At 63.3% G+C, this 57,671-nt stretch carries 49 protein-coding genes; 36 read left to right on the top strand and 13 right to left on the bottom strand.

Features of this window, described 5'->3' with window-relative positions:
- Positions 1 to 3 precede the first annotated feature (3 nt).
- Complete coding sequence (locus tag ACN0YJ_RS03955) at positions 4 to 1,629, top strand: phytoene desaturase family protein (RefSeq protein WP_417495411.1); 1,626 nt, start codon at positions 4 to 6, stop codon at positions 1,627 to 1,629.
- Positions 1,630 to 1,636: 7 nt separating this feature from the next.
- Here ACN0YJ_RS03955 and ppa read toward each other — a convergent pair whose 3' ends face one another.
- From ppa to ACN0YJ_RS03940, 3 genes are all read right to left on the bottom strand, one after another.
- A complete protein-coding gene (gene ppa / locus ACN0YJ_RS03950) occupies positions 1,637 to 2,173 on the bottom strand; it encodes an inorganic diphosphatase (RefSeq protein ID WP_339740277.1) in 537 nt (178 codons plus the stop codon).
- Positions 2,174 to 2,265: 92 nt separating this feature from the next.
- On the bottom strand, positions 2,266 to 6,795 hold the full coding sequence (gene gltB / locus ACN0YJ_RS03945; protein WP_417495410.1) for a glutamate synthase large subunit: 4,530 nt from the start codon (positions 6,793 to 6,795) through the stop codon (positions 2,266 to 2,268).
- Positions 6,792 to 8,234 (bottom strand): NAD(P)-dependent oxidoreductase, encoded by a 1,443-nt coding sequence (locus ACN0YJ_RS03940; RefSeq protein ID WP_417495409.1) that lies wholly within the window; start codon positions 8,232 to 8,234, stop codon positions 6,792 to 6,794. Before ACN0YJ_RS03940 ends, gltB begins: the two co-directional genes overlap by 4 nt.
- A 328-nt stretch (positions 8,235 to 8,562) precedes the next feature.
- On the opposite strand from ACN0YJ_RS03940, the gene ACN0YJ_RS03935 reads away from it, so the two are divergent.
- Both ACN0YJ_RS03935 and ACN0YJ_RS03930 read left to right on the top strand, forming a co-directional pair.
- Positions 8,563 to 11,067 (top strand): zinc-dependent metalloprotease, encoded by a 2,505-nt coding sequence (locus ACN0YJ_RS03935; protein WP_417495408.1) that lies wholly within the window; start codon positions 8,563 to 8,565, stop codon positions 11,065 to 11,067.
- 5 nt (positions 11,068 to 11,072) lie between these two features.
- Complete coding sequence (locus tag ACN0YJ_RS03930; RefSeq protein WP_417495407.1) at positions 11,073 to 12,125, top strand: WD40/YVTN/BNR-like repeat-containing protein; 1,053 nt, start codon at positions 11,073 to 11,075, stop codon at positions 12,123 to 12,125.
- 46 nt (positions 12,126 to 12,171) lie between these two features.
- Here the strand turns inward: ACN0YJ_RS03930 and ACN0YJ_RS03925 are convergent, their stop codons facing one another.
- Complete coding sequence (locus tag ACN0YJ_RS03925; RefSeq protein WP_417478521.1) at positions 12,172 to 12,864, bottom strand: TorF family putative porin; 693 nt, start codon at positions 12,862 to 12,864, stop codon at positions 12,172 to 12,174.
- A 235-nt stretch (positions 12,865 to 13,099) separates the two neighbouring features.
- Positions 13,100 to 14,449, bottom strand: coding sequence for an ammonium transporter (locus tag ACN0YJ_RS03920; protein ID WP_417495406.1), 1,350 nt, complete (start codon positions 14,447 to 14,449; stop codon positions 13,100 to 13,102).
- 933 nt (positions 14,450 to 15,382) lie between these two features.
- On the opposite strand from ACN0YJ_RS03920, the gene ACN0YJ_RS03915 reads away from it, so the two are divergent.
- Genes ACN0YJ_RS03915 through leuB form a run of 9 tightly spaced genes read left to right on the top strand, consistent with a single transcriptional unit; the run spans position 15,383 to position 25,769 of the window.
- A complete protein-coding gene (locus tag ACN0YJ_RS03915) occupies positions 15,383 to 17,101 on the top strand; it encodes a dihydroxy-acid dehydratase (RefSeq protein WP_417478523.1) in 1,719 nt (572 codons plus the stop codon).
- Complete coding sequence (gene ilvC, locus ACN0YJ_RS03910; RefSeq protein ID WP_417478524.1) at positions 17,098 to 18,117, top strand: ketol-acid reductoisomerase; 1,020 nt, start codon at positions 17,098 to 17,100, stop codon at positions 18,115 to 18,117. Before ACN0YJ_RS03915 ends, ilvC begins: the two co-directional genes overlap by 4 nt.
- A 22-nt stretch (positions 18,118 to 18,139) precedes the next feature.
- The gene (ilvG, locus tag ACN0YJ_RS03905) at positions 18,140 to 19,846 is read left to right on the top strand and encodes an acetolactate synthase 2 catalytic subunit (protein WP_417495405.1); all 1,707 of its coding nucleotides are present in this window, start codon (positions 18,140 to 18,142) and stop codon (positions 19,844 to 19,846) included.
- 2 nt (positions 19,847 to 19,848) lie between these two features.
- Positions 19,849 to 20,166 carry an ACT domain-containing protein gene (locus ACN0YJ_RS03900; RefSeq protein WP_417478526.1) on the top strand — a complete coding sequence of 106 codons (318 nt, stop codon included), beginning with the start codon at positions 19,849 to 19,851 and terminating at the stop codon, positions 20,164 to 20,166.
- The gene (locus tag ACN0YJ_RS03895) at positions 20,148 to 21,734 is read left to right on the top strand and encodes a 2-isopropylmalate synthase (protein ID WP_417478527.1); all 1,587 of its coding nucleotides are present in this window, start codon (positions 20,148 to 20,150) and stop codon (positions 21,732 to 21,734) included. The genes ACN0YJ_RS03900 and ACN0YJ_RS03895 overlap by 19 nt, the downstream gene beginning before the upstream one ends.
- A gap of 14 nt (positions 21,735 to 21,748) precedes the next feature.
- The gene (locus ACN0YJ_RS03890) at positions 21,749 to 22,705 is read left to right on the top strand and encodes a branched-chain amino acid transaminase (RefSeq protein WP_339737935.1); all 957 of its coding nucleotides are present in this window, start codon (positions 21,749 to 21,751) and stop codon (positions 22,703 to 22,705) included.
- The gene (gene leuC / locus ACN0YJ_RS03885; protein WP_417478528.1) at positions 22,695 to 24,122 is read left to right on the top strand and encodes a 3-isopropylmalate dehydratase large subunit; all 1,428 of its coding nucleotides are present in this window, start codon (positions 22,695 to 22,697) and stop codon (positions 24,120 to 24,122) included. Before ACN0YJ_RS03890 ends, leuC begins: the two co-directional genes overlap by 11 nt.
- Complete coding sequence (gene leuD / locus ACN0YJ_RS03880) at positions 24,115 to 24,702, top strand: 3-isopropylmalate dehydratase small subunit (protein WP_417478529.1); 588 nt, start codon at positions 24,115 to 24,117, stop codon at positions 24,700 to 24,702. Before leuC ends, leuD begins: the two co-directional genes overlap by 8 nt.
- A complete protein-coding gene (gene leuB, locus ACN0YJ_RS03875; protein WP_417495404.1) occupies positions 24,699 to 25,769 on the top strand; it encodes a 3-isopropylmalate dehydrogenase in 1,071 nt (356 codons plus the stop codon). Before leuD ends, leuB begins: the two co-directional genes overlap by 4 nt.
- Positions 25,770 to 26,020: 251 nt before the next feature.
- Here the strand turns inward: leuB and ACN0YJ_RS03870 are convergent, their stop codons facing one another.
- Complete coding sequence (locus tag ACN0YJ_RS03870; protein ID WP_417495403.1) at positions 26,021 to 26,824, bottom strand: undecaprenyl-diphosphate phosphatase; 804 nt, start codon at positions 26,822 to 26,824, stop codon at positions 26,021 to 26,023.
- Between the two features lie 99 nt (positions 26,825 to 26,923).
- On the opposite strand from ACN0YJ_RS03870, the gene ACN0YJ_RS03865 reads away from it, so the two are divergent.
- The 6 genes from ACN0YJ_RS03865 to ACN0YJ_RS03840 all read left to right on the top strand — a co-directional run bounded on the left by ACN0YJ_RS03865 (position 26,924) and on the right by ACN0YJ_RS03840 (position 32,861).
- On the top strand, positions 26,924 to 27,865 hold the full coding sequence (locus tag ACN0YJ_RS03865) for a nucleoside hydrolase (RefSeq protein ID WP_417495402.1): 942 nt from the start codon (positions 26,924 to 26,926) through the stop codon (positions 27,863 to 27,865).
- Between the two features lie 46 nt (positions 27,866 to 27,911).
- Positions 27,912 to 28,889, top strand: coding sequence for a cation diffusion facilitator family transporter (locus tag ACN0YJ_RS03860; RefSeq protein ID WP_417478533.1), 978 nt, complete (start codon positions 27,912 to 27,914; stop codon positions 28,887 to 28,889).
- Between the two features lie 31 nt (positions 28,890 to 28,920).
- Positions 28,921 to 29,598: a glutathione S-transferase family protein gene (locus ACN0YJ_RS03855; protein ID WP_417478534.1), complete on the top strand. Its 678-nt coding sequence runs from the start codon at positions 28,921 to 28,923 to the stop codon at positions 29,596 to 29,598.
- A gap of 15 nt (positions 29,599 to 29,613) precedes the next feature.
- The gene (locus ACN0YJ_RS03850; RefSeq protein ID WP_417495401.1) at positions 29,614 to 30,657 is read left to right on the top strand and encodes a hypothetical protein; all 1,044 of its coding nucleotides are present in this window, start codon (positions 29,614 to 29,616) and stop codon (positions 30,655 to 30,657) included.
- Positions 30,654 to 31,763: a tRNA epoxyqueuosine(34) reductase QueG gene (gene queG / locus ACN0YJ_RS03845; protein ID WP_417495400.1), complete on the top strand. Its 1,110-nt coding sequence runs from the start codon at positions 30,654 to 30,656 to the stop codon at positions 31,761 to 31,763. Before ACN0YJ_RS03850 ends, queG begins: the two co-directional genes overlap by 4 nt.
- 144 nt (positions 31,764 to 31,907) lie before the next feature.
- Positions 31,908 to 32,861, top strand: coding sequence for a GGDEF domain-containing protein (locus tag ACN0YJ_RS03840; protein WP_417495399.1), 954 nt, complete (start codon positions 31,908 to 31,910; stop codon positions 32,859 to 32,861).
- On the opposite strand, the gene ACN0YJ_RS03835 is transcribed toward ACN0YJ_RS03840, so the two are convergent.
- Entirely contained in the window at positions 32,858 to 33,523 is a 666-nt protein-coding gene (locus ACN0YJ_RS03835; RefSeq protein ID WP_417495398.1) for a tetratricopeptide repeat protein, read from the bottom strand. The two genes, ACN0YJ_RS03840 and ACN0YJ_RS03835, sit on opposite strands and share 4 nt — an antisense overlap.
- A 40-nt stretch (positions 33,524 to 33,563) precedes the next feature.
- Positions 33,564 to 34,064: a GNAT family N-acetyltransferase gene (locus ACN0YJ_RS03830; protein WP_417489857.1), complete on the bottom strand. Its 501-nt coding sequence runs from the start codon at positions 34,062 to 34,064 to the stop codon at positions 33,564 to 33,566.
- A 201-nt stretch (positions 34,065 to 34,265) separates the two neighbouring features.
- Here ACN0YJ_RS03830 and ACN0YJ_RS03825 point away from each other — a divergent pair, with 201 nt between their 5' ends.
- The 14 genes from ACN0YJ_RS03825 to ACN0YJ_RS03760 all read left to right on the top strand — a co-directional run bounded on the left by ACN0YJ_RS03825 (position 34,266) and on the right by ACN0YJ_RS03760 (position 47,990).
- Positions 34,266 to 35,411 carry a glycosyltransferase family 4 protein gene (locus ACN0YJ_RS03825; protein ID WP_417495397.1) on the top strand — a complete coding sequence of 382 codons (1,146 nt, stop codon included), beginning with the start codon at positions 34,266 to 34,268 and terminating at the stop codon, positions 35,409 to 35,411.
- Positions 35,408 to 36,391 carry a glycosyltransferase family 9 protein gene (locus ACN0YJ_RS03820; protein ID WP_417478537.1) on the top strand — a complete coding sequence of 328 codons (984 nt, stop codon included), beginning with the start codon at positions 35,408 to 35,410 and terminating at the stop codon, positions 36,389 to 36,391. The genes ACN0YJ_RS03825 and ACN0YJ_RS03820 overlap by 4 nt, the downstream gene beginning before the upstream one ends.
- A 204-nt stretch (positions 36,392 to 36,595) precedes the next feature.
- Positions 36,596 to 37,084, top strand: a complete 489-nt coding sequence (gene infC, locus ACN0YJ_RS03815) for a translation initiation factor IF-3 (protein ID WP_417478538.1) — start codon at positions 36,596 to 36,598, stop codon at positions 37,082 to 37,084.
- A 172-nt stretch (positions 37,085 to 37,256) separates the two neighbouring features.
- Positions 37,257 to 37,721, top strand: a complete 465-nt coding sequence (locus ACN0YJ_RS03810; RefSeq protein WP_417495396.1) for a peptidase S1 — start codon at positions 37,257 to 37,259, stop codon at positions 37,719 to 37,721.
- Between the two features lie 25 nt (positions 37,722 to 37,746).
- On the top strand, positions 37,747 to 39,498 hold the full coding sequence (locus ACN0YJ_RS03805; protein ID WP_417495395.1) for a hypothetical protein: 1,752 nt from the start codon (positions 37,747 to 37,749) through the stop codon (positions 39,496 to 39,498).
- Positions 39,499 to 39,659: 161 nt separating this feature from the next.
- Positions 39,660 to 40,118, top strand: a complete 459-nt coding sequence (locus ACN0YJ_RS03800; RefSeq protein ID WP_417495394.1) for a MerC domain-containing protein — start codon at positions 39,660 to 39,662, stop codon at positions 40,116 to 40,118.
- Between the two features lie 145 nt (positions 40,119 to 40,263).
- On the top strand, positions 40,264 to 40,464 hold the full coding sequence (gene rpmI, locus ACN0YJ_RS03795) for a 50S ribosomal protein L35 (protein WP_091769909.1): 201 nt from the start codon (positions 40,264 to 40,266) through the stop codon (positions 40,462 to 40,464).
- A gap of 27 nt (positions 40,465 to 40,491) precedes the next feature.
- A complete protein-coding gene (gene rplT / locus ACN0YJ_RS03790; RefSeq protein ID WP_091769911.1) occupies positions 40,492 to 40,848 on the top strand; it encodes a 50S ribosomal protein L20 in 357 nt (118 codons plus the stop codon).
- 156 nt (positions 40,849 to 41,004) lie between these two features.
- The gene (gene pheS / locus ACN0YJ_RS03785; protein ID WP_417495393.1) at positions 41,005 to 42,087 is read left to right on the top strand and encodes a phenylalanine--tRNA ligase subunit alpha; all 1,083 of its coding nucleotides are present in this window, start codon (positions 41,005 to 41,007) and stop codon (positions 42,085 to 42,087) included.
- On the top strand, positions 42,087 to 42,716 hold the full coding sequence (locus tag ACN0YJ_RS03780) for a hypothetical protein (RefSeq protein ID WP_417495392.1): 630 nt from the start codon (positions 42,087 to 42,089) through the stop codon (positions 42,714 to 42,716). Before pheS ends, ACN0YJ_RS03780 begins: the two co-directional genes overlap by 1 nt.
- Positions 42,713 to 45,112, top strand: a complete 2,400-nt coding sequence (pheT, locus tag ACN0YJ_RS03775) for a phenylalanine--tRNA ligase subunit beta (protein WP_417495391.1) — start codon at positions 42,713 to 42,715, stop codon at positions 45,110 to 45,112. Before ACN0YJ_RS03780 ends, pheT begins: the two co-directional genes overlap by 4 nt.
- A gap of 17 nt (positions 45,113 to 45,129) precedes the next feature.
- Entirely contained in the window at positions 45,130 to 45,726 is a 597-nt protein-coding gene (locus ACN0YJ_RS03770; protein WP_417495390.1) for a nucleotidyltransferase family protein, read from the top strand.
- Positions 45,727 to 45,911: 185 nt separating this feature from the next.
- Positions 45,912 to 47,369 (top strand): peptidoglycan-binding protein, encoded by a 1,458-nt coding sequence (locus ACN0YJ_RS03765; protein ID WP_417495389.1) that lies wholly within the window; start codon positions 45,912 to 45,914, stop codon positions 47,367 to 47,369.
- A gap of 27 nt (positions 47,370 to 47,396) precedes the next feature.
- Positions 47,397 to 47,990 (top strand): hypothetical protein, encoded by a 594-nt coding sequence (locus ACN0YJ_RS03760; protein ID WP_417495388.1) that lies wholly within the window; start codon positions 47,397 to 47,399, stop codon positions 47,988 to 47,990.
- 7 nt (positions 47,991 to 47,997) lie between these two features.
- Here the strand turns inward: ACN0YJ_RS03760 and ACN0YJ_RS03755 are convergent, their stop codons facing one another.
- The gene (locus ACN0YJ_RS03755) at positions 47,998 to 48,618 is read right to left on the bottom strand and encodes a cation transporter (protein WP_417495387.1); all 621 of its coding nucleotides are present in this window, start codon (positions 48,616 to 48,618) and stop codon (positions 47,998 to 48,000) included.
- Positions 48,619 to 48,687: 69 nt separating this feature from the next.
- On the opposite strand from ACN0YJ_RS03755, the gene ACN0YJ_RS03750 reads away from it, so the two are divergent.
- Positions 48,688 to 49,119: a MerR family transcriptional regulator gene (locus ACN0YJ_RS03750; RefSeq protein ID WP_417489852.1), complete on the top strand. Its 432-nt coding sequence runs from the start codon at positions 48,688 to 48,690 to the stop codon at positions 49,117 to 49,119.
- A gap of 9 nt (positions 49,120 to 49,128) precedes the next feature.
- On the opposite strand, the gene ACN0YJ_RS03745 is transcribed toward ACN0YJ_RS03750, so the two are convergent.
- Positions 49,129 to 50,460 (bottom strand): hypothetical protein, encoded by a 1,332-nt coding sequence (locus ACN0YJ_RS03745; protein WP_417478724.1) that lies wholly within the window; start codon positions 50,458 to 50,460, stop codon positions 49,129 to 49,131.
- A 162-nt stretch (positions 50,461 to 50,622) separates the two neighbouring features.
- On the opposite strand from ACN0YJ_RS03745, the gene ACN0YJ_RS03740 reads away from it, so the two are divergent.
- Positions 50,623 to 51,126 (top strand): nuclear transport factor 2 family protein, encoded by a 504-nt coding sequence (locus ACN0YJ_RS03740; RefSeq protein WP_417478723.1) that lies wholly within the window; start codon positions 50,623 to 50,625, stop codon positions 51,124 to 51,126.
- Positions 51,127 to 51,128: 2 nt separating this feature from the next.
- Here the strand turns inward: ACN0YJ_RS03740 and ACN0YJ_RS03735 are convergent, their stop codons facing one another.
- Positions 51,129 to 51,647, bottom strand: coding sequence for a GNAT family N-acetyltransferase (locus tag ACN0YJ_RS03735; RefSeq protein ID WP_417495386.1), 519 nt, complete (start codon positions 51,645 to 51,647; stop codon positions 51,129 to 51,131).
- A complete protein-coding gene (locus ACN0YJ_RS03730) occupies positions 51,647 to 52,237 on the bottom strand; it encodes a DUF1134 domain-containing protein (RefSeq protein ID WP_417495385.1) in 591 nt (196 codons plus the stop codon). Before ACN0YJ_RS03730 ends, ACN0YJ_RS03735 begins: the two co-directional genes overlap by 1 nt.
- A gap of 157 nt (positions 52,238 to 52,394) precedes the next feature.
- Between ACN0YJ_RS03730 and ACN0YJ_RS03725 the strand changes: the two genes are divergently transcribed.
- Entirely contained in the window at positions 52,395 to 53,756 is a 1,362-nt protein-coding gene (locus ACN0YJ_RS03725; protein ID WP_417495384.1) for a flavin monoamine oxidase family protein, read from the top strand.
- 10 nt (positions 53,757 to 53,766) lie between these two features.
- On the opposite strand, the gene ACN0YJ_RS03720 is transcribed toward ACN0YJ_RS03725, so the two are convergent.
- Positions 53,767 to 54,900, bottom strand: coding sequence for a nitrilase-related carbon-nitrogen hydrolase (locus ACN0YJ_RS03720; protein WP_417495383.1), 1,134 nt, complete (start codon positions 54,898 to 54,900; stop codon positions 53,767 to 53,769).
- A gap of 157 nt (positions 54,901 to 55,057) precedes the next feature.
- On the opposite strand from ACN0YJ_RS03720, the gene ACN0YJ_RS03715 reads away from it, so the two are divergent.
- Positions 55,058 to 57,235, top strand: coding sequence for a M3 family metallopeptidase (locus ACN0YJ_RS03715; protein ID WP_417478718.1), 2,178 nt, complete (start codon positions 55,058 to 55,060; stop codon positions 57,233 to 57,235).
- Positions 57,236 to 57,671 lie beyond the last annotated feature (436 nt).

Genomic DNA, 57,671 nt, shown 5'->3' with positions numbered 1-57,671 from the left:
GCCATGGCAGCTCTGCGCAAATCGGCCTCACGCCCTACTCCTGGCCAGGACATCATCATCGTCGGAGGCGGCCATAACGGGCTCGTCTGCGCCGCCTATCTCGCCAGGGCCGGCCTGAAGGTCACGGTACTCGAACGCCGGCATGTCCTGGGCGGCGCCGCCGTCACCGAGGAATTCCATCCCGGCTTCCGAAATTCCGTCGCCGCCTACACGGTGTCGCTGCTCAATCCCAAAGTCATCGCCGATCTCGACCTGCACCGCCATGGTCTGGAAATCATCGAGCGCAAGCTCGGCAATTTCCTGCCGCGCGAGGACGGCTATCTACTGGCAGGTGAAGGGGTGACCCAACAGCAGGTTTCCAGGTACTCCACGCGTGATGCACAGCAATTGGACGCGTATGCAGCGCGACTCGAAACGATTGCCGACACGCTGCGCGCCATGGTGCTGGAAACTCCGCCAAATTTGCGCGAGGGCGGCTGGGCCGGCGCCATGCCGGAAGTATTCAAGGCGCTTAATCTGAGCGGAAAACTCGGCAGTCTCGACCTGACCGCCAAACGCGATCTGCTTGATTTGTTTTCGAAATCCGCCGGCGACTGGCTCGATGGCTGGTTCGAGAGCGAGCCGATCAAGGCGCTGTTCGGCTTCGACAGCATTGTCGGCAATTATGCCAGCCCCTACACGCCAGGCAGCGCCTATGTCCTGCTCCACCACTTGTTCGGTGATGTGAACGGCAAAAAAGGCGTTTGGGGTCATGCGGTTGGCGGAATGGGAGCGATCACCCAGGCGATGGCGTCATGCTGCCGGGAACGCGGTGTCGAGCTCAGAACCGAGGCCCCGGTGAAGGAAATCCTCACCGACGGCCATACCGCCCAGGGCGTGCTGCTGGAGTCCGGCGAAGTGCTCTACGCCCGCGCCATTGTCTCCAACCTCAACCCGAAACTCCTGTTCGGATCCATGATTGATCCCACTGTTTTACCAACAGATTTCAACGAGCGCATCGCCCATTACAAATGCGGCTCGGGCACATTCCGGATGAATGTCGCGCTGTCTGAACTGCCCAGTTTCACCTGCCTGCCCGGCCCCGGCGATCATCTCTCGGCCGGGATTATCATGGCGCCCTCCCTGGACTATATGGACCGCGCCTGGAGCGATGCACGCCGCGAGGGCTGGTCACGCGAACCCATCATCGAAATGCTGATCCCCTCAACCCAGGACAACACACTCGCCCCGCCGGGACAACATGTCGCGAGCCTGTTCTGCCAACACGTCGCGCCGGTCCTGCCCGGCGGCCGCAGCTGGGATGATCACCGCGAGGAAGTCGCTGATCTGATGATCGAAACGGTCGATAAATGGGCGCCCGGCTTCAAGACATCAGTGCTCGGCCGCCAGGCCCTCTCGCCGCTCGATCTGGAGCGGATCTTCGGCCTGACCGGCGGCGATATTTTCCACGGCGCGCTGAGCCTGGACCAGCTCTTCTCAGCGCGCCCGGTGCTGGGCCATGCCGATCATCGCAGCCCGATCGCCGGGCTGTATCAATGCGGATCGGGGACGCATCCGGGCGGCGGGGTTACCGGCGCGCCCGGACATAATGCGGCGCGTGAAATCCTCAAGGATTTCAAACGGGGTTGAGCGGCCGTCAGGCCTTGCCCGTCTTCTCACGCTCAATCGCTTCCAGGATAAGTTCGCGGGCCCGCGCGGCATCGCCCCAGCCCTCGACCTTGACCCATTTATGGGGCTCGAGATCCTTGTAGTGCTCGAAGAAATGAGTAATGCGCATGATGAGCGGCTTCTGCACGTCGGAATAGTCAAGGATATCGTCGTAGAACGGCGTCAGCTTGTGATGTGGTGCGCACAGTATTTTCTCGTCCATGCCGCTTTCGTCTTCCATCAGCAACACACCGATCGGACGGGCCCGAACGACGCAACCCGGCATCAGGGTCGTCTGCCCCAGCACCATAACGTCAATCGGATCACCATCTTCCGACAGGGTGTGCGGCATGAAGCCGTAATTGCACGGATAGCTCATTGGCGTGTGCAGGAAACGATCGACGAAGACAGTGCCGGCCTCCTTGTCCATCTCGTATTTGACGGGCTGACCGCCAACCGGGACTTCGATGATGACATTGATGTCTTCAGGCGGGTTCACACCCGCGGCAATTTTGTCGATCCGCATAGTCGTGCTCCTGGCGCGAGATTTTGCGACCTCTTACGCTGATAAGGCCCGCGATCCAATCCCGTGCTGCACCGCAACACGCCCCTTGGGCATCAGGCGACGCTCGACGCTGGCAGGCCCGGCTCGACCACCGTCTCACGCCGTACGGCTTCCTCGCCGCGAATATGGACAAAATGACCGCGCTCGACATCCCAATCGGCGAGCAGCCGCTGCGCCCGTGCCGAACCCGTCTGCTGCGCGTGTTGCTCGATGAGTTCGCGACACCGCACTGCAGATTCTGTCGTCAGGCCCAAGGCTACAACCGTATCGGTATTGAGCCGCGCATCGAGACGGCGCTCGGGGTCATGGACGAAGACATCGCCGCCCGTCATCCCGGCGGCGAAATTATCGCCCACCGGCCCGATAATGACAGCAGTCCCGCCGGTCATGTATTCACAGCCATTCGCGCCGCAGCCCTCGATCACGGTCACGGCCCCGGAATTGCGGACCGCAAAGCGCTGCCCGGCCAGACCAGCCGCATACAAATACCCGGACGTCGCGCCGTAAAGACACGTATTGCCAATGATGGCACTGCCCGTCGTCTGTTCGCGCGAACCACCGAATGGGCGCACCAGGATCGTCGCTCCGGACAGCCCCTTGCCGACATAGTCATTGGCGTCGCCATCAAGCTCGATGCGCAGGCCAGCGGTCGCAAAAGCGCCCAGTGACTGACCCGCCGATCCTCGCAGCTTCAGTGTCAGATAGTCATCGGCCAGACCGGCGCCGCCAAACACGCGAATGATTTCCGATGAGGTTCGCGTCCCCACCGCGCGATCGGTATTCTTGACCGCATAGTCGAGCTGCATCTTCTCGGCGCGGGCAAAAACCGGTGCGGCATCCTTGATGATCTGCTCATCCAGGCTGGGCGCCACCGGATTGCGTTGCTCACGGGTCGAACGGGCAGGGCGTTCCGCCGCATCGGCCCGGGCCATGATGGCACTGAGATCAAGGTCGTCGAGTGCTTCGGAACCGCGTGAGACCTGGTCGAGCAGATCGGTACGGCCGATCACATCCTCCAGATCCTTCGCCCCGAGGCCGGCGAGAATTTCGCGCACATCCTGGGCCAGGAAAGTCATCAGATTGACGACATAGTCCGGTGCGCCGCCAAAGCGCAGCCGCAGATCATCATCCTGGGTACAGATGCCGACCGGGCAGGTGTTGGAGTGGCATTGCCGGACCATCAGACAGCCCAGTGCCAACAAGGATGCGGTACCGATGCCGAATTCCTCGGCCCCGAGCATCGCGGCGATGACAATATCGCGGCCTGATCGCATGCCACCGTCGGCGCGCAGCGTGATGCGTTCACGCAGCCCGTTCAGCGACAGCATTTGATGCGCCTCGGCCAGGCCGAGTTCGAGTGGGCCCCCGGCGAACTTGATCGAGCTCAGCGAAGCGGCACCAGTGCCGCCGACACTGCCAGAGATATTGATGATATCGGCATTGGCCTTGGCGACGCCGGCCGCGACCGCGCCGACCCCGGCAGAGGCGACCAGCTTGACGCCGACCCGGGCGAGCGGATTGATCTGTTTGAGGTCGTAGATGAGCTGGGCGAGATCCTCGATTGAGTAGATATCATGATGCGGCGGCGGCGATATCAGCGAGACGCCCGGCGTGGCGAGGCGCATCTTCGCGATGAAGTCGGTGACCTTGAAACCCGGCAATTGCCCGCCCTCGCCGGGCTTTGCACCCTGGGCAACCTTGATCTCGATCTCGCGGCACTGATTGAGATACTCCGCCGTGACACCAAAGCGCCCGGAGGCGATTTGCTTGACAGCGGAGTTCATGTTGTCGCCATTGGGCAGCGGCTTGTAGCGGCGCGGATCCTCACCGCCTTCACCGGACACCGATTTGGCGCCGATCCGGTTCATCGCCACATTCAGCGCGCCATGCGCTTCCGGCGACAGCGCGCCGAGCGACATGCCCGGCGTCACGAAACGGCGGCGAATGCCATTGATCGACTCGACGCTATCAACCGCGAGGGCCGGCCCCAGCGGACGCATGTCGAGCAGATCGCGCAACTGGATTGCGCCTTGCGCGTCGAGCGCCTTTCGATAGCGCTTCCAGGCGGCCGCATCATTGTGTTTGACGGCGGATTGCAGCTCGGTGATCGAGCTGGCGGTCATGGCATGCCGGTCGCCGCTCGACCTTTGGCGAAAGAATCCACCGATCGGAAGGCGGGCATCGCCGCGCCAGGCGGTGCGGTGCAGATCGACCGTGCGGGCTTCCAGGCCTGGCAGACCGAGACCGGAAATACGGCTCACAACGCCGGGCAGATAGGCTTCGACCAGCGCGCGCGACAGGCCGAGAACCTCGAAATTGCAGCCGCCGCGATAGGAGGAGATGATCGATATCCCCATTTTGGAGATGATCTTCAGCAAGCCGCCATCGAGTGCCAGCTTCAACCGTCGGGCGCGGCTACGTGCAACACTGTCCTCGCCAGCATGATCGCGGCCAGCCGTCACGGTCTCGAAGGCCAGATAGGGATTGACCGTTGTGGCACCGAGGCCAATCAGCACTGCGGCATAGTGCGGATCAAAACATTCGGCCGAGCGGACATTGATCGAACAGGCATTGCGCAGGCCGTGGCGGGTCAAGCGCGAATGGACAGCGCCGGCGACCAGGATCATCGGCAAGGCGCAGTGATTTTCATCAGAATTGTGATCGGTGAGCACAAGATGGGCCGCGCCATCGCGCACGGCATAGACCGCCGCCTCGATCACCTTGTCGATCGCCGCGCCGAGCGCATGGCCATCGCCCGTCGCCTCGGCGACCGGCAGCAGACAATCAATCTCCTTCACGCCTCCGCCCATCATCTCGCGCCAGCGCCAATAGGCGCCATTGGTCAGAATCGGGCTTTCGAGCACCAGGACATTGGCGCGGGTTTCGCCCTTGGCGAGGATATTGCCGAGATTGCGGAACCGGGTCTTGAGCCCCATCACCCGGCCTTCGCGCAAAGGATCGATCGGCGGATTGGTCACTTGCGCGAAGGTTTGCCGGAAGAAGTGTGACAGCGGCCGGTAGGTTTCTGACAGCACGGCCAGAGGCGTGTCGTCGCCCATCGAGCCGACTGCTTCCTTGCCATCATCAGCCATGGCAGCGAGGACAAGCTCGATCGCCTCGAAGCTGAAGCCCGCAGCGGCCTGACGTCGCAAACGTTCATCAGCATTGAATTTGACGGGTTCCGGTCCCAGCCCGATGGCCGGTTCGATATCCTCGACCTCGCCAAGCCAACGTTGATAGGGGTGGGTCTCGCTGAGCGTGTCCAGGATTTCGTGCTCGCGGTAGAACCGGCCTTCCTGAAGGTCGAGCGCGATCAGGCGGCCGGGCGTGATGCCGCCGCGCTCAATCACGCGCTCCGGCGCGATGGGCGCCATGCCGGTCTCGGACCCCGCGACGAGAAGTCCGTCATCGGTGATCGCATAGCGCATCGGCCGCAGGCCATTGCGGTCGAGACCGGCAATCGCCCAACGCCCGTCAAAGGCGGCGATGGCGGCCGGGCCATCCCAGGGCTCCATCACCGAATTGAAATACTCATACATCGCGCTCCAGCCATCGGGCATGACGTCGGAGCGTTTCGACCAGGCCTCGGGAATGAGCAGGGTCTTGGTCATCGGCGCATTGCGGCCGGCGCGGACCAGGATTTCAAACACCTGGTCGAGGGCTGCAGAATCCGAGGCGCCGGGCTGGATCACCGGCGTCACATCCTGGCGGGCGTCCTCGAACGCCGTGTCAGCGATGTGAATTTCGTGGCTTTTCATCCAGTTGGTATTGCCACGGATCGTATTGATCTCGCCATTATGCGCCAGCATGCGGAACGGTTGCGCCAGCCGCCATTCCGGAAATGTATTGGTCGAATAGCGCTGGTGGAAAATCGCGAAGGGCGACACGAAGCGCTCATCCTTCAGATCGAGATAGAAGGCATCGATATCCTCGGCGCGGAACAGGCCCTTGTAGATAATGTCATGCGGCGAGAGCGAACAGATATACAGCTCGCGCAGGTTCTCCTCGCGGGCACGGCGCTCGATGCGGCGGCGAATGATGTAGAGCGTATGCGCGACGGTCGCGGCATCGCGTCCCCTGGGATCGCGGAACAGGACTTGCTCAATCTCGGGAAGGGTCGAGCGTGCCTTGGTGCCGAGCACGGCGGTATTGGTCGGCGTCTGGCGCCAGCCGTAAAAGCTGAATCCCTGGCCGAGGATTTCCGCCTCGATAATGGCGCGCGCCCGTTCGCGGGCAGCAAAATCGGTCCGCGGCAGGAAGATCATGCCAACAATGACATCGCCGCGTTGCGGCTCATGACCGGTGCGCGCGACGGCAGCCTTGAAGAAATCCTGTGGGACACCGACACGCAGGCCGGCACCATCACCGGTGCGGCCATCGGCATCGACAGCACCGCGATGCCAGACCGATTTGAGGGCGTGGATCGCCAGTTCGACGATCTCGCGCCTCGGCTGGCCCTTCATGTCGGCGATCAGGCCAACGCCGCAAGCATCACGCTCGTCTTCCGGACGGTAGAGACCGGAGGTTTCAAGCAGCTCCAGCCCCTTGCGGTGCCGGGCTTCAGACCAGTTTAAGTGTGTCATTCGGCGGCTCCGAGCACGGCAAGTCGATTGTCGAGATAGTTTTCAATCGAGCGAGCCGCGTCGAGCCCGTCGCGGATGGCCCAGACGACCAGCGAGGCACCGCGCTGGATATCGCCGGCCACGAAAACACCGTTGAGGCTGGTCATGCTGGAATCGGGATCGGATTCGATCGTGCCCCACTCGGTCAGGTTCAACTCCGGCGCCTCGAACTGCTCGCTCAAATTCTCAGGTTGAAAGCCCAGCGCGGAAATCACCATATCCGCAGGCAGATCAACGGTCTTGCCGGCATCGACCTCCGGCGTCCGGCGTCCAGACGCATCGGACGCTCCCAGCCGCATCCGCTGGACGCGGACACCGGTCACATCCGCCCCTTGGCTCAGAACCGCGAGCGGCGCTGAAAGCCATTCAAACACAACCCCCTCTTCTTCGGCATGACGCACTTCGCGTGCCGAGCCGGGCATGTTGGCGCGGTCGCGTCGATAGAGACAGGTGACCGAGCGGGCGCGCTGACGGATCGCGGTACGGACGCAATCCATCGCGGTGTCACCGCCACCAATCACGATGACATCCTTGCCCTCGGCCGACAGGCGCTCGTCGGTCGCCTTCGGATCGCCCAGCCCGTCCCGATTGGAGCGGATCAGATAATCCAGCGCCTGGACAATTTCATCGCCGGCGCCGGGACAGACGAGCTGGCGCGCCGCGTAAACCCCGGTCGCGATCAGAACGGCGTCATGCTGCGAACGCAGCCCGGCAAGCGAGGCATCGCGCCCGATCTCGAAATTCAGCTTGAACACCACACCGCCAGCCTCCAGCCGGTCGAGGCGGCGCTGCACGACATGTTTGTCGAGCTTGAAACCGGGGATGCCATACATCAACAGACCGCCGGCCCGATCTGCACGCTCATAGACCGTAACCTCGCAGCCGGCCTCGCGCAGACGTTCGGCCGCGGCCAGCCCGGCGGGGCCGGAACCAATCACACCAACGCTCTGGCCACGCGGTGCGCCCGGCACGATCGGAGTGACCCAGCCCTCATCCCAGGCCGTGTCGGTGATGAATTGTTCGACAGCGCCGATCGTCACCGCGCCATGGCCGGACTTCTCGACGACACAACTGCCTTCGCACAAGCGGTCCTGGGGACAAATTCGCCCGCAGATTTCCGGCATGGTCGAGGTGGCGGCCGAGGCCTCATAAGCCTCCTGCATCCGGCCGGTCCCGGCCAGCATCAGCCAATCGGGAATATTGTTCTGCAGGGGGCAACCGGTCTGGCAAAACGGTACGCCGCACTGCGAGCAGCGCGACGCTTGCTCCGCGACTTTGGAAATCTCAACGGGCTGATAGATTTCAAGAAAATCGGTGCGACGTTCGGATTCCGCACGTTTCCCCGGATAGGCCTGATCGATATCGACAAATCGCAGCAATGGATGACCTCGCAACCTCATACCTTTTCCGCAGTGCAGCACACTCTTGATCGTCGCTCAAGAGCCAGCTGGCGACCGGATTGGGTAAATTTTTTCACTTGATAGGGTGATTATAGCATTTTCTGATGAAGGTGGCAAAAACACGGATAAATATTGGGATGTTTTGCCACGATTTCTGGCTCAGGAATTTTGCTGCATCGCAATAGATTCTATCCCTCCATTGGCGCCGTTGATCGGGACATCAACCTCGATCAATGTGCCGAGGACCCAGCCGGGCATGGCTGAGGTGACAGGCCATTGCGGGCGGGTTAGCGTCTGCCCAAACAGGATCAGCGGAGTGGGCTACATCATGACAAGTTTGCGCAAACTGGCGGCCAGTCTGGCGGTTTTGATCACGGCAGCCGGCGCCCCGGCTTTCTCCCAGGACGAGGCGCTCAGCTATTCGGAATCAATCGCCGGCCTGTCACAAGCCTCCGGCCTTTTCACCCTTCATGTCGATCATGGTGACGGACGGATCCTTGCGGAATTGACGCCCCAGGACGACGGCTCACTCGGTCGCATGATTTACACTGCCTGGCTCGCCTCCGGCCTTGGCTCAAACCCGGTCGGTCTGGATCGCGGTCTCGGCACACAGTCGGAAATCCTGCGCTTCTTCCGGGTCAATGACCGCGTCTTCGCCGAATTCGAGAATAATCGCTATCGCGCGCTCGGTGCCGAGGCTGACGAACGGCAGGCGACGGAACAATCCTTCGCCCGCTCCATCGTCTGGAGCGGGGAGATTGTCGCGGAACAGGACGGCCGCGTCCTGGTTGACCTGGCCGGGTTTCTCACCCGCGACCCGGTCGGGACCATTGGCCAGCTCGCCGCCGCGGAACAGGGCAGTTTCGCGATTGATGCAGACCGTAGCGCGGCGCTGACCGATAGCGTTCGCGCCTTCCCGCTGAATGTCGAAATCGACGCCCTGCTGACCTTGAGCTCGAGCGATCCTGGATCTGAAGTCCGCGCCGTCACGCCGGCCGCCGACTCGGTGACGCTGACCGTGCATCACTCCTTCGCGGCCCTGCCCGAACCCGGCTACGAGATCCGTGAGGCCGATGACCGGTCCGGGGCGATCACGACCGAGATTTACGACATGGCCGCACCGCTTGATGCGCCCGTGCGCCGTTACCTCGCCGTGCGCCACCGTCTGGAACGTGTCGATCCATCCGCGGCTTCCGGTCCGGTGGTTGAACCGATCGTCTATTATGTCGACCGCGGCACGCCGCCACTGATCCGTGAAGCCCTGATCGAGGGCGCAAACTGGTGGTCCGACGCCTTTGCCGCCGCCGGTTTCGAGGATGCCTTCCGGGTCGAACTCCTGCCCGAGGGCGCTGACCCGCTCGATCTGCGCTACAACATCATCCAATGGGTCCACCGCCAGACACGCGGCTGGTCCTATGGCGGCGCCGTGACCGATCCGCGCACCGGTGAGATCCTCAAGGGCCATGTCATTCTGGGCAGCCAGCGCATCCGCCAGGACCGGATCATATTCGAAGGCCTTTTGGGTGCGGACCAGACCGGCAGTGGCAGTGCCGGCGACCCGCTCGAACTCGCCCTCGCCCGCATCCGCCAGCTTTCCGCCCATGAAGTCGGGCATACGATTGGCCTGATGCATAATTTTGCCGCCAGCGCCAATGAGCGCGCCTCGGTGATGGATTATCCAGTGCCGCTCATCACGCTCGATGCCAATGGCAATATCGATGTCAGCGACGCCTATTCCCGGGGCATTGCTGCGTGGGATCGCGCTGCGATCAGCTGGCTCTACGCCCAATATACCGACGCGGCCACCGAGGCCGAGGCACAAGAGGCGATCCTCGCCGCGGCCCGCGCCGATGGCCTGCTCTTCATCTCCGACCGCCACGCGCGCGGCAATGATTCCGGCCATCCGCTGGCCAATCTCTGGGATAATGGCAGCGACCCGATCCAGACGCTCGACGACATCATGGCCGTTCGGGCCACGGCGCTGTCCAATTTCGGGCCGCAAGCCCTCGCCCCCGGCCTGCCCACGAGCGAATTGCGAGCCGTTTTCTCGCCGATCTATCTGTATCACCGCTACCAGGTCGAGGCGGCGGCCAAGACTTTGGGCGGGGTGTATTTCGAGTACGCGCTGAATGGTTCCGGAGTTGAAGGCCTCCGCCCCGCACCGGCTGCGGACCAGCGCCGGGCCCTGACCGCACTGACCGCCACGCTCGATCCGGCCGGGCTCGATATCAGTGACACCACCCTGTCGCAACTGACCCCGTCGCCCTATGTCGATTATGACGCGGCAGCGACGCGCGAGATGTTCGCCTCCTCGCAATACCCGGCCTTCAGTCGCAGCGATGCGGCGGCGGCAGCGGCCCGCATCACGCTTCAGGCGATGCTATCGCCCGCCCGCCTCGCGCGGATCGGCGAGCAAAGCGCCCGCGACCCCGATCAGCTCGCGCCGAGCGAGGTTCTTGAAACGCTGGAACGCGCCATTTTCACCGCGCCGCGCGATGAGCCTGCCCGCCTGGTCCCGCTGCGCAGCGTGATCCAGGGCGAATATGTTGCCCAATTGCTGGTTGTGACCGCGAGTGGACCCCGCGCGGCATCAAACCAGGCGAGAGCCCGGCTTGAAGCGCTGGCCGCCGCCTTGCCCAGCGGCCGGGCCACCGCCGCCGGCCCGCGCGCAGATCGCCTCGGTCTGGCGCGGCAAATCGAGGCCGGGCTGGCCCGTATCGATCGCGGTGAAGAGCTCGGCGGTTTCGAAACCGAAATCCCGCCCGGTAGCCCGATCGGGGCTGCGACCTGCTGGCATTGCGACAGCGCCGACATTCTCGGCCTGGGCCAGTGAAGCGGTTGGGCACAGCCACTCTGGCGGCCGGCCTAATCGCGCTCGGCGCCTGTCAGCCGGCGCCGCGGAATGCGGTGATCGGGATTGACTGGACGATGCAGGAGAGCGGCGTACACAGCAGTCTGCGCGGGCTTGCTGTCGTTGACGCCGATATCGCCTGGATCGGTGCACCCGATGGGGTCATCCTGCGCACGGTGGACGGCGGCGAGACCTGGACCCAAAGCCGCGTTGAGGCCGCGGCCGGGCTGGATTTTCGCTCAGCCCACGGCTTCAACGCCAATCATGCGCTGTTCTTTACGGCTGGTAGTCCGGCGCGCCTGTTCGAGACCCGCGATGGCGGTGCCTCCTTCACCCTGTTGTATGAAGACGGCTCCGATGCCGCATTCTTCGACGGGCTGGCGTTCTGGGACAACAGGCGAGGTATTGCCTTCTCCGACCCGGTCGATGGCGTTTTTCACATACTGCTGACCGAGGATGGCGGCCAGAGCTGGGCCGCTGCGCGCAACCTGCCGGTACCGCTCGATGGGGAGGCCGGATTTGCCGCCTCCGATACAAGCCTTGCACTGGATGAGGCGGGTCGCGTCTGGATTGGCACGGGTGGCGGGGCGCGCGCCCGCATCCTGTCGAGCCTGGATTTCGGTGCCAGCTGGGGCGTCGTCAACGCCCCGCTCGCCAGCGGGCAGGCCGGTGCCGGAATATTCTCGATTGCTGCGGCAGGAAACACGCTGGTTGCCGTCGGCGGAGATTATACCCGCGCAGATGCACGCGACGGTGTCGCAGCCTACTCGCTCGATGGCGGCCGCATCTGGTTCGAACCCGAAGTGCCACCGGCAGGCTATCGGTCGGCTGTTGCGTCCATGCCGGGTGCGGGGGGGCATTTTCTGGCCGTGGGGCCGAATGGGAGCGATCTGAGCCGCGATGGCGGGCGTGTCTGGGAAGCGATGCCAGAGGCGGGCTATAATGCCATCGCCTTTGCCCCTGGGACCCCGACCGGCTGGGCCATCGGCACGGACGGCAAGATCGCCCGACTGACCATCCGACGCGATAGCCAAGAGTAACAGGACGGCCCGAGGGGAGAGCCGCGGGCCGTCCTGCCGCCTTCAGCTAGCCGCCGAAGGATTGGGAGATGGTGAAGACGAAGCTGTCATCGCCATCATCGGACAGGGCGTGATAGCGCGCGTCCCAGCCGAGCGTTTCGAACACGGTTCCGGAGACGCCGACTTGATAGTCCTCGTAATCGGCTGCGGGAACGTCGTCGAACGAGCTCGCTCCGATCCGGGCATCGATGGCGATACCGGCGGCAAATTCATAGGCGAGACCGGTTTCGATATAGAGCGCCGGACCGCTTTCGAGATAGAAGTCTGGCGACCAGGAGAGCTTTGCATCCCAGGCCAGGGGGCCAAGCGCATGGCCGACACCGGCGTAAAATTCCCAGAAATTCTGGTCGCCACCGGCACTGGGACTGTCGGGATAGCCGTAGAAGATTCCGCCGACATCAAGATCCCAGCTACCGAGGGTCGTGGCATAACCACCATAGAGGTCGAGCTCCATCGTGGTGTCATCACCGAAATCGACACTGGAACCCCAGACACCGGCATAGAGGCCGCTGTCGTCAGCCACATCGAAGCCGCCGGAAATGGCCGGGCCGCCATCGGTCTGGGTGACACCACGGAAGATGTAGTCGGATGTCAGGGCGACATTGCCCTCGATGGTTTGCGCCGAGGCTGTGGCGGCGGCGGCCGAGCCCAACAAGGCCGCGAGGGCCAGGCCTGCGAATTTTGCGTTGGCAGTTTTCATGACAATACTCCTCAAGGGTTTTCTGTGCTGGCTCACGGTCGCTTCTGCTGCGGCCGCGATCTGGGTATCTCCGGTGCGCGCAGGGCGATCGGAGGCGATTTCAGGTTTGGTCCGGCCGATGGTCGGGATCGCCTGATTGGAAGATCTCGTCTGGCGAGTGTGCGGGCGGTTTCGGTCCCGGGTTCGCGAGGCGCGACCGGCACTGCACGAGTGCCGGACACGCTCGCCACACCCGTTATTGCGCCGGGACCGGATCCTTTCCCTCGGGCGATGAGAAGATGCTGCCCGCGGCATGCCCGAGCTCGGACAGATCGCCACCGACAATCTCTTCGTCCGGCGAGAGGCGGATTCCGACTGTCATTTTCAGGATCAACCAGACTGCGAAGCTGGCGGTGAAGACGAAGGCGCCAATTGCTCCAACCCCGACAGCCTGGCCATAGAAGCTGGCATCGCTATTGGTCAGCGGCACGGCCATCGTGCCCCAGATACCGGCGAACAAGTGGACCGGGATGGCACCGACGACATCGTCGATCCGGACCGCTTCCAGCAATTTGGCACCGAAGGTCGCGATGACGGCACCGACCGCGCCGATCAGGATGGCATCCATGATGGTCGGCGTGAGCGGCTCGGCCGTAATCGAGACCAGACCGGCCAGGGCCCCGTTGAGGCAATAGGCGAGATTGGCCTTGCCGCGCCCCAGGATGAGCGACAGCACATAGGCCGTCACGACGCCGCCGGCGGCAGCCATATTCGTGTTTGCGAAGACCTGGGAGATAGCGACGGCATCGGCGGCCGAGCCCAGGGCGAGTTGGGAGGCCCCGTTAAAGCCGAACCAGCCGAACCAGAGCAGGAATGTGCCCAGGGTTGCCAGCGGCAGGGAGGAGGGCTGCATCGGACTGGCATTGGGTCCGAAACGTCCTGAGCGCGCACCGAGCAGGATGGCCCCGGCCAGGGCAGCCCAGCCACCGGTCGAGTGAACGAGTGTGGAGCCTGCAAAATCGGAGAAGCCGAATTGGGCATCAAGCCAGCCGCCACCCCATTCCCAGGAACCCTGGATCGGGTAGATCGCGGCCGTCAGCACCACGACAAACAGGAAGAAAGGTCCGATCTTGACGCGCTCGGCAACAGCGCCCGACACGATGGAGGCTGTTGTGGCGACGAAGACCATCTGGAAGAACCAGTCAGAGGCCGAGGCATAGCCGGTCGACAGATCGATCTCGGCGTCACCGGTCAATTCCGACGGGCTCCAGATGCCCGGCATGCCGAAATAGGCCGTCTCGCCGCCATACATGACCTGGTAGCCGACGAGATAGAACATCACCCCGGCAATGGCGTAGAGGGCAATATTCTTGAGGCAGATCGCGGCGGCATGCTTGGTGCGGACGAACCCGACCTCAAGCATGGCAAATCCGGCCGCCATCAACATCACGAGAAAGCCGCCAATCAGGAATAGAAGGGTGTTGAAGACAAAAGCGGTCTCCTCGCTGACTTCGGCCGCGACCGGCGCTGTGAAGGCCAGCCCCGCCCCGATTGCAGCGCAGGCAATAGCGCCCATCGCTCCGTATTTCATTTTGGTGCCACGCATGGCGATCCCCCTGTCCAGGTCTGAAATTCCCGATCGGCGTGACGGATTCACGCCCCTGATCGGCCTGCCCCATGGCAGAACAAAAATTTCTCTTGGATCTCGGGTCGTCTGGGCCCTTGCAGGCCCGGCCCTGGCGTTCGCCAGACATCTACCCATGATCCGCACTGCCGGGTGGCAGCGACGGATCCCATGTGTGCGATCTGTGGTCGGGTGCGTTGATGCACCTCTTGATATCGACAGGCTAGAACAGGAAATATTGCGGTGCAACATTTTTCTGCGAACAACAGCGAAACGCCACATTGCCACCAACGAATGATGCCTAAGGGCGAAAACAAGCAAAAATCTTCTGCAAATCAGGAAAGGACTGGCGTCGGCCGCCGCCAGCAGTTCAATCCACAGAGTCGCGACAAAAAGGATGCCGCCCGGAAATTGCTGCAGTCGCACAAAAGAAGATCAAGCTGATTCTGAAGATTCACTGACAGCGCCCAACAAGCGCCCGAAAACGGGCAGGCCTGCCTGCTTTTGTAGCAGGATATGGCGCCACTATACGCCCGATACCAAAACCATCATCGCCCAAAACCAGGCAAATTATTGCGGCGCAGAACGCCGGACTGAGATCGGGCACACATTTTATGCACATTTGCGCTTGCCATAGCGGAAACATCGCGCCACCTTGCACTGCAACACAAGTAAGGAACTGCCCGCGTCATGCGTAACAACGTCACCCATCAGCCGATTTCATCGGCCGCCGTCCTGCCGGACGCGCGGGTGCTCGCCAGCGCACTCCTCCTCGTACTTGTACTTATTCTTACCTCCATAACGGGAGCGGTTTCCGCGCCTGCCAGTTAGCAAACGCAAACTCGGCAGACATGAAAAACCCCGCTCCCGGAACCCGGAGCGGGGTTTTTCGTGTCTGTCACACGGGAAATTCCGATGTCGACCGAACGACCAAAGACTTCAGACACCATCACGCTCGGCGCCGCGCGCGCTCCGGCTCGCGCCATGTTGCGCGCGACCGGCATGTCGGATGCAGATTTCGACAAGCCAATGATCGCGGTGGTCAATACCTGGACCACGGTGACGCCCTGCAATATGCACCTGGCCGATCTGGCCGGGCCGGTTCGCGAGGCGATCCGTGAGGCTGGCGGTGTGCCGGTCGACTTCAACACCATCGTCGTGTCCGACGGGATTTCGATGGGCACGCAAGGCATGCGCGCCTCGCTGATCTCGCGTGAAGTGATCGCCGACTCCATCGAACTGGCGGTTCGCGGCCACTCGCTGGACGGGCTGGTCGTGCTGGTTGGCTGCGACAAGACCATTCCAGCCGCAGCCATGGCGTTGGCGCGGATGGATATCCCCGGCTGTATTCTCTATGGCGGCACGATCATGCCGGGCCGGCAAGGCGACAAGGATTTGTCGATCCAGGATGTGTTCGAAGCGGTCGGCGCCCATGCCTGTGGCACGCTGGACGATGCCGGCCTGGCCGAGGTCGAGAAGTCCGCCTGTCCCGGTGCAGGTGCCTGCGGCGGCCAGTTCACCGCCAATACGATGGCGATGATCCTGTCAATCATGGGCCTGTCGCCGATGGGTGCCAATGATATTCCCGCGCCTCACCCCGACAAGGCTGAAGCGGCCGCACGCTGCGGCCAGCTCGTCGTTGATCTGGTCAAATCGGGCACGCGGCCTCGCACATTCATCACCGAGACCTCGCTGCGCAATGGTGCCATCGCAGCGTCGGCCAGTGGCGGCTCGACCAATGCCATCCTGCATCTGGCCGCGATCGCGGCGGAAGCCGGCGTGCCCTTTTCGATCGATGTATTCGACGAGGTCTCCGCGACCGCGCCGGTCATCACCGATCTGAAGCCGGGCGGGCGCTTTCTGGCGCATCATCTCTTCCTGGCTGGCGGCACGCGGCTGTTCGGCCAACGCCTGATGGAAGGCGGCCGTCTGACCGATGCGCCGACCGTGACCGGCAAAACCCTGTTCGAAGAATTCGCCAGCGCGGTTGAATCGCCCGGCCAGCGGGTCGTTCGCACCGTCGCTGATCCCGTCAAACCCGATGGTGGTTTCCGCATTCTCTACGGCGACCTGGCGACCCAGGGCTCGGTGCTGAAACTGTCCGGCCACTCCCACACACAATTCGAGGGCCCGGCCCGCGTATTCGAACGGGAGGAGGATGCCTTCGCCGCCGTCGAAGATAACCGTATCGCTCGCGGCGATGTCATCATCATCCGCAATGAGGGTCCGCGCGGCGGTCCCGGCATGCGCGAAATGCTCGGCATTACCGGCGCCCTGGTCGGACAAGGCCTGAGCGAGCATGTCGCCCTGATCACCGATGGCCGGTTTTCCGGTGCCTCCAAGGGTTTCGTGATTGGCCATGTCAGCCCCGAGAGCGTCGAGGGCGGCGCGATCGGCCTGATCCATGAGGGCGACACCATCCGCATCGATGTCGCCGCCCGCCGCATCGATTGCGATGCCGATCTGGACGCCCGCCGCCAAAGCTGGACCCCGCCCCTGCCCAATCCGATGGGTGGTGTCTTCACCAAATATTCCCGCCTCGTTTCATCGGCCTCCCAGGGAGCCGTGACGATCCAACCCACCACCACACCGTCTTTTCAACAGTCCGAGACCACCCAGGAGACTTTCGCATGACCACGCCACAAACCCCTACGCGCCGCATGGCGTTCGAGATCGACACGGCCGCTTTCAAGGCCAAGCCGGTCGCCGTGATCGGCTATGGCAGCCAGGGCCGCGCCCATGCGCTGAACATGAAGGATAGCGGTTGCGATGTGGTCGTCGGCGTGCGTCCAGGCGGCAAGGGCGATATCCGCGCCAAGGCTGACGGCCTGCGCACCGCACCGATCGCCGAAGCCGCCAGGGAAGCCTCGCTGATTGCCATTCTGACACCTGACATGACGCATGAAGCCATCTTCCGCGACGAAATCGCCCCGAATATCAGCACCGGTGATGCTGTCTTGTTCGCGCATGGTTTCACCGTGCATTACGGTCGCATCCAAGCACCGGAGGGGGTCGATATCATCCTCGTCGCCCCCAAGGGTCCCGGGGATCTGGTGCGCCGCGAATTCGAACGCGGCCGCGGCGTGCCCTGCCTGTTTGCGATCCACCAGGACGCCACCGGCACCGCTCGCGACCGCGCACTGAGCTATACCGCCTGTATCGGTGGTTCGACCGCCGGCGTGATCGAAACCAGCTTCGCCGAAGAAACCGAAACCGATCTGTTCGGCGAACAGGCCGTGCTGTGCGGCGGTGCGACCGAGCTGGTTCTGGCCGGCTATGAGACGCTGACCGAAGCCGGCTACCAGCCGGAAGTCGCCTATTTCGAATGCATGCACGAGCTCAAGCTGATCGTGGACCTGCTGTACGAGGGCGGGCTCGCCAAGATGCATGAATTCATCTCGGAAACCGCGATCTATGGCGATCTGCGCTCGGGTCCACGCGTCATCAATGCCGAGACCAAGGCGCGGATGAAGGAGGTTCTCACCGACATCCAGGACGGCACATTCGCCCGCGACTGGATCATGGAGAACCAGGCCGGCAAGCCGCAATACAACGCCCTGCTGCGCAAGGATCTCGAGCACCCGATCGAAAAAACCGGTGCGGCGCTGCGCGCAGAAATGCCGTGGCTGCAAGCCGGCTCCAATACCTGAACACCCCTGTCTGGACCTGATTATGACCATGCTGTCTACCCTGCCCAAGACCGAGACCGCCCCCCAGGCACGTGCCCGCAATACGGGGGCGCACCTGGTGGTGCGGACGCTGGAGAAACTCGGCGTGACCCGGATTTTCGGTTATCCGGGCGGCGCGATCATGCCCGTCTATGACGCGCTCACAGGCTCCAGCCTGCAACATGTTCTGGTGCGCCACGAACAGGCCGCAGCCTTTGCCGCCGACGCCCAGGCTCGCATCACGGGCAAGGCCGGCGTCTGCCTGGCCACATCAGGACCGGGCGCCACCAATCTCCTGACCGGTATCGCCAACGCCTATATGGATTCCGTTCCGATGGTCATTCTGACCGGACAAGTCCCGTCCGGCCTGATGGGGACGGATGCCTTCCAGGAAGTCGATGTCTTCGGCATGACGCTGCCAGTGGTGAAGCATTCAATCATCATCCGTGACGCCAACCGGATCCCCGAATTGATCGAGGAAGCCTTTCGTATCGCCGAAGAAGGCCGCCCCGGCCCGGTTCTGATCGACTTGCCCAAGGACGTGTTACAGGCCGAGGCAGTCCCGCCGTCCCCCGGCGCGCCTCGCCCTGCAGCAAAGCCGTTGCTCGCCTCCTCCCCCCGACTGGACGCGGCAACGGCTTTGCTGACCCAGGCCAAACGTCCGGTCCTGTATATCGGCGGCGGCGTCGGACTGGGCGGAGCAATTGAGCCCCTGCGCGATTTCATGGCCCGTACCGGCATTCCCGCGGTCGCGACCCTGAAAGGGCTGGGCACACCACACCCCGATGCGGTGAATTTCCTGGGCATGCTGGGCATGCACGGCACCCGGACAGCCAATATGGCGGTCAATGAGAGCGATCTCCTGCTGTGCGTCGGCGCCCGTTTCGACGACCGCGCGACGGGCAAGCCGGATACTTTCGCGCCCGATGCCCGCATCATCCATATCGATGGTGATCCGGCCGAGATCGGCAAGCTGCGCTGGGCCGATGTCGCCCTGAATTGCGATATCGCCGACGCCTTGACGCGTCTGGATCCGGGTTATCTGGAGATCGAGGATTGGCGCGAGACCTGCGTCGAGCGGCTGGCCGCCTTCGCCTTCGATTATGACGCCCCCGGGTCAGGCATTTTCGCCCCGGCCCTGTTGAAGCAATTATCCGAAGCGGCCGGCGATGACTTCATTGCCGCTTGTGATGTCGGCCAGCACCAGATGTGGGTGGCGCAGCATTGCCGTTTTGCGCAGCCCTCCAGCCATCTCACCAGCGCCGGACTGGGCGCGATGGGCTATGGCCTGCCGGCCGGGATCGGCGCGGCCATGGAACGGCCCGACATGAAGGTCGTCACCATTACCGGCGATGGCTCGATCATGATGAATATCCAGGAATTGGCGACGGCGCGCCGCTATGGCGTGCCGATCAAGATCCTGCTGCTCGACAACGGCACGCTGGGCCTGGTCCGGCAGTGGCAGGAATATTTCTTCGAGCAGAATTTCTCGGAGATCGACCTCTATGACAATCCCGATTTCGCTGAAGTCGCCCGCGCCTTCGGGGTCGAATCCTTCACCGTGCATTCGCGCGATGAAGTGCCCGGCGCGATCGACCGCCTGTTGCGGTCACGCGGCCCGATCCTCGCGCACGTCCTGATCGATCCCCGCGAAAACGTCTGGCCGCTCGTGCCGCCCGGCGCATCCAATGCTGACATGATGGAGAATTGACCATGAGCAATACCCTGAACATCGAAATCTTCGAGACCGAAGGTGCGCTCGTGCGGCTCATCGGACTGATCGAGCGCCGTGGCTTCGTCATTTCGTCGATGGCCATGTCGGCGCCGAGCAATGGCAGCGCCCGGGTCACGGTCGATGTCGCCGCCCGCGGCGGTGCGCGGCAGATCGACGTGCTGACGCGCCAGATCGAACGCCTGTTCGACGTCCATGCCGTTTCCCGCACCACCGCCGCCGAGACGGTGGACTTCGCCGCCGGACTGGCGCCCGCGAATGCAAGCGAATGGAGGGCTCAATGTCCAAGCCAACCATGATGCGCGCGCCCAAGGCGCAGGATCGTGTCCATATCTTCGACACCACGCTGCGGGACGGCGAACAGGCCCCCGGCTTCTCGATGTCGCCATCGGAAAAGCTTGAGGTCGCTCGCATGCTGGAGCGCGTCCGCGTCGACACGATCGAAGCCGGTTTTGCCGCCGCCTCACCAGGTGATAGCGAGGCCATCCGCCTGATCGCATCGGAGATCACAGGGCCGACCATCTGTTCGCTGGCCCGGGCCGGTGAAGCTGATGTCGATGCGGCGGCGCGGGCATTGGAACCGGCACGGCGCAAACGCCTGCATGTCTTCCTCGCCACCAGCCCGATCCACCGCGAGGCCAAGCTGAAAATGTCGCGGTTGGAGGTCTTGCGGGCGATCGAAAAGGCGCTGTTGCACGCGCGCGGCCGCTTTGACGAGATTGAGTTTTCCGCCGAGGATGCCCTGCGCACCGAGCCCGATTTCCTGATCGAGGCGATGAGCTGCGCCGCCGCCTTCGGTGCCGATGTTCTCAACGTCCCCGACACGGTCGGCGTCAGCGAGCCGGGCGAGATCCGGGCCCTGTTTGCCAGCCTGGTCGAAAAGGTGGAACGCCCCGAGCACGTCATTTTCTCGGCGCATTGCCATAATGATCTCGGCCTGGCCGTCGCCAACAGCCTTGCTGCCGTCCAGGGCGGCGCGCGCCAGATCGAATGTGCGATCAACGGGATCGGCGAGCGAGCTGGCAATTGTTCGCTCGAGGAAGTCGTGATGGCTTTGCGCGTGCGTGCCGATATCTTCGGTGTCGACACGCATCTGGACACGACCGGTTTGTGGCCGGCGAGCCAGAAGCTGACCCGGGTGACCGGTGCGGCGCTGTCACCGAACAAGGCGATTGTCGGCAAGAACGCCTTTTCCCATGAGGCTGGTATTCACCAGCACGGCATGCTGTCCGACAGGCGGACCTATGAGATCATGACGCCCGAAAGCGTCGGATCACCGGGCAGTGCACTGGTTCTGGGCAAGCATTCGGGCAAGCACGCCCTGACCCAGCGCCTGTCGCAACTGGGCTATCAGCCTGATCCGGACACGCTGAACGCCACCTTCCTGGCGTTCAAGGCCTATGCCGACGAACACGGCGAGGCGACCGATGCCGATCTGGTGGCGCTGATGGAGCATCGCTCCCAGAGCGGCTGCCAATGGACGGTGTTGCGCACTGAATTGCGCACGACAACGGGGCCGAAACCGCAGCAATTCGCGCGCGTGGAGCTGGACCATCCCGAACGCGGCCGCGTCTCTGACATTGCGTCCGGCGACGGACCGATGGCCTCGGCCTTTGCCGCCGTCCAGCGCATTACCGGCACGACGGCCACAGTAATCGGCCTGGAAACCCGGCTGGTGAATTCGCCGGCCGGCCGCGACTTCGTCGCCGAAATCCGGCTCGATCTCAACGGCAAACACGTCTCTGGCCGCGCCCGCGGCCCGGATGTGGTCACCGCAGCGATCGACGCCTTCTTGTTTACCCTCGACCGGGGTCAAGCCTTTGACACGACCGGCGAAGCCCATCCCCAACCGGCAATCGCCGTCTGACCAGGAGACATATCATGGCAATTCAGGAAACCGATTTCATCTGGCGCAATGGCGAGCTGGTCGACTGGCACGATGCCCAGACGCATGTGCTCAGCCATGCCCTGCACTACGGCACCTCGGTGTTCGAGGGCATCCGTTGTTACGACACGCCGAACGGCCCGCAGATTTTCCGGCTGAAGGAACATGTCCGGCGTCTGTTTGATTCAGCGCGCGTCTACCACATGCCGCTGCCCTATACCGAGGCCGAGCTCGAAGAGGCCTGCAAGCAAGTCATCCGCTGCAACCGGCTGAAGGACGCCTATATCCGGCCCGTCGCCTTCTTCGGATATGGCGGGATCGGCGTTCTGCCCGGCAAGGATACCAAGATCGAGGTCTGCATTGCCGCCTTCCCCTGGGGCGCCTATCTCGGCGAGGAAGCCCTCACCCAGGGCGTGAATTGCTGCATATCGAGCTGGAACCGCCCGGCGCCGAACACCATCCCGACCGGCGCCAAGGCCGGCGGCAATTATCTCTCCTCGGTGCTGATCAGCCACGAGGCGCATTCGCGCGGCTTTGATGAGGGCATCGGCCTCGACGTCAATGGGCTGGTCTCCGAAGGCGCCGGTGAGAATATCTTTGTCGTCTCGGACGGCATTATCCGGACGCCGCCAACCTCGGCCTCCATCCTGTCGGGCCTGACGCGCGATGCGGTGATCAAGCTGGCCGAGGCCGAAGGCTATGATGTGCGCGAACAGACCCTGTCGCGCGAAAGCCTCTATGTTGCCGACGAGATTTTCTTCACCGGCACTGCCGCGGAAATCACCCCGGTGCGTTCGGTCGATGGTCATGTCGTGCGCTGCGAGGGCCGCGGCCCGATCGCCGAGCTGATGCAGAAACGCTTCTTCGGCCTGTTTTCGGGGGAGACCCCGGATCGTCATGGCTGGCTGCACCCGGCCCATGGCAATGGCATGGAGGTCCAGCATGTCGCCTGATGACGGCGCACCGCGTTCCCTGTTCGACAAGGTCTGGGAAGCTCACCAGGTCAAGGCGGAGACCGCCGAGACACCGGGCGTGCTGTATATCGACCTGCACCTGATCCATGAGGTCACCTCGCCCCAGGCCTTCTCGGCCCTGGCGGCGCGGGGCCTCAAGGTGCGCCGTCCGGACCGCACCCTGGCGACGATCGATCATTCGACGCCGACGCTGGACTTCAGGGCCGGCGAAATACCGCCCTATGCCACCGATGCAGCACGCAAACAGGTCGAGATGCTCGAGGCCAATGCCACCGCCAATGCCATCCCCCTGCATGGCTGGGGCAGTGATCATCGCGGCGTAGTGCATGTGATGGGCCCTGAGCTCGGCGCCACCCAGCCCGGCATGACGGTGGTGTGCGGCGACAGCCATACTGCCACTCATGGCGCATTCGGAGCGCTCGCTTTCGGCATTGGTACCACCGAGGTCGGCCATGTCCTGGCCAGTCAGTGCCTGTTGCAACGCAAGCCGAAATCCCTGCGCGTCACCGTCAATGGCCGTCCCGGACCCGGCGTCTCGGCCAAGGATATCGTGCTCGCCATCATTGCCCGGCTCGGCATTGATGGTGGCACCGGCAGCGTGATCGAATATGCCGGCGAAGCGATCGAGGCGCTCGACATGGAAGGCCGGATGACGGTCTGCAACATGTCGATCGAGGCCGGTGCCCGCGCCGGCATGATCGCGCCGGACGCCACCACTTTTGCCTGGCTGAAGGGCCGTAAACTCGCTCCCCAAGGGGCCGCCTGGGATGAAGCCGTGCAGCGCTGGTCACAACTCGCCAGCGATCCCGGCGCCAGCTTTGATCGTGAGATTGAGCTCGATGCGAGCGAGATCACACCGATGGTGACCTGGGGCACTGCCCCTGATACCGGCATCGCCATTGGCGGCCAGGTGCCGGATGCGCGTTCCGCCTCGCACCAGAAATCGCTGGATTACATGCAGCTCAAAGCCGGCCAGCCAATTGCCGGCACACGGGTCGACCAGGTCTTCATCGGCTCCTGTACCAATTCACGCATCACCGACTTGCGCGACGCCGCCGGTATCATGCGCGGCCGCCAGGTGGCGCCCGGGGTCAGGGCCCTGGTTGTGCCGGGCTCGGTGCAGGTGCGCCGACAGGCGGAGGCCGAGGGGCTGGACCAGATTTTCATCGCCGCCGGCGCGCAATGGCGCCAGCCGGGCTGTTCCATGTGTATCGCGATGAATGGTGATCGCGGCGAGGCCGGCGAACTGGTGGTCTCGACCTCGAATCGCAATTTCGAGGGCCGCCAGGGCCCTGGTGCGCGCACCGTACTGGCCAGTCCGGCAACGGCCGCGGCCGCGGCCGTGACCGGTCGCATCACTGATCCGCGCAGCCTCATGGAGGCACCCCATGTCTGACAATCCGGCCGGGCTGACGCAGCTGCACAGCCGCACCTTCACCCTGCCGCAAGAGGATATCGATACCGACCAGATCATCCCGGCGCGCTTCCTCACCACGACAACGCGCGACGGCCTGGGCAAGCTCGCCTTTCATGACTGGCGTTATGATGAAGGCGGCAAGATGCGTGATGATTGCGACCTCAACACGCTCGATACGGACCAGTTCGCCCTCCTTGTTGCCGGACGCAATTTCGGCTGCGGTTCCTCCCGGGAACATGCGCCCTGGGCGCTGCATGAGTTCGGCGTTCGCGCCGTCATCTCAAGCGAGATTGCCGATATTTTCCGCTCGAATGCGGCCAAGAACAATATCCTGCCCATCGTCGCGCCGCCAAACGCCCATGCCTGGCTGCTCGCGCATGAAGGGGTCGAGGTGAAGATCGACCTGGAACGGCAATATGTTGATCTCGGCAATGGCCCCGGCTTCCATTTCGAGATCGAATCCTTTGCCAAACACTGCCTGATCGAGGGCACCGATCCGCTCGGTTTCCTGCTCTCGCACGGCGATGACATCACAGCTTACGAGGCCCGCAGCGCATGAAAAACTATTCAATCGTCCTCCTGCCCGGCGACGGGATCGGGCCGGAAGTCACCGCTGTGGCCCGCGCCGCGATGGAAAGCGTTGCGGCCCTGTCCGGCTTTCGCGTCAAATTCTCCGAACACGCCTTTGGCGGCGCCTCGATCGACCAGTTTGGCGAACCGCTGACGGCCGAGACACTGAAAGCCTGCCAGGCCAGCGATGCGATTTTCCTCGGCGCCGTTGGCGGACCGAAATGGGACCAGGCGCCCTCGCGTCCCGAAGCCGGTCTGCTGGGCTTGCGCAAGGCGCTGCAGGTTTACGCCAATCTTCGCCCTGTCAGCGTCCATCCGGCGCTGGCCGGCAAGTCGCCCCTGCGCGCCGAACTCGTGGCCGGTGTCGACATGCTGATCGTGCGCGAGCTGACCGGCGGGATCTATTTCGGAGCCCGTCAAAAACGCGCGGATTACGCCAGCGATGAGTGCGCATACAGCCGCGCCGAGATTGAGCGCGTCGCCCATATCGCCTTTCGGCAGGCGCGTTTGAGACGTGGCAGGCTGATGTCGGTCGACAAGGCCAATGTGCTGGAAACCAGCCGCTTGTGGCGCCGTGTGGTCAGCGAGATGGGCGCCAGAACCTATCCCGATATCGAGCTCGATCACATGTATGTCGACGCCGCAGCGATGCATTTGCTGCGCGATCCGGCGAGCTTCGATGTCGTGCTGACGGAGAATATGTTTGGCGATATCCTGAGCGACGAGGCCTCGATGCTGCCCGGCTCGATCGGCCTGCTCGGATCGGCGTCGCTGGGCGACACTCGCCCCGGGGTGTTCGAACCGATCCATGGTTCGGCCCCCGATATTGCCGGCCAGGACAAGGCCAATCCATTCGGCGCGATTGAAAGCGTGGCGCAATTATTCGAGGCCGGACTGGGCGAGATCGAGGCCGCAGCGCGCCTGCGCGCCGCTGTCAGTGCCATGCACGAGGCCGGCGAATGGACCGGCGATCTCGGCGGCACGCTGACCTGCTCGAAAGCCGGCATCCGCCTGATCGAGCATCTTGAGCGTCAACCGGCGATGGCGGCGGGTTAGCGGCGGAGATTTGATAATTTTTCCGGGAATCGGGAAATCCGGCTCCTACTACTACGACGACTACTACAGGCTCCGCGAAGCGGGCAGAGGGCTGCGCCCGGCGGATGGCCGGACGCGGGGCGGATGATTCACAGGTTCAAAGAGCCTGATGAGTATCGCACGGGGTTTGCGGGGCGTGGATAAGCGCGGTGCCCCCCCATCCTTACCAGCTCCGCCCCGGACTGGCGGTCGGTGCGCGTGACCACCTCGCGCTACAGCGCCAGCCAGACCAGCAACCCGACCCCCAGCGCGACGCGATAGAGCACGAAGGGTAGAAAGCCGATGCGGTCAACCAGGCGCATCAGGACGGCAATCGCGCCGAGGGCCGAGACGAAGGACAGGGCGGCGACGAGTAGGCCGTCATGGAGCTGGGTTGTGGCTTCGGTTTCGGCCATCAGGCGGATGACCGAGACGATGGCGAAGGCAACGATGACCGGGATCGACATCAGCATCGAGAATCGGGCGCTCTCGCTGCGGCCGAGACCGAGGGCGCGGCCGGCGGTCATGGTCACGCCGGAGCGTGAGGCGCCGGGGATCAAGGCGATGGCCTGGGCCAGACCAATCAGGGCGGCATCTTTGAAGCTCATGGTCTCGATCGATTTGACGCTGCGGCCATAGCGATCAGCGAGCCAGAGCGGCAGTGCGAAAACCAGGGTCGAGATCGCGATCACCATCGGCGAGCGCAGCGCGTCGATCAGGTCGAAGGCGAACAGGGCGCCACCGAAAATCAGTACAGGCGGCAGCGAGGCCGCGACCAGCAGGGCGAGGCGTCCGCCCGGTGTGACACGCCCGGTCAGCAGGGCGAATTTGCCGATCGCGACGTCGCGGATATCGCGCCAGAAATAGACCAGCACGGCCAGCAAGGTCCCGGCATGCGCCATGACATCGATCAGCGGGCCCTGATCGGCTTCGCCCAGCACGGTGGGCGTCAGGATCAGATGCGCCGAGGAGCTGATCGGCAGGAATTCGGTGATACCCTGGATCAGGGCGAGGACGACGAGGTGAATCAGGGTCATGAGGGCCGTTTTGCTGGATTTCGCGGCATATTCGATCACTTGCCTCAACTTGGCCAGTGGATTGTCACGCGCCTGTCCGGCGCGAGTGGGGGTGGCGGCATGAAGGTCTGGATCGACACGGATGGCGGCGTCGATGATGCGCTGGCGCTGGCCTGCGCTTTCGGCTCGCCGCGCCTTGAACTGGCCGGGATCTCGACCGTGTTCGGCAATGTCGCGCCGCGCAAGGCGGCCCGCAATGCGGCGCTGGTGCAATCCTTCTTCGATCCGCCGCATGTCGGCATCAGCGTTGGCGCAGCGGCGCCCCTGACCGGTCACTGGCGCGATGCCCGCGTGATCCATGGCGAGGACGGGCTGGGCGGCGCCAGTGCCGGCCACGTGCTGGGCTATGAATCGGGCCATGTGCGCGAGGACGGACCAGAGATCTGCGCCCGCCATATCGCCGACTTTGCCCGCACGGCTGGCGCAGACGACGCTCTGATCTGCCTTGGGCCGGTGACCAATCTCGCCATCGCCCTGCGCCGGGAGCCGGACGCCTTTGCCGCGCTGGGCCAGATCATCTGTATGGGCGGCGCCTTGAGCATTCCACGCTCGCGACGCGGCACGGTGGAGTTCAATTTCGGCTCTGATCTGGAAGCGGTGCGCGGTGTGCTCGCCGCAGCGCCGCGCCTGACCGTGATTCCGCTCGACACCTGCCGCCAGGTCGTGTTGCGCCGGGCGCGCCTGGCCGCGATGGCCGAGCGCACCGGCTCACCGCTGACGCATTTCCTGCAACGGGCGCACAACCATTATATGGACCGCTATCGCGCCAGTGACGGGATTGATGGCTGCTACCCGCATGATGCGCTCGCCATCGCGGCACTGGCCGCGCCCAGCATATTCCGCTTCCAGACATTGGCGCTGGAATTGTCTGATGATGCCAGCTTTCCCGGCCTGTTGCGCGAAAGCGGCCAGGGCCGGTCCGTACAAATCGCCGCCGGTGTCGATCATCGCGCGGCGCTGGACTGGATCGAGGCGTGTATTTGCGGCCCCGCCCCGCATTGACGCGCCTTGTCAGTGCGCCATAAAGCTGGCTGAGAGGTTTTACGTCATGCCCCACGATCTTCCCCACGATTCCGGCGGCCCGGGCCGTCTGGCACCGGCCGAGGCGCGCCGCGTCACCGGCCTGGCAACCTCGGCCTCCGTTGCGGTTGCCGTGGTGCTGGTCGCGTCCAAGGCGGTGGTCTGGTATCTGTCCGGCTCGGTCGCCTTGCTCGCCTCGCTGGCCGATAGCGCGCTGGATCTGACCGCCTCGCTGACCGTCCTGTTCGCCGTGCGCTACGCTGCCGAACCGGCCGATGCCGAACACCGCTACGGGCATGGCAAGGCCGAGGCCTTTGCCGGCGTCATGCAGGCGATCTTCGTCGCCGCCTCGGCAGCGCTGCTGCTGCGCGAAAGCATCCAACACCTGTTTGAACCGGTCGAGATCGAAGCCAGTGGCTGGGCGCTGGCGGTGATGGTCTTGTCGATCGTGCTGACCCTTGGCCTGGTCATCATCCAGACGCGGGCGGTGGAGCAGACCGGCTCGATCGCGGTCGAGGGCGACCGGGCGCATTACTATTCCGATCTGGGGGCCAATCTCGCGGTCATGGCCGGTATTGCCGGCTCGGTCTGGCTTGGCTGGCTCTGGCTTGATGCCGCTGTCGCGCTCGGTGTGGCCGTGTGGCTTGGCATTACCGCCTGGGGCGTCGCCAAGGGAGCGCTCGATCAATTGATGGACCGTGAATTGCCCGATGAGGAGCGTGAGCGTATCCGCCAGCTCGCGCTCGGCGAGGATCCGCGCATTATCGATCTGCATCAATTGCGTACGCGGGCTTCCGGGCCGCTGGTCCATATCCAGTTCCATCTTGGCTTGCCGGCAGATCTCAGCCTGCGCGAAGCGCACGAGATTGAAGTCGAGTGCGAGCGGCGCTTGATGGCGGTCTATCCGGCCGCTGACATCATGATCCATGCCGATCCGCACGGGGCCGCCGAGCCGCACGGCACCGCTTTCTTCCGCGCCGGCGTGGCGCCCAACCATGAACATTAGTCGTTAAGCGAAACCGGATTAATCTGACGCCATGCGCGTTCTCCACTTCTGGCCCCTCGATCCCTTCTCGCGCCAGGTCCGTGTGGCCCTCGACGAGAAATCCCTGAAGCACCAGCTTCAGCTCGAGACGCCGTGGGAGCATGCCGATCATTTGCAATCGCTCAACCCGGCCGGGACAACGCCCGTCCTGGTTGACGAATCCGGCGGTGGCCGGCGGGTGATTATCGAAACCCGCGCCATACTGGAATATCTCGAAGAGACCTCACCGAGCCCCTGCCTATTGCCCGGCGGCCCGGCCGACCGCGCCGAGGCACGGCGGCTGATGGACTGGTTCGACCGCAAGTTTGACGGCGAGGTCAACGCCTATCTCCTCCACGAAAAGCTGGAGAAACGCGTCCAGGGTCTCGGCTCGCCCGACCCGGCAGCGATCCGCCAGGGCCGCGAGCATTTACGCTGGCATATGGATCATATGGCCTGGCTCCTGGAGAGCCGCGATGGCCTCGCCGGTCCGCGCTACACCCTGGCCGACATCGCTGCGGCGGCGCACCTGTCCTGCGTCGATTATCTCGGCGATGTCCCCTGGGACGAGTTCGAGCCGGTCAAGCAATGGTATCTACGGGTGAAATGCCGCCCAGCCTTCCGCGGCCTGCTCACAGACAAATTGCCGGGCACGACACCTTCGGCGCACTATGCGGATCTGGATTTCTAGAGGGGGGGGGTAGTGATGCGCGCGCTAGTTTGGGCACTCTTGGCGGGCCTGGCCTTGGCGAACGCCGTCGCCGCTCAAGACCTGTCAGCATCCGACAGTCGGTCCCTGATCGAGTGGGTATCACAACGCAATAGCGTTCAGCAGCGCATGGTTGTGGTGACATTACGAATCAGGTCAGCCGTGGTCGAATTGGCATCGATCCCTGAATCTGATGTGGGTTTGGACGAATGGCACCGAGAGATCGACCGAGCGCTCGAGCGTCTCGGTGCAGCCGGTGACGATATCGACAGAGCTGTGTCCGACCTGCCGCCTCCGCCGATCTTTGACGGTCGAGGAGGGCTGAATGATCGCCTTGAAGCGTCATTCAACGGCGTGCTGTTGCTGCAGTCGCGGAGCTCAGCACTTCTGATGCAGGCGACGGATCAGCTCGAGGCACTTCGAGCGAGCGACGAGATCAGTGTGTATGGCCTGGACGTGCTGGATATTGACGCGCAAATCGCGTTGGTCGACGCAGTGATTGCTCAAAAAGAGGCCATGCGATCCAGTGACCTTTCCCATCCAGGGACTCTGGAAAACATTGCCAGTACAGCGCTGAACCGCGTGAGTCGAGACATGCTCGAGCTTCTCAGAATGTTGGTTGCGTCAGAACGGTCGCCAGGTCTTGAAGAGGAATTGCTGCTGCGCATTGAATCTGACGCCGGGGACGTCCGCGACAATATTGAGCCTATTCGGCGCGCCGTTGTAGCCCGGCTTGACGATCACGATAGGGGGCTTGCAGCCGAGGGGCCGGAAGCGGTTGCACGATATGGTGATCTGATGGCGCGGCTCGCGACCATATTGGAGACGCACACTGCTGTAGCGGAGCACTATTCAAGCCTCGATGGCGCGGTAACAAGGTTTGTTGGAGCCTACAGAGCCGCACTCGATGATCGCACACGCGGGCAGGTGGTTTCTGACCTTGCGGACGAGATCAACCGGATCGCGGTGAGAGCCAACGAAATTCAGGCGAACCGATTGCAATTGTCTACCGAGCTGGCCCGGGCGTACGAGACGTTATGACCCCCGAAACCGTCAAATCCCTCGCCATCGCCTCCGGCTTCACGCAAGCGCGCATTTGCCGCGCTGATGATGCCTGGACTGCCGGCGAGCGGCTGGCGGAGTTTGTCGCCGCCGGACAGCATGGCTCGATGGTCTGGATGGAGGATACGCTGGCGCGGCGTCAGCATCCGACCGGCATGTGGCCGGACGCGAAATCGGCCGTGGTGGTCGGGCTGAACTACGGGCCCGATATCGACCCGCTCGCGGCACTGGAGCGCAAGTCCGAGGGCGTGATCTCGGTCTATGCGCGCAATACCGATTATCATGACTTGATGAAGAAGCGGCTGAAGCATTTCGCCCGCGCCTTTGTCAACAAGACCGGCGCCGAGGTGAAGGTCTTCGTCGATACCGCGCCGCTGATGGAAAAACCGCTGGCGGCGAAGTCCGGAATGGGCTGGCAGGGCAAGCATACCAATCTGGTCAGCCGGGAGCACGGCTCCTGGCTGTTTCTTGGCGTCATGCTGACGGCGGCAGAGTTGGAGCCGGACGCGCCGGAAACCGATCATTGCGGCTCGTGCACATCCTGCCTCGACATCTGCCCGACCCAGGCCTTCCCGCAGCCCTATAAACTCGATGCGCGGCGTTGCATCTCCTATCTGACGATCGAACATAAAGGCCCGATCCCGATCGAGTTTCGCACCGCGATGGGCAATCGCATCTATGGCTGCGATGATTGTCTGGCGGTATGCCCCTGGAACAAATTCGCCGCGGTGACCGCGGAAATGGCCTTCCATCCGCGTCCGGAACTCAAGGGGCCACTCCTCAGCGAACTGGCTGCGCTCGACGATGCGGGTTTCCGGCAGGTCTTCACGGCTTCGCCTGTCAAGCGAATCGGCCGCGACCGCTTCGTGCGAAACGTGATGATCGCGATCGGCAATTCGCAGGACCCGTCCCTGCTGCCAGCCGTGCTTGAGCGGCTCGACGACGCGGACGAGATGGTTCGCGGCGCGGCAGTCTGGGCTTTTTCACAGCTGGCGCCGGATGCAGCGCGGGCAGACGGGGCCGCACGCCTGGACGCCGAATCCCACCCGGATGTCGGAGCCGAATGGCAGTTTATTCTCGGCTGAATTTCCCTGATTGAAACACTGTTATTGTTTTTATGACCATATCGTAATGAAGCTTGGCGAAAGCCGGGCCAGACCACGCTGGGGAGGGCGGTCGATGACGGCGATCAAGATTGGCGGGCATGCGGTATGAGCAACCCAGACACAATGGACGACGCCCCGGCTTATGGCGACCAGATTTCCGTCATGATCTGCGAGAGCAGCCAAGTGCAGTTGCGCATATTGAGCAAGGCTGTCGAGGATGCCGGGTATGTGGTGCAAACCGCGCACAATGCCGAGGAAGTTCTCGCCCTGCTGAAGGTCATGCCAACGGATATCCTGCTGACCGGGATTGAAATCGGCGAGATGAACGGGCTGGAAGTCTGCTGGGCGCTGAAAGCCAACCCCGACACCGAAACCATTCACACCATCGTCATTACCGCATCGGGCCAGGAACGCCGGCTTGAGGAATCGCTTGATGCGGGCGCCGATGATTTCATTCGCAAACCCGTCAATATGACAGAGCTGCGCGCTCGTCTGCGGGCCGCCTCCCGCCTAGTGCGGATGCAGAAACAATTCCGACAACTCGCCGAGACCGACGCGCTGACCGGTGCGGCCAATCGCCGGGCCTTCATGCATTGCCTGGAAATGGAAACCGAACAGGCACGCCGTCATGGCAGCGACGTGTCCGTGGTGATGATCGATCTCGATCACTTCAAGCGGGTCAATGATACCCATGGCCATGCGATCGGTGACCGGGTTCTGATCGAGACCGTCAAGGTCGTTCAGAAATGCCTGCGTGATCGTGACCTTCTGGGCCGTCTGGGCGGCGAGGAATTCGCTGTCGTGCTGCACGATACGACAATCGAGCATGCAGCGACCGCCGCCGAGCGGATCCGGGCCGCGATTGAAGCGATGAGAATTTGCGATGATCAGGGCGGAGCGGTGCCAATCACCACCAGCCTCGGGGTTTCAGCCGCGACCGCTGATACTGGTCTCGACACGCCCGAAAGTCTGTTGCTCGCCGCCGATGAAGCGCTTTATGAGGCCAAGAATTCAGGGCGGAACCGGGTCGTTCTGGCGCGCTCAGACGCCCCGGCCATACGGCTCGCCACCGGTTAATTATCGAGAGTTTCCAGTCGGCGTGCCTCATTGATCCGGCCCCGCAGGACCAGAATCTCGATATTGTCCGGCGCGATCTCACGGGCCGTTTCCATGTCCTGCCAGGCGTCATCGAGTGCGCCGGTTTCAAGCCGCGCCGCGGCGCGCAAACGCCAGGCCTCGGCCAGATCCGGTGCCTGGCCGATCACGGCGGTCGCGGCTTCACCGGCCAATGGCCAGTCACCCAGCGCCAGGGCGACGCTGGCCTGACCCAACAAGGCGTCCGGGTCATCCGGGTTCAGTTCGAGGGCCACCGCAAAGGCGCGCCGCGCATCCTCGCTGCGCCCGATGGTGAGCCAGGCCTTGCCGGCATCGACCAGCATGGCGCTGCGGATCACTGAATCCCGGCCGCCATCCGTGGTGCCGGCGAGTTCTTCCAGGCTCAACGCCCCGCCCGTCGTATCCCCCAGCGCGATCAGCGCCAGCGCCTCGCAATGGGCGGCCGGCCAGCCGCCGCCCTCCATCCGCCAGGCCAGGGCATCCTCGAATGCCTGATCCGGCTCGGGCTCGACCCGTTCGATGCAGTCGAGATAGCGTGCCGTCTCGATCTCGATCGCCGGAGTCTGGGCGTGGGCCGGGTTGATCGCGAGGGTGAGAAGGCAGGCGGACAGGAAAACACGCATCGGGGCATCCGGCTTTAGCGGCAGGGGGATGGAGGGCAGATTAATCACCGCACGCGGCCCGGTCCATCGCCGCTTCAGCGCCGGACGCCGGCGCGGCCTGACTGTAGACGCCCGGGCGGGTGATTTCCATGGCTCGCTCGGGTGATTTCAACGGGGTATAGCCGACCCTTGCATAGAGCGGTTGGGCATCAGCCGTCATCAGCATCAGACGGCGGCAGACCCTAATCTCCGGCAGACCGTGCAGGCACTCCACCAGCCATTTCCCCAAACCATGGCCGCGATGGTCCGGATCAATGATGACGTCGGCGAGATAGGCGAAGGTCGCCCGATCGGTGACGAAACGCGCCATGCCGACAAACGCGCCATCCGGCGCGAGCAGGCAGAAGGTCCAGGCATTCGCAGCCGCTTTCGCGACTGTGTCCGGCGGAATGCCGGGCGACCAGTAGGATGTGCTCAACAAACGATGGGCGGATGCGAGGTCAAAGGCACTGCGCTGGTCGGTCAGCCGGTAGCCATTCCGCTCGAAGCTGGTTTCCTGCATCACTCACGCTCCTGCACTGGGGACAAGGCCGAAGCGGTAGCATGGCGGTGCCAGGGGTCTATTCAAGATTTCCGTCCGTGTGTGACCCGGCCCGACACCCAAGCCGTGGGGCGCGCTGCGGATTCGTTTGTCACGGGCGTGCGCTTGTGGAAAAACCCGGCCCTGTCCATGATTTGCAAAATCCGGTAGCGCTGCCACGCCATGAATATTCTCCAGGTCATTCCCCAGCTTGAAGCCGGCGGCGCCGAGCGCACGACGCTTGAAGTGGCGCAGGCGATTGTCGCAGCGGGTGGCCGGGCCCTGGTCGCCAGCGAGGGCGGCCGGCTGGAAGGTGAACTGGCCGCCGTCGGCGGTGAACTCGTGCGCCTGCCGATGCGCAGCAAGAATCCCTGGACGGTCTGGCGCAATGCCGAACGGCTGGCCCGCATCGTCCGCGCCGAGAATATCGATATCATCCATGCCCGCTCGCGCGCGCCGGCCTGGAGCGCCAAATGGGCTGCCGACCGGACAGGCGCGCATTTCGTCACCACCTATCACGGCACCTATAACGGCAAGACCGGGCTGAAACGCTGGTATAATGCCGTCATGGCGCGCGGCGAACTGGTGATCGCCAATTCGCAATTCATCGCCGCCCATATCCGCACCCAACATCCCTTCGCCACCGAACGCGTCCGGGTAATCCCGCGCGGGGTCGATCTCGACCGCTTCGACCCGCAGGTGATTGCACCGGAACGCGTCGCCGAACTGGCCGCCAGCTGGGGTCTGCAATGGCCATCCGGGCGCCTGATCGCGCTCTTCCCGGCCCGGCTGACCGGCTGGAAGGGACAGCGTGAAACGCTCACGGCACTGGGCCGTCTCAAGGCTGAGGGTGCCGATCTGCCGTTGACCCTGCTGGTCGGCGATGCCCAGGGCCGCGATGGTTATCTCGCCGAGCTCGAAACCCTGATCCGGCAACATGACCTGGCAGCGGATGTGCGGATTCTCGGCCATTGCAGCGACATGCCCGCCGCCTTCGCGCTGGCGGATATCGCGCTGGCGCCCTCGGTCGAGCCGGAAGCCTTTGGCCGTACTGCTGCCGAAGCCGGCGCCATGCATGTGCCAGTCATCGCCGCTGATCATGGCGGCGCCCGCGAAGTCGTCCTTCCGGGGCAGACGGGCTGGCGCGTCGAGCCGGGAAATCCGGCCGCGCTGGCTCATGCGATCCGGGACGCCATGTCGATGACACAGGCGCAACGCAGCGAAATGGGTGCGCAGGCCGCCCGCCATGTCCGGACACAGTTCTCGACACGCGCCCTGCAAGCTGCGACTTTGCGCGTCTATGAAGAGGCTCTAAGCTCGCAGTCATGATCGAACCGCAACGCGATACCATTTATGTCCTGCACTGGGGGGATTTGACGTCGACCGTGCGCATGCTCGCATCGGCAAAGACGCTCCGCCAGGCGCACAAGCGTGACCGGATCGTGCTGCTGACGACACCGGAATTCGAGTCCTTCCTGAAGCACAGCCCGTTCTTCAATGCCATCGAGATCGATGCCCGGCCTGATGGCCGGCCGCAGACGGTCGCGCGCGACAAGCGGCTCAAGGCGGCCCATCCGGCGCGTGTCTATGACATGGTTGGCGATTCCACATCGCGCAAACTCAAGGGCCTGTTCCGTTTTTCCAAGTGCGACTGGCTGGAAATCCTGCCAGCCCGTCGATCGGGCGCACACCCGGTCGACGAGCTTGCCGGCACCCTCAATGCGGCCATCGGCCTTGAGCCGACGCATTTCCGGCTCGGCGGCGCACCGTCCCCGGATGCCAGCTGGGTGGATTTTCTGGCCCGCAAATCGCGCATGCTCGACCCTGAGTATTTTGGGCTGAACGGGCCCTTTGCCCTGCTCGCCCCGGCCGGGGAGGAGGTCAAGCTCGCCCTGCGCTGGCCCAAGGAAAAATGGGCCAGCCTGGCGCATGAATTACTGCAGGCCGGCATTACACCGGCCCTGGTGGGTGGCCCCGATACCCGTGAAATCGGCCGCCATGTCGCGCAGGTCGCACCGGGTGCGCGCGATATTACGGGCAAGGCGAAACTGCCGCAGCTCGCCGGCCTGGCACGGCGGACCCGCTTTGTATTTGGCGAGGACACGCCATTGCTCCACCTGCTGGTCGCGGCAGGCGCCCCGGCGCTGGCGCTCTACGCCGGTGTCGAAGATCCGGCGATGAATGCCCCGCGCGGCGACGCCCCGGTGATTTTGATGCACGCGCCTGTTTTGGCGCAGGTGGAACCAGCAGAAGCCATTGCCGCAATGCGCTTTGCGGGCGGGTTTTCTGACCGCATAGTTGCGGCGTGAACCGCGCGCGGCGCTTGCTTAATGTGATGATTTCACCATAGTGCGCGGCTCTCCGGCAGGGTGGCGGCTCAATTGAGCCAGTTTGGACTTGATCCAGATGCGCCGCCGGAGGATTACTAAGTATTGCTCGCAGGCCATAAGGGAGAAGCGGCCATAGCCCGTAGACCACAATCTGCGCAACCGCCGAAAAAAGACGGACCGCGTATGAATCTAGACATCCGCGTACCGCGGGTGCTTCTTATCGACGAACATGGAGAGAAGCAGGGGATCGTGCCGACCGAGGCCGCTCTCGAGGCGGCCGCACAGGCTGGACTCGACCTTGTTGAAGTCTCCCCCAACGCTGATCCGCCCGTTTGCAAAATCATCGATTATGGCAAGCTGAAATACCAGGAACAGAAGAAAAAAGCCGAAGCTCGCAAGAAGCAGAAAACGGTCGAGATCAAAGAGATCAAGATGCGGCCGAACATCGATGTGCATGATTACCTGGTCAAGACCAAGGCCATGCACCGCTTCTTCGACGACGGCGACAAGGTGAAGATCACCCTGCGATTCCGGGGCCGTGAAATGGCCCACCAGGATCGTGGCATGGATATCATGCGCCGCGTCAAGGAAGACTTCGCCGAAGTCGCCAAGGTCGAATTTGAGCCCAAGCTCGAAGGGCGACTGATGGTGATGGTGATGGCACCGCGCTAGTCGCACCGGCCCGCCAATTCCGAATTGTGACTGAACCCTGCCGCTTTGAAGGCGGCGGCGTTCAGTCGCGGTTCAACTCGCCTGTTTTCAGATGAAATCCTCTGCAAAGCATGCTCAATTGTGGGCGACTGGCCCATCCCAGCGATGGCGGGCCAGGGGATCGGGGATTTGAATGATCAGGCTGTCCATACTGTCTATTGCCATGATCGCCTTCGCGGCTGCCGCAACAGCACAAGGCCCATCGACCCTGCCAAGCGCGCTCGATGCCTCGCTTTCGGCCGGCTTTACGCCCGACCCCTACCGCATCCGTTTACAGACCGGTGGCGGTATCGATGCCAGCCAGGCACGCGGTCCGGACTGCGCCGGCTTCATCGCCGAAGCGCCCGATTTTGACCTTTTCTACAATGGCGGGTCGCTGCCGCTGATCATCTCGGTGAATGCCGAGATTGACACGACGCTGGTCATCCAGGCGCCCGACGGCAACTGGCATTGCGATGATGACAGCGGCCAGGGCCTCAACCCGTCAATCCGCTTTTTAACACCGTCATCAGGACTCTATGGCATCTGGATCGGAACCTATGCCGACGCATCCCGGGAAGAAGCCACGCTTTCGATTTCCGAACTTTTCAGCGAGTGAACTCGCACATCAGGGGAGAATATTCATGACCTATAAATGGGCGGCAGGGGCCGCAGCCGTGATCTTGCTCGGCGGCGCCGCGCAAGCACAGGACGTCAACGCAGCACCCGCCTACGGGTCGGTCACGCTTTCAGCCGGGTTCGCCCAGGATCCGACATCGGTCGGCGTGCAGGCGGGCGGAGCCATTTATGGCGGCAATATTGACTATAGCTGCTCGGGTTATATCTCCCACCAGCCCTCCTTCAATCTGCAATATAGTGCGGGCAATTTTCCGCTCTACATTTCGGGGGCATCGGATGCCGACACGACGCTGATCGTGAATGCGCCTGACGGCAGCTGGCACTGCAATGATGATGCGCCGGGCCAGGGCCTCAATCCGGGCGTCGAATTCTCAACGCCGCAATCGGGTGTCTATAATGTCTGGGTCGGCACGCTCTCGGCGGGCAATGGCTATGAGCCAACCATGGTTCACATCTCAGAGATCGGCTTCTCCAGCGAGAATGCCTATTCGCGCGCGCCGAATGCGGCGCTGCAGCCCCATTCCGGCACGCTCAGCCTGCGCGCCGGTTTCGGCGATGATCCACGCCGTGTGCCCGTACGCGCCGGCGGCGATCTCGACGGCAGTCGCGGCACGGGCGGTTCTTGCTGGGGCGAGATCAGCGAGGCGCCTGACGTCTGGCTGAACTATTCCGCCAGTAGTCAACATGACCTCTATCTGTCGATGGAATCCGATCACGATACGACGCTGATCGTCCAGGGGCCGGACGGGAACTGGCTTTGTGATGATGATAGCGCCGATGACCTCAATCCTGGCATCCATCTGACGGATCCGGCCGCCGGCCGCTATGCGATCTGGGCGGGCCGTTATTCCGGTGGCACCCTCGCCGATGCGACCCTCTTCGTCTCGGAAACAGGTTTCCGCGGCGAAGTGGACGTGCCGGCCGTACTCGATTTCAGGCTGCCAGCCAATTACGGTTCGGTCTCACTGCAGGCGGGCTTCATTCCCGACCCCCACAACCTCGCCCTGCAGGCTGGCGGTGATGTGGATATTTACGAAGCGCTCGGCCAGAATTGCCGCGGTTTCTCGACCACGGCCCCTGATTACAACCTCAATTATGCGGCCGGTACGCTCGACCTCTACATCTCCGCCACCTCGAATGCCGACACGACCCTGGTCGTCAATTCACCGGATGGCGGCTGGCATTGCGACGATGACGGCGCCGGCAATCTCAATCCGGGTGTGCATTTCGACCAGCCTGCTTCAGGCGTCTACAATATCTGGGTCGGCACCTATGGCGAGATCGAGCCGGAGAATGCCACCCTGCACATTTCCGAACTTGCCTTTGGCGATGAATACCTGGTCGGTGATCCGCTTGACTACACGCTGGAGGCCAATTTCGGCTCGGTCGCGCTGACCGGCGGCTTCTCGCCCGATCCCCATGTCGTCGAGGTCATCGCCGGCGGTACACTCGCGGCGGAATCCGCAGCCGATTCGATGTGCCGCGGCTATGTCTCCGCGGCGCCGGATTATGAGCTGAGCTTTACCCCCGGCTCGCTCGGTCTCTTCATCTCGGTGCTCTCGGATGCCGACACGACCCTGGTCATCAATGACCCTAGCGGAAACTGGGTTTGCAATGATGACAATTACGGCCTCAATCCCGGCATTCACTTCGATCAACCGGCAGCGGGGACGTATGACATCTGGGTTGGCACCTATCGCGAGGGCCAGAGCGCCACGGCGCAGCTGGAAATTTCCGAACTCGGCTTTGCCAACTAACTCCCGGGGCTGAGGCCCCTTGCGCAAGACGACTGAAAGCGGGCGGCTCCCACAAGGGGCCGCCCGTTTGCTGTCCGGGCCAAACTGCGCACGGGACAGGCCGGGGCTTTCATCATGTCGGATGTTATACTATATCACTTCCGACCGCCGCGGATGAATTCATGATGCCCCTGATGCCCAAGCTCAAGCTTCACAATGGCTCCCTCGACCTGACCGGCGTCAGCCTGTCCGCCGTTTGCGTGGCGCATTGCCTGCTCTTCCCGGTCGCAGCCGCCGCGGCGCCAATGCTGGCACCCGGACTGGGCGAGATGCTCGGTGCGAGCCATGCCTGGCATTTCGGCCTGCTGGCGATTGCCGCGCCGATCTCTCTGCTGGCCCTGGGCTGGAGCGTGCGGGCCAGCCCGGCAAGATGGCCGGTCCTGGCCCTGGGCCTTCTGGGCCTGTCGCTGATGGCAATCGGCGCCCTGCACTTGTCCAGCCAGCTGGTCGAAACCATCATCACCCTGTCCGGCGTCTCCGTGCTGGCCGCAGCACATCTGATCAACTGGCGCAGCCAGGCGCGCGTCGGCCATGATCACATCAAGGATTGCGGCCTCTGCGAGCACGAGCACACGGCCTGATTCAGACTCCCTCGCGCTGTTGCAATCCCCTGCCAGACGCGTATAAACCCCGCTCTCTTATCACCAGTCTACCGGGCCAAATCGACATGCCCGCTGACTGTTCACACCCTCGGACCGGCTCGCCGGTCCAGCAAAGGAGATGGAAATGTCGAAGATGAAGACCAAGAGCGGCGCCAAAAAGCGCTTCAAGCTCACTGCCACGGGCAAGATCAAAGCCGGTCAGACCGGCAAGCGTCACGGCATGATCAAGCGTACTCCCAAGCAGATCCGCGACAAGCGGGGACAGGTTGTCCTGTCCGCCCAGGATACGAAGATCATCAAGAAATATCTCCCGTACGGCCTTTAAGCCCCCGGCATTGAGTAGGAGCATACCATGTCACGAGTGACATCCGGCCCGGCTACGGCCATCCGCCACAAAAAAGTTATCAAGAAAGCGAAAGGCTATTACGGCCGTCGCAAGAACACCTTCCGCGCTGCCGTCCAGGCTGTGGAGAAGGCCGGCCAGTACGCGTATCGCGACCGCCGTGCCAAGAAGCGCACCTTCCGCGCCCTCTGGATCCAGCGCATCAATGCCGGCGCCCGCCTGCACGGCATGACCTATTCGACGATGATGCACGGCCTGATCAAGGCCGGTATCGAAGTTGACCGCAAGGTCCTGTCCGACATCGCCATCCATGAGCCAGATGCCTTCAAGGCCCTGGTTGATCAGGCGCAGTCCGCGCTGGCCTAGGCTTGTCTAACGACTTCAGGAAAAGGCTCGCCGGCGCACCGCCCGCGGGCCTTTTTCGTTTCAGGGCATAACTTCTTCCCGGGTGGCGCGGATTTGTGCTGTCGACACCTGAAAATTCAAACGCTAAACCCGACCACGACTGGCAAGGGCGAAGACATGACCGATACCGCTGCACTGGAAACCCTCGAGCAGGACGTGCTCGCACAGATCACCGAAGCGACCGATGAGGCCGGGCTTGATGCCGTGCGCGTCGGGGCGTTGGGCAAGAAGGGCTCCGTCTCGCTGATGATGCGCTCGCTGGGCGGTATGAGCCCGGAAGAACGCCAGGTGATGGGGCCGGCGCTGAACGGGCTCAAGACACGGCTGGGCGAGGCACTTGATGCGCGCAAGGCGGTGCTCGAAGCCGCAGCGCTGGACAAGGCACTGAGCTCCGAGACCATCGACGTCACCCTGCCGGTGCGGCCGGAGCCGAAGGGTTCGATCCACCCGATCACCCAGGTCATGGAAGAACTGGCGGTGATCTTCGCCGATATGGGGTTTGCCGTCGCCGAAGGTTCGGACGTCGAGGACGACTTCCACAATTTCACGGCCCTCAACTTCCCCGAAGGCCATCCGGCGCGCGATACGCAAGACACCTTCTTCATGAAGCCGGACGCCGAGGGCCTGCGCAAGGTGTTGCGCACCCATACCTCGCCGGTCCAGATCCGCACCATGATGAGCCAGACGCCGCCGCTGCGCATTATCGCGCCGGGCCGGGTCTATCGCTGTGACTGGGACCAGACCCACACGCCAATGTTCCACCAGGTCGAGGGCCTGGTGATCGACAAGGAAACCCATATGGGTCACCTCAAGGGCGTGCTGGAGGATTTCCTAGCCGCCTTCTTCGAGACCGACCAGGTGGAAACCCGTTTCCGCCCCCACCACTTCCCCTTCACCGAGCCATCGGCGGAGATGGATGTGCGCTATGAGCGTGTTGGCCAGGCTGTGAAGGTCGGGTCCGGTGACCAATGGATGGAGATTCTCGGTTGCGGCATGGTGCATCCGAATGTGATCCGCAATTGCGGCCTCGATCCGGACGAATACCAGGGCTTCGCCTTCGGGATGGGCGTGGATCGCCTCGCCATGCTCAAATATGGCGCACCGGACCTGCGTGACTTCTTCAATTCCGACCAGCGCTGGCTCGGCCATTACGGCTTCTCAGCCCTGCTGCAGGCGAATATGGCAACCGGTCTGAGCTGATGTGGCGCTGGTTCACCAATAACCACCAGACCCTGACCGGGATCGGCGCCATGCTCGTCGGTATCGCGGCGCTGTTTGTGGCCTGGGACCAGGGCCGGGTGATGCGGGCGCAGCAGCATGGGGCGGTTTATCCCGTACTCCAGGTCGATGGCTTTGTCTCGACTATGCCGAACGCGGCCAGTCTGGGAATTACCGTCGCGAATAATGGTGTCGGACCGGCGCTGATCCGCCGCGTTTCGCTCTATCGCGATGGCGAATGGCAGTCCGGGCTTGAGGCCTATCGCGCCGAGCTGCCCGATGGCTATAACCTCTCCTGGGCCGGGCTGACCGGCCGGGCCCTGGCTCCCAATGAAAGTGTGACCCCGATCAATGTCCGGTGGCCACGCGAGGACATCACCCAGTCCGAGCTCAGCGCTGCGGCGGCGAGCTGGGACGCCTGGGAAGTGCGGGTCTGCTATTGCTCGGTGTTTGACCGCTGCTGGGAGACGACGCCAGCGGGCGGCGCGCTCGCCCGGCGCGTGAACCAGTGCGAAGTGGACGCCGACGACGCGTTTGAACAATTGGGCGCTGCCAACCCGGCCCCCACATCACCTGAAACGGCCACGCTGAGGCCGGAGGACGAGCAATGAAATTCCCGCTTTCCTGGCTGAAATACCACCTCGAAACCACGGCCTCCCTCGACGAGATCGCCGAGGCGATGACCATGGCCGGGCTCGAGATCGAACATATCGACAATCCGGCCGAGCGATTCGGCGCCTTCACCGTCGCCTATGTGAAGGAGGCGGTCGCCCATCCCGATGCCGACAAGCTGCGCGTCTGCACCGTCGAGACCGTCGACGGGATCAAGCAGATCGTCTGCGGTGCACCGAATGCCCGCACCGGCATGCGCGCTGTCTACGCGCCGCTGGGCGCCTATATCCCGGGCCTGGATTTCTCGCTCGACAAGAAGCCGCGCAAGATCCGCGGCGTCGAGAGCTCGGGCATGATGTGCTCAGCGAAAGAGCTGGAACTCGGCGACGATCATGACGGCATTATCGATCTGGAAGGCGACTGGGCTGTCGGCACGCCGGCTGTCGTGGCGCTGGGTCAGGACGATCCGGTCATTGATTTCGAAGTCACGCCCAACCGGCCTGACTGGCTCGGCGTGCGCGGCATTGCCCGCGATCTGGCGGCGACCGGTATCGGCACGCTGAAAGATGTGCCCATCGAACCCGTTCCAGGCACTTTCCCCTGCCCGATCAAGGTCGAGCTTGACTGGCCGGAGGCCTGTCCGGTCTTCGCCGGCCGGCTGATCCGCGGCGTCAAGAATGTCGCCTCGCCGGACTGGCTCAAGAAAGCGCTCAAATCCATCGGCCTGCGCCCGATCAATGCGCTCGCCGACATCACCAATCTGATCTCCTACGACCGATGCCGGCCGCTGCATGTCTATGATGCCGCCAGGCTGAACGGCACTGTCCATGCACGCCAGGGCAAGGGAAAATCCGACCGGTTCGAAGCCCTCGATGGCAGGGAATACGCCCCGGATGGCAGTATTTGCGTCATCGCCGATGAAGCCCATTGCCTCGGTCTTGGCGGGATCATGGGCGGGACCTATTCGGGCTGTACCGATGAGACGACCGATGTCTTCATCGAGGCGGCCTGGTTCGATCCGCTGATCACCCGCGCCGCAGCCAAGGCGACCGGTATCGACAGCGACGCGAAATACCGTTTCGAGCGCGGCGTTGATCCGCAATCCATCAGTGACGGGATTGAATATGCGACGCGTCTGATCCTCAAGATCTGCGGCGGCGAAGCCTCGGAAACCGTCGTCTTCGGCGAAATCCCCGCAGCTCCGGCCGATATCGAATTCCCGATCACCGAGGTCAAGCGCCTGACCGGACTCGACCTGCCGCGCGCCGAGATCCTGCGCATCCTGACCACGCTCGGCTTCAAGCCAACCGGGGCCGGCGATGTGCTGACCGTCGGCGTGCCAAGCTGGCGGATGGATTGCAGCCTCAAGGCCGACCTGGTCGAGGAAATTGCCCGCATTCACGGCTTCGACAAACTGGTCGCGACCTCGCTGGCACGCCCGTCTGTACGGCGTCAGGCCCCGGCGACGGTGATGCAATTGCGCGCCCGCCATGCCCGCCGGGCACTCGCGGCCCGTGGCTATCAGGAAGCGGTGAGCTGGTCTTTCTGCGAAACTTCGCAGGCGGCGCTGTTTGGCGGTCATGGCGCCGGTCTGGCGCTTGAGAACCCGATCTCCTCCGAGCTCGACGTAATGCGCCCGACCGCCCTGATCCACCTGCTCACCGCGCTGCAGGCCAATGCCGATCGCGGCCTCGCCGATCCACGCCTGTTCGAGGTCGGCCCGGTCTATCTCACTGATGCGCCCGACGGCCAATTGCTGGTCGCGACCGGTGTGCGCCGCATCACCTCCGGCCGCCACTGGACCGGCAGCCGTGCGCCCGATGTGTTCGACGTGAAGGCCGATGCCATCGCGGCACTGGAAGCAGCCGGGGCGCCGTCCGCCTCGCTGCAGGTTGCCGCGGAAGCGCGCGACTGGTGGCATCCGGGCCGTTCCGGCGTGCTGCGCCAGGGACCGAAGAATGTAATGGCCGAGTTTGGCGAGATTCATCCACGCGTGCTCAAGGCGCTCGGGATTGATGGCCGCGTGCTGGCGTTCGAGATCGTGCTCGACGCCATTCCAAAGCCGCGCAAGGGCAATGGCCTCAAGGCCCGCACCCCGCTCGACCGTGCCGATCTGACTCCGGTGAAGCGCGATTTTGCTTTCCTGGTCGACAAGACGATCGCCGCCGACGCGCTGATGCGGGCTGCCAAGGGGGCCGACAAGGCGCTGATCAGCGATGTCAGCGTGTTCGATGTCTATGACGGCAAGGGCGTGCCCGAGGGCCAGACCTCGCTGGCCATCGAGGTCGTCTTGCAGCCGCGCGATAAAACCCTCACCGATGAGGAGATCGACGCCGTCGCCGCCAAGGTGGTCGCCAAGGTGAGCGGCGCCACTGGCGGAACGCTGCGGGGTTGATCATGGAGCCGCACCGCATGGCCAAGGCGTCCCCGGAGCATCAGCGGGCGTTTCTGGTCGAGGCGGTGGCTGCCAACGCGTTGGCGATGACGGTGCTGGAACGCGCTGCGGCGATGCATTTGCCCGATCACGGCCTGATGGCCGGGGCGGTCTACCAGGCGGTGTGGAATGCCCTGACCGGGCGTGATCCGGCCTATGGCGTCAATGATTATGATCTCGGCTATTATGACGCGTCCGACCTGGGCGAAGCCGCCGAGGACGTCGTCATCAAGGCGGGCGAGGCGGTGTTTGGCGATCTCGATGCCATCGTCGAGATCCGCAATCAGGCTCGCGTCCATCTCTGGTTCGGTGCCAAGCATGGCGTCACACGCGCCCCGCTGACCAGCACGACGGATGCTGTCGCCCATTTCGCGTCCCGCACCCACGCTGTGGCCGTCCGGCTCGATAGCGCCGGCAAGATGGACGTACTCGCGCCCTACGGGCTGGAGGAATTATTCTCTCTGCATGTACGCCCTGTCGCCAGCCTCGCTGACAAGGCCGGCTGGAACGCGAAATGCGAACGCCAGCACAAGCTCTGGCCGGAAATCCACTTTGAACGCACAAAACTCGCCTAGAAAGCGTTTTGGCGCGCAACCATTCAACCCATTGGTGAAAAACCGACATTCCCCGACTGGTTGCCAAGTTTTTTTGCCAATCTCGCGTCAGGCGTATGGTGATATGCGGCACGCACCGCTAGTATGGTTAATAGTCGTTAACTGAAACTCGACGCTGTCAGAGACGGCGCTGGTGGTGTGTATAGATGATGGATCGGGTAACAGCCCTGCTGACACAAGCCGCGGCAACGATTCTGGTCGTGATCGGATTGGTGGCGATCCTCGGCTTTACCCATTCGCGCGCCTATCGTGCCGGCTATTGTGCGGTCCAGACCTGTGCCGATAGTGGCGAACAGCGCTGGTGGTGGCCGTTTGGACGCGAGACCCCGCCCGCGCCCGACGGTCCGGCCCGCATCACGCCAGACTACACCCCTGACAATTTCTATTCCTACCGGGACAGCCCGTATCAGGACACGCCTTATCAAGACCGGCCCTATCAGGACCGGCCGGCGGGTGAGCCTGGCAGCGATACCGGCTATCCGGGGAGCGTCGTCTACGGGGATCCAGCCGGGACCGCCAGCACGTTGCCGCTGTCGTTTGGAACCGGTCCGGTGACGACCGACTACCCCCGGACCTATGTTGCGCCGCGCTATGGCTCACGGTCACGCTTCTTCGGCACGCCCGGTGAGCGGATCTGCCCGGCCCCGTTCAATAGCGAGGACGCCCGCCGGATGGCGCCGGAACTGGCGCGCTGCTGGCTGAATATTGGCGATGCCTACCAGGCGATGGACCAGATGGAGCAGGCCCGCGATGCCTGGAACCGGTCACTTCATGCCGGGTCGCAAAGCGGCGTGCAGGCGACACTGGCCGCCCAGCAGCGGCTGCAGACCGCGGTACTGCAGTATTCCTGCCCCAGTGATGCCGACAGCCTGGCGCGCATTGCCTATGGTGCCGGCCAGCCCGATAGCACAGGCGATATCATTCAATTGATAGCCCGCCAGCGTGCCCTCGCCGCGCTCGGCTTCTATTCCGGCCCGGTCGACGGCTCCTATGGGCCGGTGACCCGGCGCTCGGTCCGGGATTTTCAGCGTGAGATGGGCTATGACCAGACCGGTGCCCTCACCTCGCAGGAAACCGTGACGCTGATCTGTCACGCGGCGATCAATGCCCGCGATGCCGATTCGCAGAATTTGATGGGCATCATGTTCGCGACCGGGCTGGGCGTCATTCAGAGCATCGATTCGGCCATGGAATGGCTCGACACCGCCGCCGAGCGCGGCAATGGCGGCGCCAATTTCAATCTCGCCCTGATCTACGGGACCGGCACGGTCCAGGGCAGCTACCGCCTGTGCGGTCTGATCGAGAGTCCGGAGCGTGCCGACAGTTATCTGCGTCGCGCGGCCGATCTCGGCCATGCCAGGGCGATCCGTCTGCGCCGCGAGTTCGCCAGCACCAGCGGCACGCCCGCCGAGCGCTGGACGCGAATCTCGCAAGCGTTGCTGCGCGAGGCCGAGGCCTCGGGGGATCGTTTTTATCTCGCCTGGCAGCAGCGCGTTGATGAAGCGCGGCGCGAAAACGGACATGAACTCAACCAGCCAGGCTGCTACCAGGCGACGCTGGATGACGGCCAACCCGTTGCGGCGCGCGCCCGTCAGACTGATTGATCCGGTCTCAGGAAGGATATGAAGCCCATGAGAAAATTTACACTATTCCTGGCCGCCGCGACCAGCTTGTCGGCCTGTGCGACGACCCAGGCGCCCAGTGGCGTCCCGCCGCATTCCCACCCGGCCCCGCCGCATCGCATCGCGGATACGGTCGAGCCGGCCACCAATATGTGCCAGGTCGCCGGCCTGGCGGAGCAACGCCTGGGCATGCTGGAGGAAATCCACCGCTATCGCGAAGCCATCCGCGTCGAGCCCGGCCGGTCGGTCAGTGTCGCCGACACCCGGACACAGGAATTGATCGCGGCGTTCGAAACCGATCTGGACGGGTCCTACCGCTTCGCAACGGCCTCCTGCCGCACCTATAATCGCTGTCTGGAGGAAAACCGGTTCGAGGAAGCGCGCTGCCAGGACACGGCCCAGCTCTGGCATGAGGGCCAGGATCGTTTCCATGACCTCTCGCTCCAGCTCGCCGCCGTCCGCGAGCGGATTGCCTCGGGTTGCACCAGTTGTTCCGCTCCCCAGCCCGCGCCATCGGCAGACCGGCCCTATAATCATCGTCACGAACACAATAATCCGGACGACCTTCTCGGCTCGGTCTTTTCGACCGGCGAGCACCGCTAGCGCAGGCTCAAGCCTGCTTCTGACGGAGTTCGCGCCGCGCCTGGATCAGGATCTGGAAGGCCGAGCTGAGGAAGAGACCGGCCATGCCCAGGGCGACGATGATGTCGGGCCAATGGCTATGGGTCAGCCAGACCACGCCGGCGGACACGAAGACCGCGATATTGCCGATCGCATCATTGCGCGAGCACAGCCAGACTGAGCGCACATTTGCGTCGCCATCACGCCAGCGCATCAGGATCAGCACGCTGATCACATTGGCTGCCAGCGCCAGCAGGGCGATACCGCCCATCAATTCCGCGACCGGCTGGGCCACGAAGACGGCGCGATAGAGCGCCAGCACCAGGATGGCCGCGCCCATCACAAACAGGCTGCCCGCCTTGATCAACGCCGCATTGGCGCGCCAGCTCGGCGGCTTTCCGATCACCCAGAGCGAGAGACCATAGGTCGCCGCGTCCGCGAAGAAATCAAGCGCATCGGCTTTCAGGGCCTGGGACTGCGCCGCGGCACCGGCCAGCATTTCGACCACAAACATCGCGGCATTGATGATGATCACGGCGATCAGAGCGCGCTTGAATCCGGCGCTCATGCCATCGAATTCCTTGGCTTCGCCGCAGCAACTTCCCGCCATATGCCTCATCCCTTGCAAATCAGTTCCGGCACAGCCTAATCTCTCTAGTCACTAGAGGTTCAAGCAGAAATGTCAGACTTGTCGATCGGAAAGCTGTCGCGGGCCAGCGGGGTCAAGGTCCCGACCATCCGCTATTACGAGACCATCGGTCTGCTGGCGGAACCACCGCGGTCAGAAGGTGGGCAGCGGCGCTATGACAAGGCCGATGTCGAACGCCTGCGTTTCATCCGTCATGGGCGGGCGCTCGGCTTCGGGCTCGATGATTTGCGCGCGCTGCAGGATCTCTCCGACCGGCCCAACCAGTCCTGCGAACGCGCCGACGCGATTGCCAGCCGGCAATTGGCCGAAGTCGAGCGGCGCATCGCCGGGCTGGAAGCGGTACGGGTGGAGCTGGCGCGCATGCTCGACCACTGCGCCCATGGCGAGGTTGATCAGTGCCGCGTCATCGAGACCCTTTCAGACCACGCCCTGTGCGAGGGCGACCATGCGAAGATCGGCTGACACCAGCGGTCAGAAACTGCCGCCAATACGGTTTTTCCAATAGCCGACATCCTCGGCATATTTGCCGACGATTTCGCCAAGCACATGCTCCAGCAACAGGCTGTCAAAACCGATCCATTCATCCTGGTTGATCTCGTCAATACTGGCCATGGAACGGCGCAGGAAGCCGGCATAAATGCTCACCAGCACGACAAACAGGATCAGGAAAATAACGCCCAGATCCGCCAGGCGGGCGCCGGCGTCAAAGCCGGTCCACTCGATCAGGGCGAGGTTGAGCCCGGCCAGCACGACCGTGAAGAGCAGCGGCACGAAGACCAGGTAATAGCCGGAATTTCGCAGCATCTGGAACATGATGTTGCGAACGAAGGTTTCGATAAAGAAGATCCGCTGCGCGATCCACAGCACATTGGTGTGCCACATCCGCGCCGAGTGCGAAAATTTCGCCGCATCCTTTTCCTGGCCCACGGTGACCGATTTGGCCTGGCCTTCAGCGGTGCGAAAATGATCGTTGAGCCGGGCGAGATAGCGGGTGACGAAATTGGATAATTCGCGGAAATTATTGCGCTGATACGGCACGTATTCCATGAAATAGATGATCCACATCGCGAACGCGCCGCCAATCGTCGACAGCGCCGCAAAGGCGGCCTGGCTGAGATCGGTCGCACTCATGGTGAGCGGCCCCAGCGACATCGGCCCGGCCAGGGCGATCAGACTGCCATCATTATAGAGCAGGTTGATGATCAGCACGATCGCGATAATGGTCGAGAAGACGACAGTCAGCTTGCGGACATTGGAATTGATCGTCTTGCGCATCTCGTTGAGCAGATAGAGACAACCGGCATCAGCGGGGAAATACTCGGCGATGACCGCGCCTTCCTCATCCTCATAGAGATTTTGCGGATTGGCGGAAATCTTGACCCGGCCATTGAGGAATGTCGCGCCCTGCCGGTAATAATCCTCGGCCACATCGAGTGTGAGCTCACCGGGCGTGCGGATATAGCCGACCTTGACCCCGGTCCAGTGGAACAGGAAGCCATTGCGCTTGAGATGGGCATCCTCATGCGAGAAATCGGCGCCCAGCGCCTTTTCGGTTTCCGTCTGCGAGCGCGCCGCGCGTGAAAGCGCAGCCCAGGCGCTCGGCCCCATATGAGCCGGACGTACCGAGCCGGGACCGGCGCGCGTAATGGCCTTCAAACCAAACAGTTTGCCGATCGGCCGGAAGATCGGCGCCATGACGCGCCCGATGATCTGAAAGGGGATCTGGCGGGCCAGCATCAGAATGAAGAGCGCACCAATTCCGATCAGCAGGATCAGCCCACTCATTGTACTGCCTTCGGTCATGTCGATCTCCCCTCGGCTGTGGCCAGCCCCATGTTTGCATTCACACTATCGCGCAATGACCCGCCAGGGTAGTGCGGGATCGCTTCACCGGCATTCCCGCTTGCCGGACGATCCCCCACACCATCTGAATGTCCCCATTGTCACGAAGAATGGGAATTTTTGATGTCAAACCTGAGAGCAGGACTATGTCTGATCATGCTGGCGGCAGCGCCTGCCTGGGCCGGAGAGCCGGCCGACACGGAGCTCGATGCCCGCTTCGCCGAACTCGACCGCCAGGTCTTTGAGCTTGGCTATAATGGCTGCGACCTCGAATTGATGGCCGCGCTGACCAGCGAGGATCTCGAATTCTACCACGATATCGGCGGCGTCACCCTGGGCCGCGCCGCCTTCATTGACAGCATTGACCGCAATATTTGCGGCCCCGACTACCACGTCACCCGGACCCTGGTGGCCGGTTCGCTTGTCCTGCACCCACTCTACGATAATGGCGTGCTCTATGGCGCGGTGCAGAGCGGCGAACACATGTTCAGCATTGTGCGCCCCGGCGCCGAACCTGAGCTGACCGGCCGTGCCGGCTTCACCACACTCTGGCGGCTCGAGGGCGATGCCTGGCGGATGTCCCGCGTGCTGAGTTTTGATCACCAGCCGATCCACGCCAGCGAATAGGTTCAAACACCATCGAAGGCAGGATGGTATTCGATCCGGGTGCCGCGCGGCAGATGCGATGCGCCATTGAGCGCGAGCACCTGGAAGGCATTGCCGGTCTTGTCGTCCGGGTCGTCGGCCCAATGCAGGTCAAGCGCGGGGGCCGGCTCGAAACCAAAACGGAAATAGAAGCCCGGATCGCCCAGGACGATGCAATAGCCCGGCCCCAGCGTGCGGATAAAGTCCAGCCCGGCCTCGATCAGGGCCGCGCCAATACCGCGGTTCTGATAACCGGGGAGGACCGCGACCGGCCCAAGTCCGAGTCCGGGGATTTCACGGCCATCGCCCGGCTTCGCCATCGCCGGGGAGAACATCGTCACCCCCGCAATCCTGCCGTCGAGCTCTGCGACGAGCTCCAGTGTGTCGGCATCTGCCGCGCGCAAGGCGACCGCCAGCCGCGCCTCGCCCGGTTCGGGAAAGGCGCTTCGAAGCAGGGCATCGACACCGGCATAATCCTCTGGCTCGCAGGGGCGTATCTTCACTAGAAAGGCAACCAGGCGCGGCGGCGCGTATAGGCCAGATAGCCGACATTGGCGCCGGCGCGCAGGCCGACACCGGAACGGATTGGCGCCAGGGTGATATCGTCGGCGCGCTGATAATTCACGCCCATGCCGGCGACCAGATAGGCCGTGCCTTCAACGCCCGGAAAGCGCTGGAATAACAGGGCCGGATCGTCGAGATTATAGACCAGCACGAAGACACGGCTGGCATTGCCACCCGCATCCCAGCCCACCGAAGGACCGCGCCAGTAGACCTTTTCGCGCACACCATTCTTCATGGTGAGATAACCCTCGCCATAGCGCAGGCCGATCCCGACCGCGCCCGACACTTCCTCACCGGCGATATAGCCGACCGGACGTCCGAGATCGGAGAAAATACGCTCCATCAGGCTGGCTGCGGCTTCAGCGGTGACGCCAAAGAAATCGCTCACGGCCTCGGTCAGTTCATCCTGGGAATAGGTGTCGACAGGCTCGGAATAATCGCTGGGTTGTCCGTAATCCGGGTCCTGCGCATGGGCGGGGGCCAGGAAGCAGACGGACAGTGCGGCGATGGTGGCGGCAAGGATGCGCATGTGAGACCTCCGGTCGCTAAAAACAGAGCCCAGCTTATCAGCAGGGATTACGGCGACAGCACGGCGAAAGGGTTAGCGTCAGGTAAACGGATCAATATTCCCGGGCTCGTATCGGGCCGCTCGGGCGTGCTAGCCTGCCGCCCCGGGGGAGCGAGACATGACGACAGCACATACCCATGACGTTATCATCATCGGGGCCGGTCTGTCTGGCCTGCGTGCAGCGGACCTGCTCATGGACCGCCATGATGTTGTCCTGCTGGAGGCGCGCGACCGGGTCGGCGGCCGGGCCCTGGCCCACAGCTTCGCCAATGGCGACACTGCTGATCTCGGCGGACAGTGGGTCGGGCCGGGCCAGGACCGGCTCTATGCGCTGATCGCCGCTCTCGGCATGACGACCTATCCGCTCTGGGACACGGGCGACCGGCTGATTCTCAACCGCGACAAACCCGGCCGCTATACCGGCACCATCCCGAAACTGGCGCCGCATGTCCTGGTCAATGTGCATCTGATGATGACGCGTTTTGACGCCATGGCCGCCGAGCTCGACCCGGCCAGGCCGTGGGCTCATCCAAAAGCCAGGGAGTGGGATCATCAGACCGTCGGGCAATGGATGGAGAAACGGGCCTTCACCCGCCAGGCCTTCCATATTTTCGCGGTCGGGATCGGCGCGGTCTTCACCGCTGAACCGCACGAAGTCTCGCTGCTGCACGCGCTCTTCTACGCCCGTGCCGGAACCTCCCTCGACAATCTTCTCGCCACGACCGGCGGCGCGCAGCAAGACCGGGTCCACGGCGATATGGCGGGCGTGGCACACCGCCTGGCCGAGCGGATGGGCGATCGCGTCAAGCTGAGCCATCCCGTCGAGACCATCGCCTGGAGCGATACCGGCGTGACCGTCATGACAGCACAAGGCCAGTTCAGGGCCCGCCGCGCCATCATGGCCCTGCCGCCAAACCAGGCGGTGCGCCTGCGCTATGACCCGGTCCTGCCCTCGCGGCGTGCGGCGCTGTGGCAGCGCATGCCGCCCGGCGCCTGCATCAAGTGCATCGCCCAGTACGAGACGCCCTTCTGGCGCGAGGGCGGGCTGGCTGGCCAGGCGGTCGGGCCCGATCTGGAAGTCCGTGTGACCTTCGACAATAGCGAGGCCGGCAAGCGTGCGGGCCTGCTGCTGGGCTTCATTGAGGGTGATCATGCCCGCCAATGGTCCGGCCGCGACCCGGCCGAGCGAAAGGCGGCGGTGCTGGGCGCCTTTGCCCGTTTCTTCGGCGAGAAAGCGCTCGATCCGATCGATTATGTCGACCAGGACTGGATCGCCGAGGAGTATACCCGCGGTTGCTACGCCGCCCTGATGGGGCCGGGCGTATGGACCTCTCTGGGGATGGATTTGCGCCAGCCGATCGGTGCGATCCATGTCGCCGGCACCGAGACAGCGACACAGTATTACGGCTATTTCGAAGGCGCGCTGCAGGCCGCCGAACGCGCCGTTCTGGAGGTCGAGGCCGCGCTCGCAGCGGACTGACGGTTTCGCTTCAATCGCCGGCCGTGTGCAGCGGCAAAAGGGTCAGCGCCGCGCCGTCGAGCCCGTCGCTGACAAAGACGGTTTCACCGGCGATCGCGATATTGGTGCCGTCCGAACCGAGATCCCACAACTGGCCGCGCAGATAGGCGGTCATGCCGAAGCCGGCAGCGCCGGAGCGTAGCCGCCCGGCCAGGGCATAGCGCTGCCAGGCCTCGCCTTCGGTAAGCCGTCCGGCATCATTGCGATCGGCATCATCGGGCCAGCCGGTGGTATAGCCACCCCATGGCGCATCCCAGACATTTGACGGCTGGAGGAAGGCCGGCACCGCGATGATCGCGGCATCGAGCGCCCGGACGCTGTCATACAGGTCGGGATGCCAGCTATCGGCACAGATCAGCACGGCCATCCGTCCCGACGGCGTGTCGAACACCGGCAGGTTCTGCGCGGGCCAGCTGGCGGTGAAGGGCGTTTCGCCAGGAATCGGGTGGGATTTGCGCACCAGTTGCGGATCGATCGAGCCATCGGGGTGGAAGACGGCAGCGGTGTTATAAAGCGGGCCCTCGCCGGCCAGCAGCACACCGTTTTCGACCCGCGGCTCGGGCAGGACAATCGAGCCGGCCGCGATGGTGACGCGATATTCGGCGGCCAGGGCGGAAAACACGGCCTGGTAGTCGCGCGCCATGGCATCGGCGCGCATGCGGAAGATCGCCGCCGCCATCCGGTCATCCTCGCTCGAGCCGAGCCAGGCTGCGGCAAAGCGTAGCGGATTGGCGGCGACCAGCGCGGTCATTGCGGCAGCTATGGTCTCGGCTGTGAAGGCGGAACGCGGCGCCCCGGCGGCAACCAGCCAGGTCCCGACATGTTCCGGGAATACGATGACCGAGCCCTCATTGGCGTCGATTTCATCGGCTATTTCAGCGAGATATGCCGCGAGTCGGTGATGCAGCGCCGAGGCGCTGTGATAGTGGGTCTGGTCAAGCCAGGGCTGCACGCCGACCAACCAGGGCCCCTCCCCCGTCGCAACCCGTTCGACGGCGCGCAGGACCAGGTCCGGTGCGGGCGTCAGGCTTGCGGGCTGGCGCCACACGCCCCACATCAAGATCAGGGTGATCGTTGCGACCAGCATGATGGCAATGATCCGCATTTCAACGCCTCCGGTCCGGTCAGGGTCGGCAGGACCATCGTCTGCACCGCGCGCATGATCAAGCGGCGACGACGATCAAGATGGTGAATTCTTAATTTTCCAGCCATGCGCGGAAGCGATAGGTTCGCCGCAAACAATTGACCCGAGAGGATCTACCATGCGTCATCTGATGATGATTACAGTGAGTACTGCCGCCCTGTTTGCGGCGGCCTGCACCCCGGCGACGGACACCGCTGCGTCCGGCTCCACCGAGACGACCGAGGCCACCGAAACAACGGAGACTGTCATGTCCACCAACCCGTTGCTTGCGGAATGGACCGGTCCATTCGGCGGCGTGCCGAATTTCGACACTGCGAGCCTGGATGACCTCAAGCCAGCCCTCGAAGAAGGCATGGCGCTCAATCTCGCCGAGATCGAAGCCATCGCCAACAATCCCGAACCTGCCAGCTTCGAAAACACCATTGTCGCTATGGAACGGGCCGGTGAGCCGCTCAGCAATGCCTTCCGCTATTGGGGCATCTGGTCGTCCAATATGTCGACGCCGGAATTCCGCGCCATCCAGGCCGAAATGGCCCCGCGCCTGTCCGCATACAGCTCGCAAATCACCCAGAATGCCGCGCTCTTCGCGCGCGTCCGCGCCGTCTATGAAGGCGAGGAAATGGCAAGCCTGCGGCCCGACCAGCAGCGCCTCGTCCAGCTGACCTATGACGGGTTCGCCCGCAATGGCGCGACCCTGGAAGGCGAAGCCGCCGACCGCTATGCCGCGATCGATCAGCGCCTGTCCGAGCTCTACACGGCCTTCTCGTCCAATCTCCTGCACGACGAGGAAAACTACGTCCATTACCTGAGCGCCGACCAGCTTTCCGGCCTGCCGGACGGTTTCGTCCAGGCTTCGGCTGCAGCAGCGACAGCACGCGATCATGAGGGCGAATACGCCATCACCAATACGCGCTCCTCGATGGACCCTTTCCTGACCTTCTCCGACGAGCGCGATCTGCGCGAACAGGTCTGGCGCGATTATTACAATCGCGGCGATAATGGCGATGAGTACGACAATAACGCCCTGATCATGGAAATCCTGGCGCTGCGCGATGAACGCGTCGAGCTGCTCGGTTACGAGAATTACGCCCAGTGGCGCCTCGAGAACCGCATGGCCGGCACGCCGGAACGCGCCATGGCGCTGATGGAAGGTGTGTGGACCGCCGCCGTCGCGCGTATCCATGAAGAAGTCGCCGACATGCAGGCCCTCGCCGACAGCGAAGGCGCCAATATCACCATCGAGCCCTGGGATTATCGCTATTACGCCGAGAAAGTGCGCGCCGAGCGCTATGATCTCGATAGCGAGGAAGTCAGCCAGTATCTCCAGCTCGACAATCTGCGCGAGGGGATGTTCTACGTCGCCGGCGAATTGTTCGGCTTCAACTTCTCCGAACTGCCCGAGGGCACGGTTTCGGTCTGGCACCCCACCGTTCGCGTCTGGGAAGTCACCGACCGCGAGACCGGCGCCAATGTCGGCCTGTGGTATCTCGACCCCTATTCCCGCACTGGCAAATCCTCCGGCGCCTGGGCCAACAGCTTCCGCGGCCACACCACCTATGACGGCCAGACCAATGTCCTGGCGACGAATAATTCAAACTTCGTCGAGCCGGCACCGGGTCAGCCGGTCCTGGTCTCCTGGGATGATGCGACCACCTTCTTCCACGAGTTCGGCCACGCCCTGCATGGCCTGTCCTCGAATGTCGTCTATCCAAGCCTGAATGGCGGCGTGCGCGATTTCACCGAATTCCAGTCGCAATTGCTCGAGCGCTGGCTTTTGACTGATCCGGTGGTCAATAATTATCTCGTCAATGTCGATGGCGAGCCGATGCCCCAGGAATTGATCGCCCGTATCCGTGCGGCGGCCAATTTCAACCAGGGCTTCTCGACCGGCGAATATCTCGCCTCCGCCCTGATGGACATGGCCTATCACATGACCCCGCCCGAAGAGATCGGCGATCCCGACACCTTCGAGCGTGAGACCCTGGAACGCCTCGGCATGCCGAATGAAATCGTCATGCGTCACCGCAGCCCGCAATTCGGGCATGTGTTCGAGGGCGAAGGCTATGCGACCGGGTATTACGGCTATATGTGGGCCGACGTCCTGACCGCCGATGCCGCCGAAGCCTTTGAAGAGGCTGGCAGCTATTACGACCCCGAGACTTCGCGTCGCCTGGTCGAAACCCTGTTCGCTCCGCGCAATTCGGTCGATCCGGCCGAGGCCTATCGTGCCTTCCGCGGCCGCGATGCCGATGTACAGGCGCTCATGCGCGATCGCGGCTTCCCGATCACCGAATAGCGTTTTCGGGCATTCACAATGCAATGGCCGGCGGAGCAATTCGCCGGCCATTTGCGTTTTTTGGCGGGCACCTCCAGACGCTAGCGCGAGGCCGTCACCAGCTCCGCCCCGGACTGGCGTCCGGCGCACCTCTTCCATCAAGGAAGAGGAGGGCGGTAATCGAGGCGGAGGGCATCATCACCTCCTCTTCCTTGATGGAAGAGGTGGCCGCGAAGCGGTCGGAGCTGGTGAGGATGACGGGCGCCGGCGTTGGCCGATTTGGCGACTTATCCCCCAACGCCCGACAACTATCCCACGTCATCCTGACGAATTTTGGGTGATGTTATCCCCGCCCCATCAACCAGCGCGCATACTTCACTCGTTCCGGTCGCACGGGAGGCACGAGCTCAGTCAGTCGCGGCGGTCGGGAGCGTGCAGCCTGTCCGGGCAGAGGGGT

The organism is Maricaulis sp., assembly GCF_048270095.1.
Lineage (GTDB): Bacteria > Pseudomonadota > Alphaproteobacteria > Caulobacterales > Maricaulaceae > Maricaulis.
This window is presented reverse-complemented; position numbering and strand designations above follow the sequence as displayed.

Bases quoted from the DNA above. Each gene is read 5' to 3' on its own strand.
- ACN0YJ_RS03955 (WP_417495411.1), top strand. From the start codon at position 4: ATGGCAGCTCTGCGCAAATCGGCCTCACGCCCTACTCCTGGCCAGGAC.
- ppa (WP_339740277.1), bottom strand. From the start codon at position 2,173: ATGCGGATCGACAAAATTGCCGCGGGTGTGAACCCGCCTGAAGACATC.
- gltB (WP_417495410.1), bottom strand. From the start codon at position 6,795: ATGACACACTTAAACTGGTCTGAAGCCCGGCACCGCAAGGGGCTGGAG.
- ACN0YJ_RS03940 (WP_417495409.1), bottom strand. From the start codon at position 8,234: ATGAGGTTGCGAGGTCATCCATTGCTGCGATTTGTCGATATCGATCAG.
- ACN0YJ_RS03935 (WP_417495408.1), top strand. From the start codon at position 8,563: ATGACAAGTTTGCGCAAACTGGCGGCCAGTCTGGCGGTTTTGATCACG.
- ACN0YJ_RS03925 (WP_417478521.1), bottom strand. From the start codon at position 12,864: ATGAAAACTGCCAACGCAAAATTCGCAGGCCTGGCCCTCGCGGCCTTG.
- ACN0YJ_RS03920 (WP_417495406.1), bottom strand. From the start codon at position 14,449: ATGCGTGGCACCAAAATGAAATACGGAGCGATGGGCGCTATTGCCTGC.
- ACN0YJ_RS03915 (WP_417478523.1), top strand. From the start codon at position 15,383: ATGTCGACCGAACGACCAAAGACTTCAGACACCATCACGCTCGGCGCC.
- ilvC (WP_417478524.1), top strand. From the start codon at position 17,098: ATGACCACGCCACAAACCCCTACGCGCCGCATGGCGTTCGAGATCGAC.
- ilvG (WP_417495405.1), top strand. From the start codon at position 18,140: ATGACCATGCTGTCTACCCTGCCCAAGACCGAGACCGCCCCCCAGGCA.
- ACN0YJ_RS03900 (WP_417478526.1), top strand. From the start codon at position 19,849: ATGAGCAATACCCTGAACATCGAAATCTTCGAGACCGAAGGTGCGCTC.
- ACN0YJ_RS03895 (WP_417478527.1), top strand. From the start codon at position 20,148: ATGTCCAAGCCAACCATGATGCGCGCGCCCAAGGCGCAGGATCGTGTC.
- ACN0YJ_RS03890 (WP_339737935.1), top strand. From the start codon at position 21,749: ATGGCAATTCAGGAAACCGATTTCATCTGGCGCAATGGCGAGCTGGTC.
- leuC (WP_417478528.1), top strand. From the start codon at position 22,695: ATGTCGCCTGATGACGGCGCACCGCGTTCCCTGTTCGACAAGGTCTGG.
- leuD (WP_417478529.1), top strand. From the start codon at position 24,115: ATGTCTGACAATCCGGCCGGGCTGACGCAGCTGCACAGCCGCACCTTC.
- leuB (WP_417495404.1), top strand. From the start codon at position 24,699: ATGAAAAACTATTCAATCGTCCTCCTGCCCGGCGACGGGATCGGGCCG.
- ACN0YJ_RS03870 (WP_417495403.1), bottom strand. From the start codon at position 26,824: ATGACCCTGATTCACCTCGTCGTCCTCGCCCTGATCCAGGGTATCACC.
- ACN0YJ_RS03865 (WP_417495402.1), top strand. From the start codon at position 26,924: ATGAAGGTCTGGATCGACACGGATGGCGGCGTCGATGATGCGCTGGCG.
- ACN0YJ_RS03860 (WP_417478533.1), top strand. From the start codon at position 27,912: ATGCCCCACGATCTTCCCCACGATTCCGGCGGCCCGGGCCGTCTGGCA.
- ACN0YJ_RS03855 (WP_417478534.1), top strand. From the start codon at position 28,921: ATGCGCGTTCTCCACTTCTGGCCCCTCGATCCCTTCTCGCGCCAGGTC.
- ACN0YJ_RS03850 (WP_417495401.1), top strand. From the start codon at position 29,614: ATGCGCGCGCTAGTTTGGGCACTCTTGGCGGGCCTGGCCTTGGCGAAC.
- queG (WP_417495400.1), top strand. From the start codon at position 30,654: ATGACCCCCGAAACCGTCAAATCCCTCGCCATCGCCTCCGGCTTCACG.
- ACN0YJ_RS03840 (WP_417495399.1), top strand. From the start codon at position 31,908: ATGGACGACGCCCCGGCTTATGGCGACCAGATTTCCGTCATGATCTGC.
- ACN0YJ_RS03835 (WP_417495398.1), bottom strand. From the start codon at position 33,523: ATGCGTGTTTTCCTGTCCGCCTGCCTTCTCACCCTCGCGATCAACCCG.
- ACN0YJ_RS03830 (WP_417489857.1), bottom strand. From the start codon at position 34,064: ATGCAGGAAACCAGCTTCGAGCGGAATGGCTACCGGCTGACCGACCAG.
- ACN0YJ_RS03825 (WP_417495397.1), top strand. From the start codon at position 34,266: ATGAATATTCTCCAGGTCATTCCCCAGCTTGAAGCCGGCGGCGCCGAG.
- ACN0YJ_RS03820 (WP_417478537.1), top strand. From the start codon at position 35,408: ATGATCGAACCGCAACGCGATACCATTTATGTCCTGCACTGGGGGGAT.
- infC (WP_417478538.1), top strand. From the start codon at position 36,596: ATGAATCTAGACATCCGCGTACCGCGGGTGCTTCTTATCGACGAACAT.
- ACN0YJ_RS03810 (WP_417495396.1), top strand. From the start codon at position 37,257: ATGATCAGGCTGTCCATACTGTCTATTGCCATGATCGCCTTCGCGGCT.
- ACN0YJ_RS03805 (WP_417495395.1), top strand. From the start codon at position 37,747: ATGACCTATAAATGGGCGGCAGGGGCCGCAGCCGTGATCTTGCTCGGC.
- ACN0YJ_RS03800 (WP_417495394.1), top strand. From the start codon at position 39,660: ATGATGCCCCTGATGCCCAAGCTCAAGCTTCACAATGGCTCCCTCGAC.
- rpmI (WP_091769909.1), top strand. From the start codon at position 40,264: ATGTCGAAGATGAAGACCAAGAGCGGCGCCAAAAAGCGCTTCAAGCTC.
- rplT (WP_091769911.1), top strand. From the start codon at position 40,492: ATGTCACGAGTGACATCCGGCCCGGCTACGGCCATCCGCCACAAAAAA.
- pheS (WP_417495393.1), top strand. From the start codon at position 41,005: ATGACCGATACCGCTGCACTGGAAACCCTCGAGCAGGACGTGCTCGCA.
- ACN0YJ_RS03780 (WP_417495392.1), top strand. From the start codon at position 42,087: ATGTGGCGCTGGTTCACCAATAACCACCAGACCCTGACCGGGATCGGC.
- pheT (WP_417495391.1), top strand. From the start codon at position 42,713: ATGAAATTCCCGCTTTCCTGGCTGAAATACCACCTCGAAACCACGGCC.
- ACN0YJ_RS03770 (WP_417495390.1), top strand. From the start codon at position 45,130: ATGGCCAAGGCGTCCCCGGAGCATCAGCGGGCGTTTCTGGTCGAGGCG.
- ACN0YJ_RS03765 (WP_417495389.1), top strand. From the start codon at position 45,912: ATGATGGATCGGGTAACAGCCCTGCTGACACAAGCCGCGGCAACGATT.
- ACN0YJ_RS03760 (WP_417495388.1), top strand. From the start codon at position 47,397: ATGAGAAAATTTACACTATTCCTGGCCGCCGCGACCAGCTTGTCGGCC.
- ACN0YJ_RS03755 (WP_417495387.1), bottom strand. From the start codon at position 48,618: ATGGCGGGAAGTTGCTGCGGCGAAGCCAAGGAATTCGATGGCATGAGC.
- ACN0YJ_RS03750 (WP_417489852.1), top strand. From the start codon at position 48,688: ATGTCAGACTTGTCGATCGGAAAGCTGTCGCGGGCCAGCGGGGTCAAG.
- ACN0YJ_RS03745 (WP_417478724.1), bottom strand. From the start codon at position 50,460: ATGACCGAAGGCAGTACAATGAGTGGGCTGATCCTGCTGATCGGAATT.
- ACN0YJ_RS03740 (WP_417478723.1), top strand. From the start codon at position 50,623: ATGTCAAACCTGAGAGCAGGACTATGTCTGATCATGCTGGCGGCAGCG.
- ACN0YJ_RS03730 (WP_417495385.1), bottom strand. From the start codon at position 52,237: ATGCGCATCCTTGCCGCCACCATCGCCGCACTGTCCGTCTGCTTCCTG.
- ACN0YJ_RS03725 (WP_417495384.1), top strand. From the start codon at position 52,395: ATGACGACAGCACATACCCATGACGTTATCATCATCGGGGCCGGTCTG.
- ACN0YJ_RS03720 (WP_417495383.1), bottom strand. From the start codon at position 54,900: ATGCGGATCATTGCCATCATGCTGGTCGCAACGATCACCCTGATCTTG.
- ACN0YJ_RS03715 (WP_417478718.1), top strand. From the start codon at position 55,058: ATGCGTCATCTGATGATGATTACAGTGAGTACTGCCGCCCTGTTTGCG.